Below are 55,617 nucleotides of genomic sequence, written 5' to 3'. Positions count from 1 at the left end.
GCATTTTGACCGGCGAAGTCGTGGCTATCGACATCGACGCGCCTGATCCTATTGCGGCTGAAAAGCTCATTGCGGCTTTAATGCAAACTACCGGCGCCATGCAGGCTCCGTGCCGCACTGGCCGCGCACCAAAGTGTCTTTTCATCTTCCGAGCAACGGAGCCTCGTAAGAAAGCGGCTACGCCGGTTTATCTCGTGAACGGCGAGAAGTGCCAAATCGAGGTGCTGGGCGCTGGTCAGCAATTCGTCGCCTACGGCAGCCACCCGGATACACAACAGCCTTATACCTGGGCCAGTGGTGATCCGATGGCAGTACCCTTCAAGGACCTTCCTGAAATCACGCCGGCGCAGGTTGACGACTATCTGTCAGCGGCAGAAGCCATCTTAGCTGACCTTGGCGAGCTCGAGCGTAAAGCCGCGCCAGTATCTGCGCGTGCGTCGAGCGGTTCGACTTTCTGGACCCGTGTAAATGCTGCTGCGCTCGAAAATACCGACGCTTGGGTTCGGTTGCTTTTCTCAACGGCGCACAAGGAGTCCGGCACTGGCGCTTGGCGTGTCACGTCCAAAGAACTGGGCCGTGGGCTACAGGAAGATATTTCCATTCACGCCGACGGAATTCAGGATTTTGGCGAGGAACGCGGCCTGACGCCTATCGATCTTGTGCGCGAGTATGGCGGTGCAGCATCTGCGAAGGACGCTGCTTTCTGGCTGTGTGAACAGTTAGGCCGTTCGCCTTCTGACTTGGGGTGGGAAGTTACCCAGCCGGTCAAACTTTCTTTCTCAAAGATAGCAGCGCAGGTCGAAGCGGCTAATGACGATGATGAGGAAGCTGAAGTTTCGATCCCGCAGCCAGATGCAGGTGGATTGCCGCTCAGCCTTTGTTATCCACCGGGCGCTGTGGGAGAAATCGCTAAATTCATCGTGTCATGCTCGCGGTTTCCATCGCCACACCTCTCGCTGGCATCTTCACTGGCTTTCGTATCGGCGCTGATCGGTCGCCGGTATAAAGGGCCGACCGGGTTGCGGTCGAACATATACGTTATCGGCTTGGCGGAATCTGGCTTCGGCAAGGACATCACCATTCGTGCGGTGCAGAGCATCGCGTCCAGCACGGTGGCTGGCGATAAGGTAACGAAGTTCGTCTTTTCCGACAAAATCGCCAGCCTGGCGGGGTTGGCGAATAAGCTACGGCGAGCGCCGGCATGCCTTGCGCAACAAGATGAGTTCGGGAAGTTCATTCGGCAGTATATGGGTGAAAAAGCCCCGGCTCACCGTGAGGAAGTTGCAACAGCTTTGCTTGAGCTAACAGGCGCTGCATCCGGGCTTTGGGGCGGACAGGAAAAGGCTGACGGCAATGTTAAAAGCATCCAGAACCCATGCTTTTCGGTTCATGGAGTTTCAACGCCCTCAACCTTCTGGTCCGCGCTTACGGGTGCCAGTATTGATGAAGGTCTGCTTGGTCGATTTGTCCTGATCGACGCTGGCGATAGAGATCCCAAAAAGGTTCGCAGGCCAGAAAATAGCCATGAAAACGTACCCCAACACATCTCTGATGCCGTATGGGAGTTGTTAGGCGGCGTCGGTCGAGGGCAGTCACTTTACCAAGGGCCGTTTTTTGCATTGAATGCCCACAGTGAAACTAAACCTCATCCAATTGTGACGGTTGAATACGCGTCATCTGATGTCGATGATTTCTTTGAGGAATTCGACGACAGTATGCGTGCGATGAAAAAGAAGGTGAAGGTCGAATATGCACCGATATGCAACCGAGTCGGTGAGAATGCGGCCAGACTTGCCCTGATCGTGGCGGTTGGTGCCAATCCCCGCGAGCCGATTATCACGATGGAAATCCAACAGTGGGCGAATGCCGTTGCCGAGCACTCGTTCAAGCTGCTTTTAAAAGGTGCGGACGAGAACGTAGCCGACAATCATCTGTCGGCCGAATATATCCGGGTCCGTAATATGGTCATTCGCAGGGGTAAAGCGGGCTTGCCGCACAGGGAGCTGAAGAAGAACCTACAGGGCGGCATCCGCACTCAGCGCTTGGCCGAAATTCTTGATGATCTGATAGCATCAGGGGATGCAAAGTTTATGAGCGCGCCGGCAAAGAGCGGTCAAACGCAGGTCAGATGGTGGGCAAGAGGCTTTTTCCCCGAGGGTGCGACTGCATTGGAGGTAGGCGCATAGCCAATGGTAAAAGAGCGGTTGGACGGCGCGGGGAAGATAGGGAGAGGGAATTCAATGCCCATCCCTGTTCATTGGTAATTCCACCCCGTCTTTTGACTGCCTTTACCCCACCCTTCCACCCCACCTTTACCTACGTATATATATAGAAAAATATATATATATCATATAGTTATATAAAGATGGGGTGGAGAATACATAGGGTGTCACCCAAAAAGGCAAAAGTAGACGTCATTTTTGCGTGTATTCACGCGCGCGCGAGGAGTTTGACAGAACGCGGCGCAAACGGAGGAATATTTATGGGCGAAGCCAAACGAAAAAAATCTGGTCCGCAGATTGTGTTTCATCACACCAGCATCTTACGAACGAACCTTATCTGGATGTCCGGAAAGATTGAATTGGAAGGACAGGGTAATCCGGCTTTTCACCCTCATATGGGGAAGCACATTTCACAGAGCGTTGAAGCGCGACGGCCCTGTAAGGATTTCCCTCCGCTGGCGTGGTTTACGTCGAGAATTGATGTTCCTCACTGCCTTCGAAAAATTACCTTCTGTGGCAAAAATCAAGAGACGGGAGAGGTTGCGAATATCGTACTTTCAGATCGCGAGGCTTCTGCGATATCGCTCCGCCGGATGGCGCTAGGTTTTCGTGTTGAAGATATTGGCGTCATCCGTTGGACGGATCATTACGGATACTGCACCGCTGAAGGGCGTGACCTGAATGAATCTGCGATTGAGTACGGCGACAACCCAGAAGACTGGTGGGTATCTGAAACTCCAGTCGACGTCGCGCTCGTCCATGAGGCGTGGGTAGCAACCTCATCATGGGGCGTAAAAATGCAGCGCATGCCCGGATATGAAAAAGATATCAGGAGGATGGTAGCCCTTTGCAAAGAGCGTAGAACTTATATCCCCCCGGCATGGCTATCGAGAGATGATGCCCAGGCGCTGGCACAATCTATCGGACTTCCCTGCGTCGATGCGGACGAAGAGGCCGACAGGTTTCTGCAAAGCCATTAACACCGCATTTATCAAACCACCACACCATCACAATAGGCCTCACCAGCCGACACCACAACACGAGGAACTTCATGTCTCATTTGCAGAAGAATATTCACGCTGCCCTTTTTGGCGTTCCAGAGTTAGAGCGCCTGGAACTGCATACGATCGCCGAAAAATGGGCGGCCGACAAAAACCGCCCGACCATCCCGTTTCAGCGATTGGCCGAACTTGCCTTTGTAGAAGGATGGTCGCTATCAGAGCTTCCAGCTAATCCCGTATACACTCAACTCTCGCAATCGAAAGCCTGGGTATCTGCGGCGTTGCTTGGCGCGATCTATCAAATTTCTGCGGCTTACCGCCGTCAGTCCAACGACACGCGCCAGCGGTCTGTTTTGGAGGAACTACAGGCCAAGGTCGCACGGCTTACAGCATCATGTCGGGCAGCTTGGCGAGCGTCAGATTTAAAGGTGCCATTTCGCGAACCTCGGCCCGTTGGCGTCAGGTCGTATTCTCCCGAGCCGATGGACGCAGCTGAGCAACATAATGACGGCGCTTGGCGCGGGAAGCGGATATCGCGGGCCAAACTGTATGCGCAGCGTCCTGACCTTCGCGACGGAGGAGCAGCATGAGCGCCACGTCAGCCGATGCCTCGCTGATGATCGAGCTTGAGCCGGGCCAATACGTAAATTGGCTGACTGTCCTACGGAACGGCCTACTTGGTCGCCGCGACCCTGCAACCAAGCGACAATACCTGCGCCGCGAAATGGGAATTGAGAACGCTGCTACGGATGCGCACGACACTCATCTCGCTCTAAAGGAAAGCCGAGAGGGCGCAATCTTTGGGCGCCCCACGGCACCGGTCAATATTTTTGCGGCTCCAGCCGGACCGGTTCAGAATCCTTACCGGACACGCACCCGCTGGCTGCGAGACCAGTCCGGCGCACTGGTCCGTGACGAACACGGCCTTCCAATGCCTGAGCCGCGCAAGGTGACGCGCCGGTCGTCAGTAACTGACCCGCGTACTGCGGCTTGGCGGAGTATTTCAGGCCAGAAAGTGCGCATCGCCAAAACTTGGACGGAGGGGAAAATGAAGGAAGAACATTCACCGCAAGAACGTGAACTCGGCCGGGCGATTGCTTGGTATCGGCGTGTTGTAGCCGAAGAAGACCTGACCGCGGCACTGGAAAAAGCAAACAGCCGTCACACAGAGCTGCTCGAATCTGCGGCCAATGACAATGAGCCTCAACAGGGTTGGGAACTGTTGCGGCAACTTCGCCGCGATCATCGCCATGACGATATCGAGGTTGTCGAACTGTATCGCGGGTTGTGTGGTCTGATTGCCAGCAATCCGTTGCAAGGTATCGACTATGGATATGATGCCAGCATGGAAAAAGAGTTCACGTCCGATAAGATGACTACTGACGAAATCGACCAAGCGGCAGCCAATGATTGGCCGACGACAGATATTCCCGGTGGCGAAATCAAGTATGGTAGCGTTCGCAAACGCAGCAAGTCGGACCTTGGATGGACGCATCCACAGAAGCAGTATGTAAAAGCTGATGATGATACGAAGGTCAAAGCACGCCCGTTTTCCGTGAAATTCAATGAGAACGTCATGATCGCAAAAATCGATATGCGACCTGTTCTGGAGGAATTGCGTGCGTCTCTCGGCATTGGACTGGATGCCTTTGAGGATGCGGTACTCGCCGGCAAGACACTGACAGAGATCGGCGAGGCCCGAGGCTATAAACATCGCCAAGCATCATCTGTCGGTAAGGAACTTGTTTATGCGTCCATCGGCGCTCTCCGTGTCGCATGGCAAAAGATAAAAACGCGCCAGCGGAAAGAGGCGAAGCAGGCCATTCGGAATGTTCAGCGTGCCCGCGAGCAATTGGAAGCACGGCAATACAAGCGAGCCGCATAGTGATGTGTACGTGAAACCCGCTGCCATCCGTATCAGGGAGACGAGAATTACATACGAAAGCCCGGTCGCAAGCCGGGCTTTTTCTATTTCAGATCAGCGTGGGTTTGCTCCTTTCCCCACGCTGTAGCTGTGAAGACGGTTTCTCCTCCCGTTGTAGCAGCCCTCACCGGGTTGAGCGCTGTCCCCGGCGCTCCCCGGTGTTTTGGTTTCTTCTTACGTGGTCGCGCCACGGACCGCACGCCAGTTGGATAGCGTGGCAAAACAAGCCCACACAGTTTCAGCACCCTTGAGATCGTCGGTGCAAGTCCGACCCCTGCAACCAATCTTCAAGGGCATGGGCCCGCATACAGCCGAACGGATTGATGAACCGCGTCGGCTGCCCAATTCATGAGGTGATACATGACTGACCCACGTTTGGATGATCTGCAGCGCAGGCTCGAGTCCGCGTTCAAGCGAAACAAACTGACGATGCCGCGGATAGCCACGGCGGATGAGCAGGAAGCTGACAGGCAATTCAGGCTTAAGGGCTTGTGTCGACTTCAGCGCGAGATTTCCTTCGCACGTCTCGGCCCGCGCAAAGGTGGTATCAATGACCTTTCGCAATGGGCAGAGTTCGGTGGCCATCTTCCCCGGCCAGCGCCGCCCACGTTTGGCTCGGCACAATGACCGACCCACGCAGCGCTGAGGCGAAGAAATACCGCGCGCTTTATAAGTCAGCCAAGTGGAGACGCATCCGCGAAGCCCAGCTTCGAATGCAGCCTCTCTGCGAATACTGCCTGCAATCGGAGATCGTAGAACCCGCCACAGTCGTGCATCACGGTGACGGTGGGCACAAGGGCGATGAGAAGCGCTTCTGGACCGGACCTTTCGTGTCACTTTGCAAGGAGCATCACGACCGCGACGCCCAGCGCGAAGACCTTGGTCAGACTGTCATCAGATTCGACGCCGAAGGGTGGCCCATCGGGTGATGTGACCGAAAAGACACGCCCCCGGGGGCTATCTCGGTCTCTCCGATCGTCGACAGCGGGGAACCGGCGATGGGCGACAGCACACACGCAACCAATTCAGATGTTGAGATGAGGATTTCATGGCTAGACCTAGAAATCCCCTCGCCAAGGCGGAGGCGGAGGGGAGAAACGTTACGCACCCGACCCGCTTCAAGGGACGGAAAGAACCGAAAGCGGCGACCGATATCGGTAGGGCGCCGAAATGGATGAATGCCGAGCAGGCCAAAGTCTGGAACTTGTTTGCGAAGGAACTGCCTTGGCTGAATGGCTCACATAGATCGCTTCTCGAAATCGCCACTACGATCCGAACGCGCGTTATCGCGAATGAGGAAGTCGGCGTGCAAGCGTTGAACCTCCTGCGGCAGTGTCTCGGTCAAATGGGCGCTACGCCATCCGATGCAACTAAGGTCTCCATGCCAGATAGCGGCGAGGAAAAGGATGATTTGGTAGATGACTAAGACGCCGGCGCTTGATCGCGTGAATGCTTACGCGCGCGCCGTGCTCGATGGTGTTGAAGTTGCGGGGCCGCATGTTCGGAACGCCTGCCAACGCCATTTCGACGATCTGGCACAAGCACATGAACGCGGTTATTTTTGGGATGACGCTAAAGCCAATCGTGCGATGCGGTTCTTCGAAGAGCGACTGAAGCTGAACGACGGTCAGTTCGACGGTAAGCCGTTCAAGCTGCATGCCTCACAGGCTTTCAAGCTGGGCTCGATCTTCGGTTGGGTGGATTCAGACGGCAATCGTCGTTTTCGCCGTGTCTATATCGAGGAAGGCAAAGGTAACGGCAAGTCACCCTTTGCAGGTGGCCTCGGCCTCTATGGGCTGATGTCAGACGGCGAGGCGGGCGCGCAAATTTATGCAGCCGGCGCGAAAAAGGAGCAGGCCCAGATCCTGTTTCAGGATGCCGTTAAAATGGCAAGGGCAGCTCCAAAACTGTCAAAACGCATAACCTTCAGCGGCGGCATTGGACGCGAGTTCAATATCGCCTTTCTTGAGAAAAAGGCATTTTTTCGCCCGATTTCCAAGGATGCAGGCAAAACCGGCAGTGGCCCCAGACCGCACTACGCTTTGTGCGACGAGGTGCACGAGCATCCAGACCGATCGGTCATGGAAATGCTTGAGCGCGGTTTCAAATTTCGACAGCAGCCGCTGCTTTTCATGATCACGAATTCGGGCAGTGACCGAAATAGCGTTTGCTGGGAGGAACATGAGCACGCGGTTCGGGTAGCGGCTGGCACGAAAACGCCTGATGACGACTTCAGTTATGTCGGTGAGGTGATCGACGACACGACATTCGCCTATGTCTGCGCTCTGGACAAGGGTGACGACCCGCTCGAAGATCAGTCTTGCTGGAAGAAGGCTAATCCGCTTCTTGGTGTGATTTTGACCGAGAAGTATCTGGCTGGTGTAGTTGACCAGGCCAAGCAGATACCGGGCAAACTGAACGGCATTCTTCGGCTGCATTTTTGCGTCTGGACCTCTGCCGACAAGGCTTGGATGCCACGCGATACTGTTGAAGCCGTTATGGATGACTTAGACCCGATTGAAGAGCATCGCGGTAAGCAGTTGTTCCTTTCCGTCGACTTGTCCGCCGCGCGCGATATGACGGCCCTTGCCTGCGCTGTGAAAACTGGCACTAAGACCATGGAGCGTGAAGACGGCAGCACAATCGAACTTCCCACCTTCGATGCATGGATCGAAGCATGGACACCAGCGGAAACGCTGAAAGCCAGAGCCCTAGCCGACAAGGCGCCGTATGACGTGTGGGTGGAACAGGGGTTTCTGAACGCCTCACCTGGAAAGCGAATTAGGTTCGACTTCGTCGCGCAGCGGGTCGCGCAATTGTCGCAGGAATTTGACATAGAGGGCATCGCATACGACCGATACGCTTATGACAAGTTCCGCGAGGAACTGGACGCAATCGGCGTTGAAGTCGAGCACATCCCGCATCCACAGGGCGGCAAAGTTCGCGCGAAAGCCAGCGAAAAGAAGATCGAAGCGGCGAAAGCAGCCGGTTTACCCGAGCCTAGAGGCATGTGGATGCCAGGATCTGTCACGGAGCTTGAGAACGCCATTATCGATGGTCGCGTCAGGGTTCGGCGTAATCCAGTGCTCATGACCGCCCTGATGGGCGCCACCTTCGATCGCGATCCGCTCGACAATCGATGGTTCGTGAAAACCAAAGCATCGGTGCGCATCGATGCTGCCGTGGCTCTGGCCATGGTTACGGGTTTTGCAGCCGATACACCTGTCGTGGTCACGACCTCGCTGTCGCCTTGGGATGACCCGGAATTTACTCTAACGAAAGCAGCCTCATGAGGATACTTCAGCGGTTCTCGCGTTCGCGACGAGAAGCCGATATCGAGCAGCGCGCCAGCCCTGAAAACGCGGGTGTACCGGTTAGCGCTGAAAATTTCCTGGCTTACTTTGGCGTCCAACCAGTAAACCTTCCATCTGTCACGATCGAAAGCGCCTTGACCGTTCCTGCGGTTCTTGCTGCGGTTTCGTTTCTATCCCGTACGATGGCCGCTTTGCCTCGTCACGCTTATCGTGATGGCAAAGGCGGTTCTAAACGCCTGGGCGGAAAGCTTGAGACCGTTGTGAACACAGCCCCCAACTCGGATATGGGCGCTTTCAAGTTCTGGCAGTACTTTTGGCAGCAAGTTTTTACCGGCGGCCGTGGTCTGGCTTGGATCGAGCGATCGGGAAAAGAAGTTTTGGCTTTGTGGCCGATGGACCCGACCAAAACCACCGTCAAGCGAAAAGGTCTGGCTGTTGTCTATCGATTTGACAACAAGGAATATCCAGCCGCCGACGTCATAGACGTGCCGTTCATGTTGCGGGCCGATGGAATTCGACATTTCGGCCCTATCGCTCAGGCAGCCAAGGCGATTCAGCTTGCCATCGCCATGAATGACTACGGGTCGAACTTCTTCGCCGGCGGCGGCGTTCCTCCTCTAGCTCTAGAAGGCCCTCTGCCGCAAGGCGGGGCGGCCATGCAACGGGCGATGGGCGATATTCATCGCGCAATTGACGAAGCCCGAAAGAGCGAAAAGCCGATCTTTCCAATGCCGCCTGGCCACAAGTTGACCCAGGTTGGCTATGACCCCGCCAAGGGCCAGATGATCGACGCGCGCCGCTTTCAGGTCGAAGAAATCGCCCGCACTTGGCAACTTCCACCTGTATTCTTGCAGGATCTTACGCATGCTAGTTTTTCGAATGCGGAACAGCAGGATCTGCATCTCGTCAAGCACCTGATCATGCAATGGGCCAAGGCTCTCGAAGACGAGATGAACCTGAAGATATTCGAGGTCGCGGGTGGTACGCGTTACATCCGTCACAATCTGGACGGGCTTCTCCGTGGTGACTTCAAGAGCCGCATGGACGGTTATGGGGTGGCAATCCAAAACGGTATCCGGACACCAGATGAAGTGCGTTCTCTGGAAAACTTGCCAGCCAAGGGCGGGGCGGCGGATCAGCTTCATATTCAGGGTGCCACCGTTCCGTTGGGGACGCAACCGGCGATCGCTCAACCCCCTGCCAACGACAATTCTGTTGAGGAAAATGCTGCAGCATGACCGAAATTGAAAAACGTAGCGGGTCTCTCGGCGTAGAGACCCGTGCAGACGACAGTAAACGTGTGCTGACCGGATACGCGGTTATCTGGAATAGCAACACGACCATCGGCGACTATTTTGTCGAGCGAATAGCGCCCGGCGCATTTTCAGGGGCGATCGGTGGCGACATCCTGGCTCTTCTGCACCACGATTCAGGTCGTGTGCTGGGTCGGACCAAAAGCAACACGCTGAGGCTGAAGGAAGATACTCGCGGGCTTCACGTCGAAATCGATGTGCCCAACACCACCGACGGTAACGATCTATGGGAACTGGTAGAGCGCGGTGACATCACGGGCATGTCCTTCGGAATGCGGGTAACTAAGCAGGAATGGGATGATACAGGCGCGATACCTCATCGCACCATTCTTGAGGCGGAGCTTTTCGAAGTCACTGCCACTCCCACCCCCGCTTACGAAGACACTCATCTGGCGAAACGCTCGTTAGATGCGTGGCGAGCCGAGGCTGATGCGACAATAGCGCGGCGCCGAGATGAAAATCGAATGGCGGCGGCCCGCCGTATCGCCGAGAAACGCGCCTCTTTTGAGCAGCGAATTCGCGGCATCGCCTGATGTCGTGACCATTACCCGGCATGCCGGAGGGTCTGCATAGCAGGCCAGAGCAAAACCGTTATCTTCAAGGAAAATCTAATGTCTCTTACCGAACTGCACGAGCAGCGCGGCCGTCTGGTCACGCAGGCTCGCGAAGCCCTCGACGAAATCAAGTCGAACACCGACGAAGCGCGATCCAATGAACTGAACGAACGCCATGATCGCATCATGACGGAATTTGATAAGATCGAAAATCTTATCAAGCGCGAGAAGACGCTCGCTGAAATTGAAGCGCGCGCAGCAGATGAGCGAGCACGACAGCGCCCGATTTCCGATTCCGAAGGTCGCGGTAGCGATGTCGGCGACGAAATCGAATATCGTTCCGTGTTCTATAAATTTCTCGCCAACAATGCCGATATCGGCGAATTGTCGGCAGAAGAGCGTACCGTTCTAAAGCGCGGCGTTCAGCCCGCCGCCGAGACCCGTACCCAGGTAACGGCGACCAACGCCGCTGGCGGTTACACCGTACCGGTCGAGCTCGCCAACGAGATCGTCAAGTCTATGAAGGCTTGGGGCCCGATGTACGATGAGGACATCGCGACCGAGATCGTTACTTCCGCTGGTAATCGTATCAACATTCCGACCGTTGATGATACCGGAGTTGAAGCCGAAAAGCATACCGAAGGAACGCCATTGACCGACGATGGCGGCAAGGACGTGACGTTCGGTCAGAAGAATCTTGACGCGTTCGTTTACGACACTGAGTTCGTCAAGTTCTCCATGGAACTTGCACAGGATTCAATTTTCAGCGTTGAAGCCCTGCTTGGCCAGCTTCTGGGCGAGCGCCTTGGTCGTATTGCAAACAAGCAGCTGACCATCGGCACCGGCACCGACAGCCCGAACGGTCTCGTCACCGCCTCTTCGCTTGGCAAGGAAACGGCTGCCTCGGCGGCGATCACTTCTGACGAACTGATCGACCTGCTGCATTCGGTCGACCCAGCTTATCGCCAGAGCCCGAAAACGCGTTGGATGTTCAACGATCTTACCCTTGGTTCTGTCCGTAAGATCAAGGATAACGAAGGTCGTTACATCTGGTCGATGGGTGACATCACGAAGGGCGAGCCCGGCACCCTGCTTGGCTATCGATACAGCATCAACCAGGCAATGGCTGGCATCGGCGCGGGCAACAAGCCAATCGTGTTCGGTGACTTCGGCAAGTACTTTGTCCGAAAGGTCGGTTCTCCGGTGATTGGCGTTCTTCGCGAGCGCTTCTGGCCGGATCTCGGCATTGCCGGCATCATCCGCTTTGACGGTGAGCTCGGCGATACCGCTGCGGTCAAGCATCTCGTAAACGCTGCAGCTGGCGGCTAATCAATCTTCGGGGCGGTTTATCCGCCCCGTTCCTTTTTGGGGACGCTCATGAAAATTACTATTACGACCAGTCTGTCAGGGCCGACCTACACGCTCGAACCTGGCGCCGTCGCCGACTTTGCCGAGGCCGAAGCGATCCGCCTCATCAACGCTGGTTTTGCTATTCCCGCTACAGATGATGGCGAAGTCGAACGTGCTGTGAAATCCGTTCCCAATGGGGAGAGGCGCGAGAAGCGAGGCCGATCGAATGTGGCATCCGTATAAGGTCGCGCAAGGTCCGACGGGCGATGTCATCGCGCTTGAGGATGTAAAGCGCCATTTGAATGTGATGCACGACGATGATGACGTTTACATCCGATCGCTCATTACGGCCGCATCTGACTTTGTTGAGAAGTATTGCGGGATCGTCGTCGCGGGGCAAAAGATCGAAGCGTCATGCGATGCTTTTTCCGACATGTCTCGTCTCTCGGTTGGTCCGGTATCAGAAGTCGATAAGATCGAATATATCGCTCCCGACGGATCGAAGAACTCGGTAAACGCTGATGCATATGTTTTGAACAGCGATGGTGTCGAGCCGTCGATTGCCTCGGCATATGGAAGCCGTTGGCCGATTGTTCGGCCCGGGGCTCGTATAGCGGTCACCATGAATGCAGGTTTCAATCCACTTCCAGCATCTATTCGTCACGCCATGCTGTTGTGGATTGCCGATGCCTACCTCGTTCGGGCTAACAGTGCGACGGTCGAATGGTCGGCTTTTGACAGCCTGCTTTGCAATTACCGAAGAGGTCGATGATGGCCGACACGAAGTATCGAGCTGATGCAATCGGCCAGTTGAACGCCCGCATTACCTTTGCCAAACGGGTCGAGATTGATGATGGTTTCGGCGGCACCCGCGGAGAATGGGTTGACCAGTTTACCGTACCGGCACGCTTGAAACCGAAGTTTGGCGGCAATGCTGAAAGCCTCGTTGCATCAAGGCTGGTTTCAAAACAGCCCTATAACTTGACGATCTACAGCAGCACAGCAGCGAGACAGGTCACAGCCTCCTGGCGCGCCTATGATGCTCGGGCAGGCAAGACCGGCGAAAACCCAAATCGCGTTTTTGGCATTAAAACCATCGTCAACCCCGACGAAACAAACCGCTTTCTCGAAATGCTGGTTATTGAAAACGAGGTCGCCTGATGGTGGTTCGTGCGAAGCTTAAGCGCACCGATCTGATGAAGAAGATTCAGCAGATCGCGCCGAAGGCGATCGAAAAGATGGCCGAAGCCCAGTTGCAGGTTGCTGAAGAAGTTGCCGAAGCAATCAAGGCGCGCGCTCCAGTTCGCGCCAATGGCGGTGGCGAATACAGAGATAGCATCCACGCCGCCAAGCAAAGCGATAATCCAGGCAAAGAGGTCTTCGGCGCCCGCAAATCGACGGACCCGAATGCTGTCGGCGTCTACGGAAGCTGGATCTGGCGCTTTCTGGAATTCGGCACGAAGGCAAGCGCTGGCACCGCTGCTCGCGTCGATCGTCGGTACAAGTCTGGCACAGTCATGACCAAGGCCAAAGGGCCGCACGCCGCTACACCCGCTATGCCGCACGTTTTCCCAGTCTGGCGCGGCATGCGGAAGAAAGCCGTCAGACGCATTCGTGCGGCTATGAATAAGGCGATCAGAGAGGCCATGCAAAAATGATCGATAGCGAAAGCTTGGAATTACAGGGCGCTGTTGTTTCTCGTTTGAAAGCATGGCCAGACCTGCAAGCTCTCGTCGGTACCAAGATTTACGACATCGTGCCGTCAGACACTACTGCGCCTTACGTCGAGATCGGTGACTTTGATGATCATCGAGACGACAAAACCTGCGTTTCCGGTCGGCTTATTTACGTGACCATTCACGTCTGGACAAAAGCACCGGCTGGTAGCAGCCGTGTGGAGGCCAGCCGGATCGCAAGGGCCGTAGAAGGTGCGCTCACTGAAGCCAGCCTGACGATGCCGTCATATCGGCTCGTTTCTTTGGACCACACCCGAACGCAAGTCTTCAAAGACCTGGATGACGCCCACCTCCATGGTGTCGTCGAGTTTACCGCCAGGACAGAACGTCTGGCCTAGCCCACCTCCCCAAACAATCAGTTCAACCGCAGCCCGCCATTTCGGCGGGCTTTTTTATTGAAAGGCCATAAAATGGCTGATGGACAGCAAATCGGTCGCCTTCTCCTCATTCAGATCGGCGATGGTGAAACTCCCGAAGTTTTCACGAACCTCTGCGGCTTGCAGACCCGTTCGTTCAATATGTCGGCTAACTCCGTCGATACCACTATCCCAGATTGTCAGAATCCCGGTGCAACGCCGCAGAAGACTGGCGTGCCTGGTATCAAGCAGCGCACATTTACCGGCTCCGGTAAGTTCGTGGCGGGTGCGAATTCCGCCTACTTCATCGGCAAGGTGAACGACGCTGCGATTTTCAACGCGATCGTAATTGTTCCTGGCCTTGGCTCATATGAAGGCCCGTGGTTCGTGACGGACTTTGAATTCTCCGGCGAGCAGGAAGGCAATATGGACTTCAGCGCTACCTTCGAAGCAGCAGGTCCGCTGACTTTCGAAGCTGAGGTATAACATGGAGCTTCCGGTTAACGGAGCTCGCGGCGAAGTCGGCGTCACTATCGGTGGCGTCGAAATCGTCCTCGCGGCGACCATGGGCGGACTGGCGGCTGTTTCTGAAGAGCTCGGCTGCAAGTCAATGAACGAGCTGTTCGCACGACTGTCGGACGCCGAGATCAACGCTGCAATTGTCGGCCTTCGACACTTAACGGTGCAGGGCGACGCAGCTGCGGCTATCGAGCGATTGAATTTAAGCCATTTCGCTTCGCTCTCCACTGCATTTCAGGCTGCGCTAGCGCACCATTTTCAGGGCGACTCGGGAAACGGAAAGGCCAAGGGAAAAGCGTAGCTGCCGATTTCCCTTGGCTGGCGTGGCAGCAGGCAGCTTTCGGAATCCTTAGATGGACGCCGAAAACATTCTGGAACTCGTCTCTGACGGAGTTCCTTGCCGCTCTTGATGGCTTCACGGAAGCCCGAGGCGGGAAGAAAAACGCAGAGCCACCGACCGACGCGCAGATGGATGATCTGCTCAAGAAATACGGAAAACCCAAGAAGCCCGCCTAGTGCGGGCTTTTTCTTTTTATGGAGAGCCGCGTGGCCGAAGAAAACACCGATATTATTCTATCCATTTCCTCAGATGTCGCATCGATGCGACGTGCGCAGAAGCGAATGGAAGAAATGCTGAACTCTATGGGCAGGAGTTCCGACAGCGCCTTCAATAAAATAGCAGACCGGGCCAATGCCGATATGCGCCGCATTGAGGAGGGCGCAATCAAGCTGCGCCGGCAGCTCGACGCGACATTTCAGCAGTCATTCGGGAGCAGCTTAAACAAAGGACTGGCTGCGGTTGGTTCCGTTCTCGGAACGAACGAAGTCCGCAAGTACGCAGACCAATGGACGACTGCCGAAAACATGTTGAAGGCAGCGACCGCTGCCACCGGTATGCAGACACGCTCGTTAAAGGAGTTGCGTTCTGGAGCGGACGACGCTCGCGTGTCCGTCGAGGATTACGTCGATCTTTACGCGCGCATGGTGCGCTCGGCATCTGGTGTAGCCAAGTCCGAGAACGAAATTGCGTTGGCGACCAATCTCGTTTCTAAAGCGTTCAAGGCCGGCGGCGCGTCTGCGCAGGAACAGGCGGCTGGTATTCTCCAGCTTGGTCAGGCGCTCGGCAGTGGCGTTTTGCAGGGTGATGAACTGCGATCGCTGCGCGAAAACGCGCCTATCGTCGCCAAGGCTATCGCGGATGAATTCGGCGTGACGGTTGCGAAACTTAAAGATCTCGGCGCCGAAGGCAAGCTCACGTCTGATCGCGTGTTTAGAGCGATCATAAACGCGCAAAAGACGATTGAAGCACAGTTTGCCGCCACGAACGCGACCATTGGCGACGGCATGACCGCCATTAATAATGCCATGCTCCAGTATATTGGCACGGCCGGTGATATGACCGGCATTTCGGCCACCGTATCGCGCGCCTTGATTCTGATTTCGCAGAATTTCGACCAGGTAGCGGATGCAGGCATGCAGCTGGCCGCGGTTCTGGCCGGTGTGCTCGTCGGTCGGTCTTTGGGCGGCATGATCCGGACGCTTGGAACCACGACAGCGGCTCTCGTTAAGTTCCATCAAGCGGCGAAGGCCGCGCAGGGCGCTATGGGCCTTGTGCAGGCTATGGGCGGTCTCGGAGCGGCAGCTGGCCCGCTTGGCGCTATTATCGGTGGTGCGCTTGTGCTGGCCGTTGGTAACTATACCGTCAGCGCCATGGCCGCGCAGAAAAACTCAGACTCTCTTCGCGCTGAGATGGAAAAGCTCGGGCTGGTTGCGCCCAAGGCCGCGGATGGGATCGATAAGGCGGCTGAGTCGCTGGATAATCTGGCCGATCCGGAGAAGGCGAGGAAGCTTAAGAATATCGCCAGTGAGCTTGAGCGGTTGCGGAATGGTGGCGGACGTTGGGGTAGCCTTCTTGGGCAGGGCGACGAACTGGATGTTTTGTCTGCGAATGCTACGGCTCCGCTCAAGAATGTCATGCAGAATCTTGGCATGTCAGATGCAGACAAATCTGCGCGACGTGAAATTGCAAACCTCATCAGCGATTTCCAAAACTTCGCAATTACCGCAGATAAGGCGAAGGAGCGACTTCATGCGATCAATAACACTTACGTCAGTAAGGGGGTCGTTGAACTTACTGAACGGGTTCAGGAATCCATTGACCGCATGTCTGGCCTTCAGGCCATGTCAACGCGCGTCGGCGAAATGCCCGGCATTCAGGAAGCCGAGCAGCGGGTTCTGGAGTTTCGCGATCAACTGGAAAACTTGCGCCAGCAGGAATTCATTGACGATCAGCAGAAGGCGCAACTTCAAGGAATAATCGATAAACTCCTTGAAACCAAAACTGGTGCCGGTGAAGCGGTTACCGCCATCAACAGCCTGTCTAACGCCAACCCCAGCATTGCCGGTTTTCTCTCTACAATGGAGCAGGCCATTGTCACCTTGGGCGGAGTGTATGACGCTGCCGTGAAAGCCCGCAAGGCTATGGCCGCTGCCTACCCGGTAGGCGTCCCTGACGAAGCAAAAGCCACAAGCTCCGCCAACGATCCCTTCATCATTCAGCGGAAAAAAGAAAATGCAGCCGCTGCCGATTTCGAGAAAAACGCCACCCGCCGCGCTGGCTTGACCAAGTCCCAGCTTGAGCTCGAAACTAAGCTGGCTGATGTCCGCAAGCGTCTTCAATCCGAAGGTGTGACGAAGCCAGACGAGGATATGGTGAAGCGCATCGCTGACGCCGAACTGGCTGGCGAAAAAGCTCGATCCAAGGAAGGCAAAAAGCCGAAGGACGTTAAGAAGTCCACCGACCAGAAGATCGACTCCGACATCCAAGCTGTAAAGGACCGCACCGAAGCGTTGCGCCTCGAGGCCGAGATGGTCGGCAAGTCCACGGCCGAGCAGGAAAAGCGCCGCATAGCGATGGATCTCGAGCAGGCCGCGCTGGCGAAGCTCAAGGACGAGGCGATCAAAAAAGGCCAGAAAGATTTGTCGAACATAAAAATTTCGGCGGATCAGCGGGCCCAGATCGACCAAGTTGCTGAGGCCTATGGACGGGAAGCGGCTGCCTTGCAGTTGGTTGAAGACCGGCAGCGACGTTCTGAGCAAGCCGCGAACGACTTTTACGAGTCATTCAAAAGCAGCACGATCGGTGCAATTACTGGCGCAAACAGTCTGGCGGACGCGTTGAAGAACATCGGCAACAGGTTGGCCGAACTGTTCCTGAACGCCGGTTTTGATGCTCTGTTTAAGCCGTCGTCCAACGGCATGAGTGGTGGAGCATTCGGCGGCTTCTTTAACAGCATCGGCAGTTTGATCGGGCTGAAAGACGGCGGCCAGATACCGGGCTATGATAGCGGCGGCCGTATTCGTGGTCCTGGCGGACCACGTGACGATAAGGTGCTTTTGTGGGGTAGCAACGGCGAGTTTATGATGAACGCGGCAGCAACGCAGAAGTGGCTGCCAGTACTTGAAGCCATGAACGCCGGTCGGTTGCCAGAACTGCGCGATGGTGGCGGAGTTGGCTTTTCGGCGCCGCGTATTTCGTCGGCGTCGATTCCTGTTCCTAGCATCCCCAGTGTCGCCCAGCTGTCGGGCAATTCCAGCGTCGATAACTCGCGCACCGATAATTCGGTGAGCGGACCGACCATTAACGTGACGGTCAATGGTGCCACCGGCAATGCCGAAGTATCATCGATGGTGCAGGAAGGGATCGCAAAGAGCATGATGGCCTGGCAGCGATCGCCTCATTTTGCGAATGCAGTTTCGCAGGGTGTCAAACAAGCCAATAGCCGCGGAATGTTGCGGCGCTGAATTAAACATGGACGGCCCAAAGGCCGTCCATTTTCTTTTTGGAGATAAAGATGAACATTTATTTCGTGACGCCAGCACCTGCACAAGGTGGCGACATTCGCGTACTGCAGGACGATGAAAAGACGCCGATCGTCGGGTTCTTGTCACATGAGGAAGCGGAGGACTTCGCACAGCGCATGGCCCGTCGCTATCCCGGTAATCAGTTTTGGGTCATGGAAGGCACGGCCACGAAGGCGTTTATTACCGATCCCTTGCCGGTGCGGGAATGCACTCCGGCCGTCGGGGAGTTCTGAAATGGCCGAAACGCTTCCCGAAGGCCTAAATTATCAGGCGAGCCCGCTCAAGCTCAATCGGTCAGTTTCAACGTCCCGATACGGCGATCGGGCAGTCGCGTTCATCGAGAATGGCGATCCATATTGGTCGTGGACCGCCAGTATAATCTCGCTTAGCCCTGCCGACCGAAAGCGGCTTGAGGCGTTTTCAGATCGCTGCCGCGGCGGTCAGGTGACGGTCCACTTCACGCCGAAAGACGCTTGTATTCCGCAAGCCTATTGGGGCGACGCCGATAATCCGGCAATCACAGGCACCGCGACGCTGGCTGCGATCAACGGCAACTCGCTGACTTTCAACGGCGTGGTGTCTGGACTGATTTTGACGGAAGGCGACCTGCTAGGCTTTACGATCGGCGACTACAACTTCATCGCGCGCGTTGTAGCCGACGCCACTGCGGTCAGTACGAGTTTGCAGGTGAAGATCGAGCCGTTTCTGCCTTCATATATCGGCGTCGGCTCTACGGTGCGTTTCAAGAATCCCGTCATGAATATGCGGATGATGCCGAACAGCTTGGAAATCGGCGATGGCTTTTTCCCCGATGCATCATTTCAGCTTGTTGAAGTGCCGAGGTAGTAGCCTATGTTCGTTTACTTGTGGTCTTAAAGGTCGATAACAGTTTTTCAGGAACGAAAAAAAGATCCCGCCTAGCCCTGGAGCACGCGACATATAGTTTGTTGCGTGTTTCGGGATTGATGTTAAGAAAACTGCCGCTTTCCCATGCTTTAACATTGCTCGGATTGAGTACCACGCATACGTCTTGGTAACTGTCGATCCCTTTTGATCCACCCCAGTTATTTGAAAAGCAACCAAACTTGTAGTGTTCTTTCAAGAACAGTTTTACTATGTTTGGATCTCGGTAAATCTCATGCGCTGCTTTTTGGTCGTCCAAATATTTAACTGTTGTTTCTTTTGGGCCTGACGATTGGATCGAAATTCCTATTCGATCGGTAATAAAATCACAGACGGTCTTACTGCACCTTCTGCTAAACTTCAGGCTGAAATTGTCTAAGTTAAAATTAGCTTTTCTAAATCGTTGTTGATAGGCTTCAAAGTCTAGGTGAAGATTAGAGTTCACGTTGCCGTCGCGGCTGGTGTCAAAAGTATGTTGATAAAAATCACCAACAAAAACACTAGTCAATTCTGATTCACTAATAGCCAAGAGAAAATTGAAGTCATGACCTGAAAAGTCTTGAACTTCATCAACAAGCAAAACGTCGAAATATCGTTCCAGTCGATGGTTTATTGCTTTGTACAGATTTTCTTTCTCAAGCAATTTTGCAACGCGATTTGAATAAAGATACCGATTTTTAGTGATATATCTTCTATCATCGATAGAGCTGTATCTAGGAAATATAGGAGGGAGATCAAAAATTATTCCTCGCGTATTCTTTCTTTGTCTTAAAAACGGTTTATAGCAGAATCCGTGCAAAAAGCTGAAGTACGTAAAAATTATTATGTTCGCAGGTAAGTACCCAAATCTATTTATTATTTTGGTGCGAATGTTGTTATAGTTCGCCTGAGTGTAAGTTATAATTAAGAAGCGACGCTCCTCATCCAAGCTTGAAACGAGGTGTGTAGTCTTTCCGGCGCCGGCAACCGCAAAAATTACGCTCTTATCCATGTTATTGCTTTTTGGATGTAATCTGGAACGGCTAGAGATGCACCATGGGCGCAAAGCAATTGGAACGCTGCGTCTGTTTTGTTTTTCAGCATGAAATCCTGAACTGTTAGCTTCTTTCTGCCCTCGGAGAATAGTGTTTCGCACTTCTCTCTATTGTCTTGATACATACAGACTTCGAATGTCGAGCGATTGTTATCAGTGTCTGCAAAAATATTTATGCTTTCCGTTGTGTAATTTTCGTAGTTGGCTACACAGTTTGTTTGGAAGTCGCTATCATTGTCGCGAATAGCGGCAACTTTTATTCCCAGTATCTTGGCAAGCTCAAGGTATCTCTTAAAGCTAGTCCCATCGATTGAAATGATATGGACGCCATCTTCATCAGGACTGATCCCATCAGTGCAATTCTTATAAAGAGCATCCATGAGAATGAACTCGGCGTCACCCTCGAGGAGGATCGCTTTTTTACACAATGCTAGTTCCAAGACATTGTTATCGGGCGCTTTCATAAAAAATTTTGCGGTTTCATTGCTCAAGTGCTTGAGCGTTGCCGGTCGGGAAGGGTATTCCTCACTGAGGATTATGACGTTTTGCAAATCCAATCGGGTCGCAATGAAGCTGCTGTGAGTGGCAATGATTAACTGCTTCTTTGTTGAAGACCGTATGCGATCAATCAATTGGCGCATGTGAACATTGCTTAGATGGTTTTCTGGCTCTTCCAGTAGGAGTAAATCGAGACCTTGCCCTTCATTCCGTAATGCAAATTCTGTTTTTATGAAGCATTGACGGCCCTTTCCCTTGCTATCAACAGGAATATCAGCTTCGGTAAGGATGATATCAGTTTCTACATTCGATTTTTGGCTTGTGCGCAGATCAAATTGATATTTTGGTAATGTGTCATTCAGTGACTTGAGTACGCTTTCTGTGAATCTCGATTTGGATTTGCGATACTCGAAGCTGTGATGATTTCGCTCAGATGCCGATGCATGTGCGGCATACATCGCACGGGTGTATTCGCGGGTGGCATATTCGTTATTGATTTGAGAGCTATCAATCAGGAGGTGTCGAACAGGCTTCCTATAATGGAAAATTGCCTCGTCGGTAAAAGTCTGAAAATGAATTGAATAATATTCAAATGGGAAACTGTCGTGCGCATCAGACAGTATTGTCGAGATATCTTTCGTATATTCGTCCATTGGCTTGCATGTTAATTTAATGCCAATATGATCTCTACCGTAGGTGTTATTTCGACCGTCTAGATCGAAGCGTCCTTGAATATCGTCTAGATAAATCTCAACCAACATTTCCGGTAAATCTTCGATGCGCCTAGCGCTGCGCATAAATGCGGCGATCGTCTCCGCATTTAACAGGTTTTCCAAACCTGCTGACTCGATCTTGCTACGACTAGCGCTGAGGACAAGATCTATTGCTTGCAGTACTGAACTCTTCCCCGCCTCGTTACCGCCAATAAGGACATTGATGTCGTTGGAGAAATCCAATTCCAGAGATTTGAAACGCTTGAAGTTTCTCAGAATAAGCTTTTTTATTGTGGCCATGCTGCGATAACCTGTAGAGCTGCACCGATAATGACAGCGCAAAAGCCTAACCTAAAAATCCACATTCGCCGGTTGAGCCGATGAACACTGTCAAGAATCAATATCGAATCCAGTTGTTCGGCGGTGACGGTGTCGGGATCAACGTTCTCGAGCAGCTTTTTGGCCTTTGGAGAAATATCGGTGTAGCCATTGAATTTCGGCGAGCCACCGGACTTCGCAATCAAGTCAGATTGTTCAATTTCCAGTCTATTTAAACTGTCATACATCGAAGTGCGCCATTCGAACGCAAGCATGCAGACTCCCAAGGTATTGATGAGAATCCCTATAGGGGAGAGCCAAGGAAGCGCTAAAAGATTCTCGATCACTCTGCTTTACCTATCCGCAAAGATCTGCGCAGGCCTAGCCGTGCGGGCTGTCGAGACCGGAGCAGGGGCACTTCCAGCCACTGGCTGTTTCCCGCTGAGCGAAGCAGCGATCTGCTTTTGTGACTCGCTAATGCTTGCAGCGTATTCGACCAATTGTCCGATGCAATAGAGAAACACGCCAGAGACTACGGCGCTGCACCCTGCGGTAAGCGCAAATGAACCGCCGCGGTTCATCTCGATAAAGCCCATAAGCGCCAACAGCGCACCGCCGACCAAGCTTAATAGCCCAAGAATTTTTGCCGCTGTTGCCATGATTGCCCCTCCAACACGATAATCTGGAAGGTGCCTCATTTAGCCGGCGATATCAACTATCGAAGCGTCTTGTGGGACGCCGTACTGGGCTGAACGGTCTATACCTGGCGTGGAAACAATTCCGCCCGAACGCTGAGGATGCCGACGGGCGAAGCGCCAGATCCTCACGCCAATATCAAGCTGGAATTGTGTGGTAGCAGGCTTGCTATCGGTTCGGGGAGCAAGACGCGGCCAGTCGCGTGTATGATCTGAACAAGATCAATTTCTTCCCGGAGAGTCTTTTAAATGGGTACTGCTAACAAGCCCAGCCCCCGCTGGGCGGGTCATGAAGCCTTATTCCATGTCAGGTATATCTCCCCACTGAAACAGAACAGCAGGCGGTCCATATTCTCCAACGTGGGGATCTGCTTCGCGGCTCCACGCGACTACACCGACATGTTTGCCCTCCAGCGATTGCGCTGCACGTAACGCACGGCTCTCTGTTTCAAATGCCATGGGTTCGAACGCCGGAACCAACTCGCCGTCTGCATTACGGTCGAATGCTGCAACCACGATAAGCCGCGCATTGGTCATTTAATTTTACTTTCCGTCGGTGTTAAGGTCCAACTCCGGATTATTGTCCGCCTTGGTTTGGCTCTTCTTTTTTGAGAGACTGCCAGTTTTAGGTTCTGCAGGGCGGTCAGGAGTGCTCGTAAACTTAATGGCCATAATCGTTTCAAATCTCCATGAGAAATGTTGCTATTTTGTTCTCGTGACGCGTGTATGTCAGATATTTTTGCACATGTCCAACGATTGCTAGAAGCACGGCATTGGTCAACACCAAAAGAGCTCGCGGTGATGTATATGCGCATGAACCTAATCATCCCGGAAATCCGTCAAATATTGCAAATCGGGTCATAACGAAGTTGTGTAAGCTCAACGCTACCGGCTATTGCGCAAGCCCTTTTTTGAGGGTGGCGGCATAATGCTCTCCATCTCTTGGCGTTGTTTTCGCAAGCGCAGCGTCTTGGCAACCCGCTCGTCTGCTTCCGCGTCGAGAATAGTACGCACGGCTTTATTGGTGCGTGAAGCGACCGACTCCCGAGAGGAAGGGACGGGCTTGAAAAGAGTATGTTTCGTAAAGGAGCCGCGTGGATCTTGGGGCAATTGTTGTAATCCTTTTTAAAGGTAAATAAAAAAGGTCGGGCAATGGCCCGACCCTAAGTCAACTTCTTTCGACAGTGCCAGTACATCCGTGGTCAAAGGAAAGAAAATCAGCGATTTAAGCGGCTTGCAGGTTGCAGGCCGACATTTTGCCGGACTTGCGATCCTGCTCCAGATCATAAGTAAGCTTCTGGCCTTCGGTCAGCGAGTACATACCTGCGCGTTCAACCGCAGAGATATGAACAAACGCATCGCCACCGCCATTCTCAGGCTGAATAAACCCAAAGCCCTTTGCTGTATTAAACCATTTAACTGTGCCGGTGTTCATTGGAACCCCTTTCATAGAAATATTGATAGCCGCATTTGAAGCAAACGCAGAGATGAAACGATTTTTTAAAGGGAGTTTTCGTCAACGCACGGCGCTAATCGTGCAGAAAGTTAAGCTCAACAAGAAAATCTCGATGCCATCTTTTAGCAATTTTAATAATGTTTGTCAAATTTTTAATATGGTTCAGCTAATTTAAATTATAAAAATACTTAAATATCTTAACATTCCCGTTGTTTTTACGGGGGGTATAACGATTTCAATTTATTATTTGAGAGGCCCTATTTGGGCCCCACCAAACAATAATGGTTAAGCCGTGCCATAAGCGGAAGACGCTTCCGTCCGCGGACCTGGGATCGTTTGAATGTCGCCCATTACTCCAGCCATAAAACTCTTCAGAATTAACGCTGACTCATTATAATGGGGTCCTGGTAGGGGCTTCATCCTGGACGTGAGATAGCCGGCCTTAATAATCATCTGCTTTAGAATGCGATGGTTTGAGTGAAGATCGCCATTATAGATAATGGAAGACATAGCGTCCTCCTTTCAAATTGCGGGCAAGGGCAATTCAACCCGTGTCAGCGAAGCCCGTAATCAATTAAATCGCTGACAACCCATGGTGGACGGATAGTGCTTGGATAGCAAGCGAACAATTAAGGTGACTTAGGGGCAGTGTATCCAATGTCCTGACGCAAACGGAAGGATTTCGTCCGCGCTAGGCTGACCTCTACCTAAAAAGAACCCCGCGGCATCGAGGTGCGGGGTTGGAAGTCATATGTCATCGGCAAGCAAATTCTATTCCTCGAAAGGAGAAAATCAAGCCGCGATTCACTCGCGATGTTTTCTCTCCGCAGCCTCCAAGCGCGCCAAAAGCTCCGAAATCGTGTTTTCATTATTGTTGGAGCATGTCACCGCAAAACCGTCTTTCAACGCCTCTGCTATAGCTTGCGATGGAAGATCACGACGTCTCACGCCGGCAGCAAATCGTCTCACCGAATGGCATAGTTCTGTTTGGTTTGTCATGCACCCAACGCCGCAATCATTTTCAGCATAACGAGCTAGCGGTGGCTATGTTCCAATAACGAGCACACCGAAATATATATTCTGCAAAGCCCGTAAATCTCCCAACCAGTAAGGCCACGCCTGGAAAAGGTGGGTACTAGCAGTGGACGCCTGCTCGGCTCGGAAAATTATGTAGGCATAAAAATTCACTTCGGCGCCGCAAGACAACTCAGAATTAAAATGAATAAAGAATTCGCGCGAAAGTTGATTGCGTTGGTGCTATAATCAAAATCCAACGCATAATTATGTGCGTTCGATCATTGAAGATCGGATACCATCATGAACAAGTTTGAATGGTTAAAGCCCGCACTCGGCGGCGCATCGGTTGGTGCCATTGCAGCAATTGCTATCGGGTTTTCCGTAGGTGGATGGGTCACACAAGGCACTTCTGAGCGCCGGATTGCATCCAACATATCCGACGGGGTGGCGCTTGCCTTGACACCTTACTGTCTTGAAAAATCAAGAAACGATCCGGCTGTTGTGAACATCCTGGCTGAGTTTAAGGCTGCCCCAGCTTACTCTCGCCGTACTCTTATTGAGAAGTCAGGTTGGGCCACACCGTTGGGAACAGAGCAACCCAACACCGCGCTGGCAACTGCGTGCGGCAACGAACTCGCCAAGGCGCTTTAGTATGGCGGGGAAGCCTAATGAGGAGGCTATCATGAAAAAACAACGTAATCGTAACATTGGATTGGAAACTGCTTCTGTACGTCCACGGCACGATGAGGACACGACAGCCAGCAGAAGTGATCTCAGAAATGCTCATGAACAGATGACCTCTCCATCAAAGGATTGGACGCAGCTTGCGAACATTCTTCGGCGTTCTTGCGGTGGATTCTCACGTTCCCGGTCGCCGCGCCATTCTTTACCGAGGAGCAAACGCAATGGATAATGACACCACAGCTCTAGAACGAAAGGTTCTTGCACATGAGCAGATACTTCAGGTTCTCATCGGGCATCTAGCCGAGACCGAACCCAAATTTCTGGATCGACTTAAAGCAGTATTCACGCATCATCATATTCTTGGCCCCAATGAACAGAACTACGTTAATACAGCGCAGTATGCCGAACAATTCATTCACGAAATCGAGAAGATGCAAGGGTATAAGGCAACGCGTTGATTTTCTTCGGATCATGATTATCTGATAGGAGTTTTGAGCCGATTATTTCTAAATAAATATCACGTGTTTGCTTGCACTTTAATTCGAAAAGGCGCACTGTTCATTATGCACAGCTTTTGAAACGGGCGCTGTCGTTGGGAGAGAACGATCTCCCGCCCCAAAAATGAAGGGGACACGCGATGTCTTCCGCTTCATATCTATCCTACTTTGGCCCTGAAGATTTCCCGTCGCTTCGTGCTTTCCTGCAACGTTCCGGATATTCGCTGGAGGGTTGCGAAAAGCCAGAGACTCGCCTGGAAGCCGCCAAACACCTTTGTGAAATTTTTAGCGACGGAAGCCATGATCCTGTGCAGATGCTGGACATACTTTTGGCAATCCGCGCCCAACGGCTATCACAATCCAATCAAAGAGAACTGGAAGCCTGGGAGAATGAGGGCGGCTATACGATCCCGCAAGTCACTGCAAAATCCTTGGTCTTGCGATGGCCTCCTCGAAAGCGGCTCCGATTGAGGTTGGCCCATGGCTGATATTTTGCGTTCCCCAATATCAGGCATTGAGGTGAGAGAGCGAAGGATTGGGTCTCGCCGTAACCAGCTCTATCCCGCAATCCGGAATATTGTGCGGATAGAAAACAGGGTCCGCGAACCGTTCAGCGCGAGATGTTTAGCCAAACACATGCCCTCGACGCATATACCTTGGTTGAAAAGCTATTTGAGCTCTCATGCGGCAACGTCGCTTCGGGACCGAGAGGCATATTTCGTGAGGGTATGTCGGGGCTGGTATCGTCTCAATGACACGTGATCAATCTGGCGAGGAGAAACTGTCAGTCCCAAAATCGTTGGATCGTAAAGTGAGCGTGTATCTGATCGCGTTCCTCATAATATGCATCGATATCGGATTGGTCGTCTGGGTGCTCGGCTCCTACGTCTATTAATTACCAAGCAGTCATGCGTGGCGCTAAAACGTATGCTTTCCCACAAGAATGAAGTCTGCACTTCCGTGAATGCCGACGTTTTGTACGTCCACCCTCAGCAAACCATCGCCTTTTTCCGACGATAACTGAACGAGCTCGCTTGAATAAGCCTGCCGGAGCATGTCCATGCTTGCCCACATGACGCCTTTTGTAAACGTCCTCTCGCCTTCCGTGAGTACGGAAATACTGTAGCCAACAGAACCGATACTTTTACCTTCGCAATACAAATTACCTATTGAACTAAATGTAGACGTTGGCATGATTGTACCCCGATACGGCTGTGTCTCCTCACCAAGAAAAGTGGAAGACACAGCTATAACTAATGCCGTTTGGTTTTGATCATGTCATTGGCAGGAGTAGGAAAGAGACCTGCAACAACGTCTGTCGACGCAGTTTTCTCCTTGGCCTTATCTTTTTTTGGCTTTCTTATTTCTCGGTTACTTCTTTTTTGACCACGGGGCATTTTGAAAACTTCCTGTTTTTGAGGAATTAACTAATTCTTGCATACCCGACCAAGCCAGGGATGGTTCAAATTACCGCTGGAGATACTTCCACATTCTCACGGGGATGTTGCCGAGAAAGCTGCGACATCGCTCGCGATGGTGAGCGTACAGATTGAAATTCCTGAATGAATAGCCTTGCTGCGGATATGTGAGCGGCACGGTTTTCTGCGGTGTCGTAAAGCCGATAGCCGGCGCGTCGCAGTATTTCACGCATCATTCGAAAGTCGGTAGGTCCAAAGTAGGGTTTGATAATTTTGGAAGACATTTCGTCCTCCTTGTATTGGGGCTGGAGTATGCACTCCCAACGACAGCGCCCGTTTCAAAAGCTGTCGAGACATGCACCATGCGCTTTAAATTTGAGCAAAGCAACTGAGGCTGAATTGCGACGGCAGATCGGCTCAATCATTGCATAAAAAGCTACTTCATGTCCTCCATGGTGATGCGATAGGAAGTTTGCCGAGCCTGTGAATAGACCTCGCGAGCAGCATCGTAGATCAGTTTCCGTGAGGCGTCGAAGGCGGCAAGAAGCGATGATTCCGTCGCTGCAATGACGCCATTCTTCTCCAGGGCGGGCTTATCGATTAGAAATGGGACGGAGGTCATTCCATCGTAGCCGACAAATCGCACGCCCACCTCAAGATCATCGAAACTTCTGCTGGGGTTTGGAAATGAAAGGGCCATTACTTTTCGCTTTTTACTGCGTCGCCTTCGTCATCGCAACGATCGACGGCATTTGCCATTCTTCGATGTTTTTTGATAAATTGTGTCAGGGCGATCTGTAGCCGGCCTTCGTCACGTGTTCCCTCCTGAAATCGACGCGCCAGATAACGTGCAGCATCAGTGCGCAAATCTTGTGTGTCGCCGGGTTTGCGAGCCTCCCTTAGAAGTCGCGAAATCATAGTGATGTTTCTGGAATTCAACGCGATGGAAGACATTTCGTCCTCCTTTGTTGCGGGTCAGGCATTTGAAACCTGAACGACAGCGCCCGTTTCAATTACTGTCATGATAATTATGATGCGCCTTCTATGAGACGAAAGCAAATAAGGCTGCAATGGAGCTGCTGTTAACTCGGTCCGGGCTGCGTTGCAGAGGACGGCTCTGCAGTCATATTAACTGCAGCTTTCAACTGCGGTTCGTTATCGTCAATGCTAGGAAAACCATCGATACGTTGATAACGCTGCACCAACTTTCAATTCGTGTTCCCCAGCTTCTCAGCAATGCGCTCCTGGGCGGCTCGGATCGCGCCCAGATGCTCGATCACCCGTCCCATGCACATCATGAAAATCCCGAACGCGATCGCGGAGAATCCGTAGGATAAAAACGTTATCGTGAATAACCCGCTGCGATCCGCCAGCCCATTAATGATAACGATCACGCCTGCCACGATAGAAATAAGACCAAATATAAGTGCAGCAACTGACATTATGCCCCTCCGTTCGATGGCCGACGCTAGAACGGTTGCAATTGTCGCGCAATAGTCATTCTTTCCGATCTCGAAGTCTCACACCGGGCCCATTTCCATTCTGCTCAATGAAGATCACACCTGCATCTTCAAGCGCCGCACGGATATCACGTAAAGTTCGTTCGTAGGGGGTCGATTTTTCGGCTTCGAAGTTCGCCAGGGTCGCTCTTCCGACTTTTGCAGCATCACAAAGATCCGACTGGGACCAAGCGATGAGGGCGCGTGCGGCGCGACATTGGGATGGCGTTAACATCATTTTTGCATAACTCGATATTTTTTGTATTGACTTTGTTAACTACGATCATTTATGCATATGGTTATAGGAAATGCATTGAGTTGTACAGCAATTCAATCAAGCATCCCTAACAGATTACTAATTCCTGATCGGTCGCGGCCAGAGATCCTTTGTTACCCACTAAGCTGACGCCCGACCGATCAGGAACACCACAAGAGGAGACCACCATGCCAACAGCAACCCAGACTTCACCAAAGCCGGTCACGCTTTCGGCGATTGCCCGCGATATGCTTATGCAGGCAGACGGTGACATGAACCGTGCCGCAGCGGCTTTCGCCAGCTTTGGCGAAGCTGACGCCAGCGCTCGCGGAGAGATGCTTTTCTATGCCGCCCGTAAGCTGCTGGCGGAGGTTCCCCAAGTCCAGCGTGCGGCTATCCTAAGTGAGCGCGCCGCAACCATTTCAGAGCCATTCTTGAAAGCTCCGGAGCGCATGCAGAATGCTGCGAAGGCGGCTCACGAAAGGCTTGTGTTGGCGAAAGGCGCTTTGCAGTCATCGCTATATGAGCTGCTGTATTCGATCGGAGGCACCACTAAGCCGCTGCGCGAATGGACTGGCACCGAAATCATAGGCCACGCCGAGATTGAGCTTGCCAAGGGCGCGACGGCTGTTCGCAACGCCCGGTTCTTGCGGTCGGTTGGCTATGCCGCTGGTGCGGCAAAAGTCGGCGAGGCGGTTTCGCCGGGCGATCTCGAGCGGATGAAAGCCGACGCTGACGCCAGTGAGGTTTGAACAGTTTTGGGGACGGCCACGATGTACTCGCACACCAGATGCTGCACGCCTCCCCAAACCCCCGTTGCAGTCAGATGCGGCCAATGAAGAAACGTAAACCAATCGCTCATCGCCCATCTGTCTGCACCCCATCCGAGGAGAATGCAATGAACATAGCAGTCAGCCCATCGGAATTATGCGCTGCGGTTCACCTGGAGCCGTATAGCCCGACGCCGGATATTACCGCGACGATTGCCGAGATCGTGACGCTGCATCGCTTGCGGCAGAATGCGATCAAGGCGCAGACGAAGCTTTCTTTGCAGGGGCAGGCCGTTATCCGCTTGCTCGTGCCGGCTGACGACTTGCCGAAAGAAAAGGTCAAGGCGCGCTATGCCGCCATCTACAAGGCCGCAGCAGCCGATCCCTTGCAGGATCTGCACGACTATGTTGCGCCGTATCTGCATGCTGGGAGACCACTCGACGAACAGCGTGCAATTTATGAAAGACAGCTTGTGAAGGCCGCGAAGCGCCTGCCGGTCTATCCATGGGTTAAATCGGTGCGAGGCTTCGGTGACATTTCCTTCGCGACTATTGTCGGAGAATGCGGCGACATCGGTACTTATAAATCGGTGTCAGCTGTGTGGAAGCGGCTCGGCCTCGCTGTGATCGAAGGCAACCGTCAGGGCAATCCCGGCAAGAGCGCATCAGCTGACGACTGGATCGCACACGGTTACAACCGCCAGCGGCGTTCGGTTAGCTGGAACATGCGAGCGAACATCATTGGCGCGCAAGGCATGTGGCGACCGATCTTCGGTGAGAGCGTCCGCACCAACCATGATCTGACGCTCTACCAGCAGGTCTTTGCGGAGCGTGCGCGGATGTATGCCGGTCGGCTCGGTGTGCCTGTTACGGAAAGCGCGAAGGGTAAGGAATCCTACAGCGAGCACGTTGTCAGGCGAGCAGCCCGGTACGCCGAAAAGCTTCTAATCAAGCACCTTTATCTCGAATGGCGTCGCATCGCTAACCGCTAGCCGCCAGCAATACTCAAAATCGAGGAGAATGCCATGACGTGCGAGAGCGCGAACGGGAAACCTTTGTCCAGCCGTGAGAGAATCCTGAACAGCGAAGAGAATGTCTGTGATTTGCACCGGTTGGCGATAGCGACGGATGAGGTTTGGGAATCTTTCTCACGCGACTTTGGTGCCGCCAAGAAACACGGAATTGAGATCTGCGCCGAACAGCTGAGCGAATTGATGGACGTTCTCGGCGCCAACATTGCCAGCCTTCGCATTATGTCGCGCGACGTCCGGTCGGCTCTTTTTAGTTAAGGTGCAGCATGAGCAAAATTCACGCCCTTTACGCCTTGGCATGTGCATGCAGCGGCGAGACGAAAGATCAGCCTGATAAGGTCAATGACGAAATATGGATGGCCGTCTGGCATCTGAAGCAGGCAGTTCTCAAACTCCGCGCTCAGTCCCGGGCCGACCTCGAAATCAAAATCGCGCTTTGGACTGACCTCATCGGAGATCCGGCCTGCATTCTCGATGTTCATCAAGAGCATTGGCGCACGATGATGGCTGATTTTACGCTGTTCATGCACGCCGCTGAACATCCCGAACGATACCCTGAACTGAAGGAAGCATCATGAATCCGCAAGAAAGATTGGTTCAAGCCATCAACGACGCCACGGCTCTTTCGCTGATTATCGGCGACCTGTTCGACAAGGACGATGTAAGGCAGGACTTTCTTGCCCGCCAGCTGATTTCGGCCACTGAACGAATGAACCGCGCCCTTGCGGCCTGGCAGAAGGAACTCTCCGAGGACGGAGAGCCGGAACAGGTGGCGGCATGAGTAAGGCAGAGAAGCGAACACTGAAGGAAAACGTGAAGCCGCCGAAAAAGGAGCCTGCGTACCTGAAAGCGCTGGCAAGCCGCGTGAAGGGGAAGGGAAGGAAGTCATGATTGATCTGCCATCCTACTTCCTTGGTGTGGCCGTCGGCAGTGCAGGCTGGACGATTGTCCGCGAATTATGGCGCTACTGTCGACGCTAACAAGATTGCCCGCGTACCGGTGCGCTCTTCTAAAGCGCTAACCGTAATGGATGATGCGCGTTCGAATCGCGCCGCGGGCTCCAATCCTAGGAAGGCCGGAACACGTTCATCCCCAGCGCGCTCCGGCCAGCAGTTCATACCGCCGCCCCTTTGCCCGGCGATATGTCCACGAGTGGTCCTCACTAAACTAATGGTCCCACGGCGGATGAACACATTAACACGATATGCGAGCAATGTATCGCTAATAAACAATCATGTCTTGCGGAGGTTGATGGTCCCGACCGCATCGCGCGCCGGGGGTACGCGTTGCCTGAGAACGCGATGCGGCGGTACCTGCCGTTTGCGGCAGGCCCGCTATACATGTGGGAATGCGGCAACCAATCGGCAATCAGATTTGTGGTTGCACGTTACGATTAATGGTTCGCAATCGTGCGAACCTCCTAACACGTTCACTGGTGGCTTGCCGCAAGGTGCCAGCGGATACCGGCGAAGTCCGGCACAGTTTGGACGTCGCGGCGATTGGGCGCGAACTGTGGTGCATTGCTTGCCGCCCCGATGGCGGCAAGACGGGAAGCGCGGCCACGGGAATGACGTAACCCAAAGCGCTCCTGCCCGCTCCCATTCCCGGCGGCCACCAACCGTTCGGCAGACCGAAACACGAGGAGTCGAAAAAGCCCCTTGGCCTTCGGGCCGAGGGGCAACAAGAAAAAGGACGGCGTTATGCCCGGCACCACCCGTAAGCCGCCGTCCTCCGTACTAGCCAAGGACACGAGGAGACTAAAAGCCACCAACCTTGGCGTTTCTTCCGGGTACCACCCCGGCAACCGGCATATGGCCTTCACCACGCCATGTGTCAATCGCCACCAAAACGAGGAATAACTATGAGTAAAGAACAGAGCACATTCATCGTGGATCTCATCGACATCGCAAAGCGTGCCGAATGCAAGATCACGATCACAGCCAAAAGCGGCCACGTCGTCTGCGAAGTTGGCCCTGAGACGTCCCCCTTCAAGGTCGACGAATACGGCGTCGTCTATATGGATAATGCCAAGGTCGATTACGAAGCTCTCAATAAGGATGTCGGCGAACTGATGCAGTTCCTGGATTTGAGAATCGGCACGCTCCGGCGCGAAGTCTTGCGCATGTCAGCTAAGACCAGCGGCGAGCATGCGAGTCACATATCGATGAATTTCTATGTTGGCGAGCCGCGATTGACGGTCGAGCCGACCGATGGCGGCCCGTCCGACTCGCGCAAGCGTGTTGGTGAAACATTCTCCAAAGCCTGCAAAAGCTGGACTGAAAGCATCGCTGAGGCGACGGGTCCGCGATCGGATTTGGCAAAAACTATCGAGCATCTAACGGTTCGTCTCGATCCAGAAGAGCTTTACGACGATCTGGTGAAAAGCCCGGAATTCAAGTCGGTAATTGTAGACGCGCTCCATCGCAGTGCGAATACCGTGCATATCAAGCTGTAAAGAAATGCCCCGCCTGCCAAGTCGGCGGGCGGGTAGCCACGCATTGCCGCAAGTTTCAGTGATCGGTGGCTACTAGGTGGCTACCAGTGTGCAAAACAGGCGCTGGTTACGAAATCGCAAAATCTTAAGAGGCTGATTTTGTTAAGAAAACTGGTGCCGCTTGCGTGACTCGAACACGCGACCCCATCATTACGAATGATGTGCTCTACCAACTGAGCTAAAGCGGCCCGGAACGTTGCGTTCCAATTTCCCGAAGGAACCAGTCGTTTTCGGCTGGACGGTGCGCTGATAACCAAAAGCAGGGAGGAAAGCAAGGCCCAAATCAAACAATCTCAATGTTTGTTCAAAAGCTTTTACAACATGCACATCGTCAGCGTCTTGCAGCGTGGAAACAAGTAGGTTTCTGAGCAAGCAGTGGTTCCGTCTTGCGAACTCGGGACATCATATCCCGCGCCAGCCGTCAAGCCAGCGCGGTACCGCCACAACCGGGAATCACGCGCTTGCGCAAAGGCGCCGGCGAGCTTCCTTATATTCCCGCTCAAGGCGGTCAATCAATTGCCCGGCAGGCGTCACTTCATGGATAGCGCCGATGCCCTGACCGCAGCCCCAGATATCCTTCCAGGCCTTGGCGCCTTCCTGCTGCGCCTTGTCGAAGTCCATCTTGGAAGGGTCGGCTTCCGGAAGGTTGTCGGGGTCCATGCCCGAATTGGCGATGGACGGTTTCAGATAGTTGCCTGCAATCCCGGTAAAGTAGTTGGAATAGACGATGTCGGAGGAGTTCGAGTCGACGATCATCTGCTTGTAGGCATCTGTCGCGCGCGCTTCGGTCGTGGCAATGAAGGGCGAGCCGATATACGCGAGGTCGGCGCCCATGGCCTGTGCGGCAAGAATCGAGTTGCCGTTGGCGATGGCGCCTGAAAGGAGCAGCGGGCCATCGAACCAGGAGCGGATTTCCTGCACGAGCGCGAAGGGCGATAGCGAACCGGCATGGCCGCCCGCACCGGCGGCCACCGCGATGAGGCCATCCGCGCCCTTGCGGATTGCTGAATTGGCGTGGCGGTTGTTAATGACGTCATGAAGGACAATGCCGCCATAGGAATGGATTGCGGCATTCACTTCCGGCACGGCGCCGAGCGAAGAGATGACGATCGGCACCTTGTATTTCACGCAGAGACCGAGATCGTGCTCAAGGCGTTTGTTGGAACGGTGCACGATCTGGTTGACGGCAAAAGGCGCGGACGGCCGATCCGGATTGGCCTTGTCATGAGCAGCAAGTCCCTCGGTGATTTCCGCCAGCCACTCGTCGAGCTGTGCTTCCGGGCGGGCATTGAGCGCAGGAAAGGAACCGACGACGCCTGCCTTGCACTGCGCCATCACCAGAGCCGGATGCGAAATGATGAATAGGGGAGCGCCAACCACCGGGATGCGCAATCTGCTTTTCAGAATATCCGGCAAGGCCATTTTCAATCGTCCTCCATGATTGACGTTTCCGTAAACGTAATATCTGTAACATGTCCTTGCCCGACGGCAATATCAAAAGCGCAAGCCAGTCGGTCGTTGATAGCCGGTCTTCGACAATCTCGACAATGCGTGCTGGAACGCGACCGATAGGGCACTCCTCATTTATTGGACGCCACGCTCAAAGAGAATCGCCGTTATAGTTGAGGATGTTTGGAGCACCTGCAATGGGTGCAGTTTGATATTCTAGAACTATACGGATGGGGGAAAACCGCATTCAGGGTTAATATTTGGTGTCTCTGTTAAGCTTATCGGCTAGTCAAAGCGGGTGAAGAACAGGTAAATGCCTTGATTCAGACGTTAATTTCGCTGAGGCTTATGAAAGCGTCTGCATCGGGAACCGCTTGCTCCTGTGAGGGCGTAACGAAACGGCGGGAAAAACGAACAAGGGAAGAGCAGCCTTTGGAAAGCATTGAGCGCGCGATCAGGAATGCATTTGCCAAGGCGGATGCACACAATCCGGCGACCCGCCAGCGAATCTACGAATCCGCCTGGGGTGCGCATGAGCGCGCGCTCGCGACGAACACCGCGCTCAGCGATGCGCAGAAGGAACAGCGCCGCCAGAACCTGAAGGACGCAATCTCCGGCATCGAACAGGAATTCAAGACAGACGGCGGGGGGGCGAGCGCGCGTCGCGAACCAACGCTCGATGCGCCGCTGAGGGAGGATCCGGTGCTGGGCGGGGTGGAGGAAACGTCACCCGCGCTCGATAGCGGGGATATTCGCGCGGCCTCCCGGCAGAAGAAGCGCAGCAATGCCGACCTCGGCTATGAGGGCGGCGTTTCCCGGAAGGACCGCCGCAAGAAGAAGCGCCATTCACCTTTCTACAGCTACGGCATTCCGGCGCTTGTGCTCGCGGTTGCGGCTTTCATCGGCTATTCGCTTTATAACAGCTTTATCGATCTGAGCAGCCGACCGGCGAACAACCCGCTGCACGGCGAAGGCAATATTGCTCCATTGAAGGAAGGCGAGGAGCCGGGCGGGGCGAAATGGATCACCATTTTCCAGCCTTCGGAAGCCACACGCATGTCCGTCAAGGGACGCGCCACGGCTGAAATCAGGCAGGAAGGCACGCGCAGCTTCGCGCATATCCAGTCCGCCGGTGCCGAAGATTCGGTCACATTCGATGTGGGCGAGGGCATTCTGGATCAATTGGCGGGTAAGACCGCGACCTTCAACATCGTGGCGCGTGCCGACGATGGCAAGACGACCCAGATGTCGGTCAACTGCGATTTCGGCAGTCTTGGCGATTGCGGACGCAGGCGCTACGACGTGCGCGATTCCGTGAGCGATTTCCTTTTCGATATGGAAATGCCATCCGGCCAAAAGGCAGGTCGTGCGGGCACAATCACGATCAATTCAGACCTGAGCGGTTCCGGCAAGCCGGTCAATATCTACGAAATCCGCGTGTCGACGGCGGCTGAGTAATCAGCCCAGCAGTTTTTCCAACGTTTCAAGCCGGTCCGCTTCGCGGGGCGGCTTGTCCCAGCGTAGCCGTGAAAAACGCGGAAAGCGCATGGCGACCCCCGATTTGTGGCGCGTGGAACGGTTGAGACCTTCAAAGGCGACTTCCACGACCAGCCCGTGATCGGGTTCGGCGCGTACGGATCGGACGGGCCCGAAGCGCTCGGTGGTATTCTCCCGCACAAATTTGTCCAGCAATTTCAGTTCTTCATCCGTAAAGCCGAAATAGGCCTTGCCGACCGGCACGAGCACAGGTTCATCTTCCGGTCCCGTCCAGACCGCGAAGGTGAAATCGGAATAATAGCTCGACCGTTTGCCATGGCCGCGCTGGGCATAGACGATCACCGCATCGACGGTGAAAGGATCGCGTTTCCACTTGAACCACGGTCCCTTGGGGCGGCCGGGAAGGTAGGCGCTATCGTGGCGCTTCAACATGACGCCTTCGATGACCGGATGCGGCGGATTGGCGCGAAATTGCGCCAGTTCCTCAAAGTTGGAAAAGGGCAGAACGGGCGAGAGATCGAACCGGCGCGGATCGAGCTGGCTGACAAAGCTTTGCAGGCGGGCGCGGCGCTCCGAAAAGGGCAGCGCGCGCAAATCGGCGCCTGTCTGCTGGTTCCCTTCCTGCAACAGGTCATAGGCCCGCACGAAGGCCGGATAATCGCGCAACTGTTTTGCGCTTACGGTCTTGCGGTTCAGCCTTTGCTGGAGATCGGAGAATGTGGCGGTCTCTATGCCGGTTTCACCGTAATGACCAACCAACAATTCGCCATCGATCGCGCCTTCGAAATCCATCGCTTCCAGAATATCCGGGAATGCGCCGGAGATATCGTCTCCGGTGCGCGAATAGAGGCGGCGCAGGCCGTTTTCCGCAACGGCCTGAACACGAATGCCATCCCATTTCCACTCAGCCGTGAAGGCGGATGCGTCAAGCGCGGGAATTTCCGCTTCGTCAAGGGCCGTCGCCAGCATGACAGGGCGAAACGGAGCGGCTGCGGTGGCCGCAGGCTTTTCACCGCGGCCTTCCAGCCAGGCGAACAGCGCCTCATAGGGCGGCGATTGGCCGTGCCACAGTTCTTCTATTTCCACGACGTCGACGCCGCCGAAATCCGCCAGCGCCTGTTTGGCCAGACGGGCCGAAACACCGACGCGCAAGCCGCCGGTCACGAGCTTCAACAGCGCGTATCGTTCGGAAATGCCAAGCACGTCGAGCCATCCGGCGACGAGAAGCGGGCCTTCGCGGCGCGAAGCATTCTGCAATTCGTGCACCACGATGCCAAGCGGCAGATCGGCGCCCGGAGCAGTTTCGCTGGGGCCGGGCCAGATCAGCGAAATCGTTTCGGCAAGATCACCGACATAATCGTAGGAATAGGCAAACAATGTCGGGTCTGTCCGCTCGGCGATGAGCGCGCGCAGCATGGCCGGTTTCACGCTTTGCAGTTCCAGATCGCGGGTGATCGCCGCCAGCGCTACCCCGCGATCCGGGTCGGGTGAAGTGCGGAAATAGTCGATGAGCAATCGCAGCTTGCCGTTTCGCTGCGGGGTAAGAACCAGCCGGTCGAGAAGTTCGGCGAAAGCACGCATCAGTCGCCCTCATCTTCATAGCCGACGAGGTGCAGCGGCTTCGCCGGTATGTTCTGCAACTCGCACCAGCGAACAAGGGCTTCTTCCCGTCCATGCGTGACCCACACTTCGGCGGGAGCGATTTCCGTTATGGTTGCTGTCAGCTCGTCCCAGTCGCAGTGGTCGGAAATGATCAGCGGCAGTTCCACGCCCTGCTGCCTGGTGCGCTGGCGGATGCGCATCCAGCCCGAAGCGAAGGCTGAAACAGGATCGGGAAACCGTCGCGCCGAGCGGTCGGAAAATGCCGATGGCGGGCCGACGATGATCTTTCCTGCAAAATCCGGCTGTGCCTCGCGCTGGTCCAGCGTGGCGGGTTCCAATACGCCGAGATCAATACCTTGCGACTGGTAATATGCACAGATATTTTCCAGCGCGCCGTGAATGTAGATCGGCTCCGCATAGCCCGCTTCGCGGATGAGCTTGATGACGCGCTGCGCCTTGCCGAGCGAGTAGGCGCCCACCATATGCGCCCGCTCGGGGAACTGCCGGATCGATTTAAGAAGCGTTGCAATCTCGTGGGATGCATCCGGGTGACGGAATACCGGCAGCGCAAACGTCGCTTCGGTGATGAACACATCACAGGCGACAGGCTCGAACGGCGCACAGGTCGGATCGGCCGCACGCTTGTAGTCGCCTGAAGCGATGATGCGGGTGCCATCCATCTCCACCGCGATCTGGGCCGAGCCCAGCACATGGCCCGCCCCATGAAAGCTGATCCGCACGCCATTGATCGTCAGGCTCTCGCCGAGGCTTATCGGTTGCGTCGCTTCTGCAAAGTTTGCGCCGTAGCGCAGCGCCATGATGTCGAGCGTTTCGCGCGTTGCCAGCACATGGGTATGGCCCGAGCGGGCATGATCGGAATGTCCATGGGTGATGAGCGCGCGTTCCACCGGGCGCACCGGGTCGATATAGAAATCGCCGGGCGGGCAATAAAGGCCTTTGGGAGAAGGGCATAGAAGCTGGTTGAAGCGCATGGCTTCAAGATAGGTCACGAAGTTCACCCCGAAAAGGGAGGGGGCCCTTTGCTGCTGACAAAATGAGAACAAAAGTGAACAAACACCTTGGCGGTTTGCCTTGCGGCGATTAGATTGACGGCGTGACACTGAACCGGAAACCCGCCGCCGCATCTGCCGCTTTTCCCTTGCCGGACCGTTTTCTCGAATGGTTTGCGGCCAAGGGCTGGTCGCCGCGCGCGCATCAGCTCGAGCTTCTGGCGCGTGCCGAACAGGGCCAGTCCACGCTCCTGATCGCGCCCACCGGTGCGGGCAAGACGCTGGCCGGGTTTCTGCCCGCGCTGGTGGACTTGGAACGAAAGGGCCGGAAAAAAACGGGTATGGCGAAACGTGGTGTCCATACGCTCTACATTTCACCTCTCAAGGCGCTTGCGGTCGATATTCATCGCAATCTGACAGTGCCGGTGGAGGAAATGGGTCTCGACATCACCATTGAGACCCGCACCGGCGATACGCCTGCGCACAAGCGTCAGCGACAGAAACTGGCGCCGCCGGATATTCTGCTGACCACGCCGGAGCAGCTTGCGCTGTTGATCGCATCCAAGGGAGCGGAACAGTTTTTCAAGGGCCTGCGCTATGTGGTGCTCGACGAATTGCACTCGCTGGTTATTTCCAAGCGCGGGCATTTGCTGGCGCTGGGGCTGGCGCGGCTGCGCCGCCTGCAACCGCAATTGCAGACCATAGGCCTTTCCGCGACAGTGGCCGAGCCCGATGAGCTGCGCCGCTGGCTGGTGGAGCAGGACGGGACCGGTTCCATGGCCGGTCTCGTGACGGTCGATGGCGGGGCGAAACCGGAAATCACCATTCTCGATTCCGAGGAGCGGGTGCCATGGGCAGGACATTCCTCGCGCTATGCGATACCTGATATTTATGAGGCGATCCGCCAGCACCGCACGACGCTTTTGTTCGTCAATACGCGCAGTCAGGCGGAGATGCTGTTTCAGGAGCTTTGGCGGGTCAATGAGGATACGCTGCCCATTGCCCTGCATCACGGTTCGCTTGATGCCAGTCAGCGCCGCAAGGTCGAGCAGGCCATGGCCGCAAACACATTGCGGGCTGTGGTCGCGACCTCGACCCTCGATCTGGGGATCGACTGGGGCGATGTCGATCTGGTCATCCATGTCGGCGCGCCAAAGGGTGCGAGCCGTCTTGCGCAGCGCATCGGCCGCGCCAATCACCGCATGGACGAACCGAGCCGGGCCATTCTGGTGCCCGCCAACCGCTTCGAGGTGATGGAGTGCCGTGCCGCACTCGATGCCAATTATCTGGGCGCGCAGGACACGCCGCCTCTGATCGAGGGAGCGCTGGATGTGCTGGCGCAGCATGTGCTCGGCATGGCCTGCGCTGAGCCTTTCAATGCCGACCAGCTTTACCGCGAGGTGCAGAGCGCTGCACCTTATTCAGGTCTGCCGCGAGACACGTTTGATCGCATCCTGGATTTCGTGGCGACCGGCGGCTATGCGCTCAAGACCTATGAGCGGTTTGCGAAAATCCGCAAGACGGTGGATGGTACCTGGCGGGTATCCAATCCGCGCATCGCGCAGCAATATCGCCTCAACATCGGCACCATTGTCGAAGCGCCGGAGCTGAATGTGCGGCTCACACGTGGCGGAAAGGGCGGCAATGCAAGAGGCGGGCGTGTCCTTGGCCGCATCGAGGAATATTTTCTGGAAACACTGACGCAGGGCGACACTTTCCTTTTCGCAGGTAAGGTGCTGCGTTTTGAAGGCATTCGCGAGAACGAATGCATCGCCTCCAATGCTGCGGGACAGGACGCCAAGATTCCTGTCTATGCAGGCGGCAAGTTTCCGCTTTCCACCTATCTCGCCGCTCAGGTGCGCGCCATGCTTGCCGACCGCACGCGCTGGCAGTTTTTGCCTGAACAGGTGCGAGAATGGCTGGAAGTGCAGCAATGGAAATCCGTGCTGCCCGGCACGGACGAGCTTTTGATCGAAACCTTTCCGCGCGGCAACCGCTTCTACATGGTCGCCTATCCATTCGAGGGCAGGCTGGCGCACCAGACGCTCGGCATGTTGCTGACGCGCCGTCTGGAGCGCATGGGCGTCCATCCGCTGGGCTTCGTCGCTACCGATTATTCGCTGGGTCTCTGGGGCCTCAAGGATATGGGCGCGATGATCGGTGCGGGAAAACTCAGCCTCACCCGCCTGTTCGACGAGGACATGCTGGGCGATGATCTGGAAGCATGGCTTGATGAAAGCTACCTGTTGAAGCGCACTTTCCGCAATTGCGCCGTGATTTCGGGGCTTATCGAACGCCGTCACCCGGGACAGGAGAAGACAGGCCGTCAGGTCACGGTTTCCACCGATCTGATCTATGACGTGCTGCGAACCCACGAGCCGGACCACATATTGTTGCAGGCGACGCGCGCGGATGCGGCGACCGGGCTTCTGGATATCAAGCGCCTCGGCGACATGCTGGCGCGAGTGAAAGGGCATATGCTGCACAAGCCGCTCGACCGGATTTCGCCGCTGGCGCTGCCAGTGATGCTTGAGATCGGGCGCGAGCGCGTGGCAGGCGAGGGCGATGAAATACTGCTTGAAGAGGCTGCGGACGATCTGATCAGAGAGGCGATGCAATGAAAACCGCAGTGTGGGGAAATGGAGAGGCCTACAGTCTGGCCCATGCCGAAGTGCGTGGCGTTGCGGCTGTGTGCGATCCATCCGGCGCGCTGTTCCTGCCCGACCTGCATATGCTGATCGTTTCCGACCTGCATCTGGAAAAAGGCTCGTCCTTTGCCCGGCGCGGCCAGCTTATCCCGCCCTATGACACGGCGGCGACGCTCGACATGCTGGCGCTGGCAATCGCGCGCTACCAGCCGCAAACCGTCATCAGCCTTGGTGACAGTTTTCACGATGCGACGGCCAGCGAGCGCCTGCCGTCGCTTTATGCCATCCGGCTGAAATCGCTGATGGAACATCGCGACTGGTTCTGGATCACCGGCAATCACGATCCGGATCGCCCCGTCGACCTGCCGGGCGATTGCGTCGAGGAACTGGCAGTCGGGCCGCTCATCTTCCGGCATGAGCCGTCACGCAAGGCGGGGCAGGGCGAGATTGCAGGCCACCTTCACCCCGCCGCTCGCATCGTGCGGCGCGGACGGTCAGTGCGCCGCCCCTGTTTTGTGAGCGACGGCGAAAGGCTCATCATGCCTGCTTTCGGAGCCTATACGGGCGCGCTCAACATTCTGGATCGCGCTTTCCGCGGACTGTTCGCCGATGAGGCGATGCGCGCCTATATGCTGGGGCAGGGCAAGGTTTATCCGATAGCGCGCGGCGCCCTTTTTGGCGGTTAATCCCGACGGAACAGAATGCGTCCGAACCAGCCGGTGAAGACGGCAAGGAAAACCGCAAACAGGCCATAGAGAAAACTGTTCTGATGGGCGGCGTTATATATGCTTTGTTCGAAACCGGCCTTGACGATTTCAAGGCTTGCATTGGCTTCCCGCAGGAAAACACCGTTGCGAAACAGGAGCGCCCGGGCCTTGTGGCGGCCAACCGGCACGTTGGCGGGGAGGTTCAGCGTGGCGCGGAACAAGGTGCGCGAAATGAACTCCACGCCGCCGACGCGCTGCGTATAGAGGCCCTGCCGGATTTTCATTTCGCGCAGTTCATTGCCGAACTTCGGAATGTTGCCTGACAGGCTGGCCGGATCTTCGGGAACGAGATAGAAATTGCGCACCCCGACAGAAAGCTGCCGATAGGTTTTCTCGTCGGTTATGTCCTGCAGATTGCGGGTAGATGCCAGCGAATAGGAGAGCGGCACGCCTACGAAGGTTTCCGAATCCGCATTCACCCATACGCCAAGATAGCGGTCCTTCTTGCGCACCACGAGATCGCGCGAAGGGCCTTGCAGCACCACGATGACGTCGTAACGGCCCTGCCGCTGGATTGTCGGGTCGGCATTGTCGAGCGCGCCGAATATGGTGAGATCGGTGCCGCCGAAATTCGATGTGATGGCGATGGTTTCTGTCGACAGGCCGATTTCGATGGTTTCGTCGGCCGGGTTCTGCAATTGCGGAACCGTGTTGCCGTTGCCGCTGGAATCGACCTGCGCCAATGCGCTTCCCGCCATTAGAAGGAAGATCAACGCGGAGGAAAGCGTGAGGCTCCGCATGTCAGATATCCGCAATCGAAATGGAGAACAGGTTGTCCGGCCGGACGAACAGCCCGAAGGCGAGACGCAGCCCGACCGCCAGCACCAGAAGCGCCAGCAAAAGACGCAACTGTTCGCCGCGCAGTTTCTGTCCGGCGCGCGCGCCATATTGCGCGCCGATCACGCCGCCGACCATCAAAAGGAAGGCCAGCACAATATCGATGGATTGGTTGGTGGTCGCCTGCAGCACGGTCGTAACGGCGGTGACGAAGGTGATCTGAAACAGCGAGGTTCCGACAACCACATTGGTTGGAACATGCAGCAGATAGATGAGTGCGGGCACCATGATGAAACCGCCGCCGACACCCATGACCGAGGAAAGAAGGCCGATGAAGAAACCGATGCCGAGCACCGGAATGATGCTGACATAGATGGTGGATGCGCGAAACCGCATCTTGAAGGGCAGCCGGTGTATCCATGTGTGCTGGCCCGAGCGCCGCACGGCTCCGCCCTGACCCTTCTTCACGCGGCGAAGCGCTCGCAGGCTTTCGATGAGCATCAACCCGCCGACAGTGCCGAGAAAGAAAACATAGAGAATGGAGACGATCAGGTCCAACTGGCCGAGATCGCGCAGCCATGAGAACACGAAAATACCGACGAGGGAGCCCAATATGCCGCCCGCCACCAGAAACAGGCCAAGCTTGATGTCGAGTGTGCGGCGTTTGAAATGCGCCAGCGCGCCGGAAACCGACGAGGCAATGACCTGATTGGCGCCGGTGGCAACCGCGATGGCAGGCGGAATGTTATAAAAGATCAGCAGCGGCGTGATGAGAAATCCGCCGCCGACGCCGAACAATCCGGACAGAAAACCCACAGCGGCGCCCATGCCGAGGAGAACCAGCATGTTGACCGACAATTCCGCAATGGGAAGATAAATACCCAATTCCCAACCCGGCTTTCACCAACGCACGACATACAGCGGCTTGCGGTCGCGTTTCTCCGCAAGATGTTTCACCTTACCAAAACATCTCCGGCAACATTATGAAACCGTCCTGCGCGCGGAAATGCATGAAAACAAGTAGTTAGGCTTTAGTCTGCTCGCGAGTTCCAGCCTGGCCACATCTCGTAATGTCTTGCTCTGTCGCCGTCGGGAAGTCAAACGCCGATTGCCGATAAGGTTACCTTGCAAGAGTATATGGAAGGAAAATTCAGGACTGTTGTTCAAGAACAACAAAAAGAACGCCAAAGACCATCTAAAACAGCTTTTATCCAGATAATCCTACCGATTGTATGGGATATACTTAAGCGATTTCTGGTCCCGATGCGTAGTGAATCAGTCGGCTGCGTTCTGGCGATTGCTGATGACGATATTGATATCTTCTTTCGGCGTGATGACCGAATAGCCGGATGACGGATAAAACTGGGCGCGGATCGAGATGTTGTCCGACATTTTACTGTCGATCAGACTGCCATTCTTTATGATGTAAAGATAGGGATTGGTCAGGTTGACGCTGAAATTCCCGGCAAAGCGGCTGCTGGATTTGAAGCCGAAGCAGTTCATGCTTTCGGCATAATAGCTGCCATTCATCACATTCCAGTCTTCCATCGGGCTGGAGCGCGTCAGGCAGGTTTTCTTGCCGTCAGGCGTGGTGAAATTTGCATTGAACGATACGGCAATGAAGATGTTCTTCAATTCAGAACTGCCGGAAAGTACCTTGAAAATGGATTTGTAGGGGTGAATGTCCTCGGCGGGAATAAGCTGCTTGTCGCCGGAAGAAATTTCAAAGTCGATCGCGTCCCCCTGGAAACTTTTGATATCCTTGTCGAGCGCGAGAGGGATTTTCGCGATGATACCGTTTTCCATGTCGTTGTTTACATGCAAGAGCATAGTCTATCCCCTCGTTGATAGGGTGTAGATAATAAGCCTCAACGAGTCGGATCAACCTGTCACTTCTTTCAGAAGAACGCGGTCGAAAAGCAAAAAGGGCAGCCCTTGCTGCCCTTGCAAATAATCGTATAGCCCAACGGGTTACTTGTTCTTTTCAAGCAGAAGCTGAACCAGTTTCTGGTCGACGTCCCCCGTGGGCTTCTGTCCGTTTGCCTTTTGGAACGCGGCAATGGCGGTGCGGGTCTTGCCGCCCATCACGCCGTCGGCTGTGCCGACGTCATAGCCGTTTTTCTGAAGGATGAGCTGGATGTTGCGGACGGCCTTCTTCATATCCACCGAGCCGGTGGTGACCGGTTTGTTTTCAGTCCATGCATCCGGCACGTCGATGGAATTGGTCGCCTGATCGAGCGGCTTTGCCTTCCACAGCTTCACCATATCCTTGGCGCGTTCAAGCTGTTCCGGCTTCAATGCCTTGGCGATCTGGTCGCGCTTGTCGGCGGCATCCTTGTCGCCGGCATTTGCGGCGAGCGAGAACCACTTGTAGCTTTCTTCCAGATTGACCGGCATGCCAAGTCCCTTGGCGGCAAGAATGCCGAGATTGAACTGGCTGTCCTTTACGCCGAGTTCAGCCGCATCGGTGAACCAGCGCACGGCTGACGCATTGTCCGGATTGCCATTGGCGCCGGTTGCGAAAAGCACGGCGAGATTGTGCATCGCGCTTGCATTGCCCTGCTGGGCTGAGAGCTGATACCAGGTCTTGGCCTTGTCCAGATCGCGGGACATGCCAAGGCCCTTTTCGTTGAAGTTGCCGAGGCGATATTGCGCCGGGGCAAAACCCTGACCCGCCGAAATCTCGTACCATTTTGCCGCCTTGGCAAAGTCGGCGGCAACGCCGCGGCCTTCCATGTAACGGTTGCCGATTTCAAAGAGCGCGCGCGCGTCGCCCTTGGCGGCGGCTTCGCGAAGCGCTGCCGGACCGGCTTCTTCCGGAACGGGCGGAATGGGGGTCTCAGATTGGGCGGCAGGTTCAGCCGGAGCCGTTTCCACGGTTTCCACAGGATTGGCGGTCGCTTCGCTGGTTGCTGCGCCGGGCTGTTCGGCCTGCGCGGGGATTTCCACCGCGGCCTGTTGATTCTCTGCCTGCGCAGCTTTTTCCGCGCGCGGTTCCGAGATCGGGGCTGTCGCCGCAGGCGCAGTTTCAGCGGATTGCTCTGGCGTGGGCGTGGCGTTGGAGGTGATCTTGGCGGCAATTTCGTCCGCAGGCGCGGGCGCTATGTCGGCCGCAGCGGTGTCGAGCTGCGTTGGCGCGGTATCGATTGCCGTTTCAACGGGCTCGTCGCGGTTGAGAAAAGCCGAGCCGATCTGCAGGCCGGCCATGGCAATCATCACCGCGCCGATCGCCATCAGGATAGGCTTGCGCTGGCGCTGGATGATGTCGCCGACGGAAGATTTCTTTTTGTTCGTGCGCTTTGCCGCACCCTTCTGAAGCTGCTCGGATTCGGCGGCGGCAAGCTGGGCGGCGCGCCGGGCGGCGGTTATGAAATCCACCTTGCCGTTGGCGGCAAGTGCGGCACCCGCGGCGTCTTCGCGCTGGCGGCGTTCTTCACGCACCCGCTTCATGATCGAATTGAGGTCCGGCATGCCTTCGCCCTCCGGGCGAGGGGACAGGGTCCGTTCCAGCTCCGGTTCTTTACGGGTGATCGCTTCCACGGAAGCCAGCTCGCTGTCGAAGGCAGGGGCGTCGAGCGTCGCATCGAAAGCGCTGGCTTCGAGCGTTTCACTGCCCTTTCCGGCGGGCTTGTCGGCGCGGCGACCGCGCAGCGCCTTTGCGAAACCGCCGAAAAGCGATGATTTTTCAGCTGCTTCGCCCGCGCGCGGATCAACGGGACCGGCTTCGCTCTGGACCGTTGCGAAAGCCGCTTCCGCAGCCGCTGCGGCCGGCGACCGCGGCGCTAGCGGGCGTTGCGGACCAGAACTGGCGAAGGTGTGCTTTTCGCTGTCCGATCGTCCGGCGACATCCTGCTCAAGCCTGGCCAGACGGTCGACAATCTTTACCAGCGTGTCATGGACGGTCTCGAATGTCTTGCCGTTGCGCTCGTCGGAATTGCGCGCCAGGGCCTCGAGCGATTTCATGTCCTCGGCCAGTTGGCGGGCAATCGCGCCATCATTGTGCGATCCGTGTTGCAGAACGCGCGCAACCGCGCTTTCTGCTGCCTCACGCGCGGCATCAAGCACGGTTTCGCGATTGGAGGCGATGGAGCGCTCGATGGATTCGAGGCGCGGCTTCAGTTCCGCGATCTCGGCAACCGGTTGCGCAAGATGTTGGGCGATATTGGCAATCTGGTCCTCAAGGCTGCGGATCGCCTTGGCGTCCAGCCCCGGCCCGTCATAAGCGGGCGCCTGAAGGAGACCCAGTGAAATCTGCTGCGAAAGATCGTCAATACGGCCTTCCAGCGTATGCAGCGCGCTGGGGTCGACATGCTGTGTGGCATATTGCGCATCGAGACGCTCTGTCAGTTCCGCAAAGCGGCGGTCGATCTTGTCCAGAACGGAAGGATGTGGCTCCAGCGACCGGCGCTCGGCTGCTTCGAGCTTCTGGCCGATGGCTTCAAGACGCGCTTCAACGGCGTGATAGTCAGACTGGCTGAGATTTTCCATCACCTTGCCAACCTGATTGGCGAGCAGGTTGATCTGGTGCGCCAGCTGGTCAACGACGCCGTCCGGCAGTGCCGAACCGCTCGAAAGCCCGTCGATACGCGAAGACAGTTCGGCGAGCTTGCGATAGAGCGCGTCGGAGTTCTGCTGCGTTGCCGACATGGCGAGTTGTTCCGCCAGTTCCGCCAGGCGGCCTTCAATCCGCTCCAGCCGGCGCGCGCCGTCCTGATCGGGGCGCTGTGCGCGGCTCGTCGCGATGATGGCGCGGCTGATTTCGTCCAGCCGCTCGTCGATCTGTTGCAGGCGGTCCTGTTCGAGCGCTGCCGCATGTTGCGGGCTCAGCGATTCCTCAATGGAGTTTGCCAACTGGCCGATGCGGTCTTCGATTGCGCTGAGCCGGTTCGACTGCGGCAAGGTGCCGATTGCGTCACGCACCTGTTCAAGCCGCGAGCCGATGGCGTCCAGCGCGGGATCGACAGCGTTATGGCGTTGCTCGAATGCCTCGAAACGGGCGTCGAAGCGGTCCCAGCGATTGTTGAGGCGATGCAGGGTCTCCTCGCGGGCGAGACTCTGGACTGTGCGGTTGAGCTCATCGAGCTGGCGGCGGAGCGCCTGCGCATTGGCCTCGCTGCTGCGGTCTGCGAGATGGCGCACGCTGTCGCTGATGCGTTCAAAGTCGTCGCTTACTCGTTGCGAGAACCCTTCTTCGCTTGCGGCGCGCTGGAGGCGGGTCATTTCGCGGCTGGCGCGGCTGACCTCGACATTCGATGCATAAGGCAGCGGCTCTTCATGGCTTTCGCGCATGCGGCGCAGGTTTTCGGCGATTTCGGCAAGGCCCGTTACGGTTTCGTCCTGATGGCGCGCGGGCTGGCGTTCCGACCGCAGGACGTTGCGCAGATCTGGAGCGTCATCCTGTTCCAGATCCTTCAGGCGCTTTTCAAGGCTTGCCAAGGTGCGATTGAGTTCTTCCATCGCTGTCGAAGGCGCCCGGCGCTCACGGCGGGCGTTCAATTCGTCGATGATGGATCGTGAACCTGACGCCAGATCTGGGTTTGCCATGAGAAATTCACTTTTTCCAATGATAGAGACCGCCGGGGCAAATTTCGCCAACGCAACTGGCAAGAATTTGCTCTGCCTACATTTGTACAAACGTGGTAAACAACTCGTTAATATAGGCGGCTAAGTGAGTGCTTTCGTGGGCGCTGAACAGCGTCCCGCGGTTGAGCGGACCGAAATTGGGTGCCGGACGCAAGCCGGCATGAGGCGGATCAATCAGGCATTGTAGGCGAGGGGATTGCGGCGGCGAATGTAAATCGAAGCTGAGCCACTGACAGCAATGTCAATTTGCGCTGTCATCAACAGTGGTTCCATCGCGCACGGGTGCGGTGACCGGGCGTTTCCGGGGCGGAAACAGGATAGAACATGAGTAAACGGTCTAACGCGCCGGAGCAGGCAGATATGGCGATCGCGGATCTGCTGACCGGTGCAGGTGGTAACGCGCGGAGGGAGAACCAGACAGGCGGTCAGCTATACCGGATCGGTGATCTTGCCGAGGAATTCGACCTGACGTTGCGGGCCTTGCGCTTTTATGAAGACAAGGGATTGCTCAATCCGCGCCGCGCGGGCGTAACGCGGCTTTATGATTTCAACGACCATACAAGATTGCGCCTGATCTTGTTCGGACGCCGCATCGGCTTCACGCTGGGCGAGATGGGGCAATTGATCAGCGTATGGGAAAACGGCATTACCGATCCCGCCGAGACCGAGAGCCTGCGCCGGCGTTTTCAGGAAAAGCTCAACGAGCTTGAGCGGAAGAAGAACGAGATAGACCGTTCCGTCGAGGAACTGCGGGCAGTTCTGGCGCGGATGGCGCGAGCACCAATCTGATTTCGTGACACGCCTCGAAGCCTCGCGCGGGCGATCGCGGAGGTCCTATTGTTTCAGCCTGTCGCATGAAGTGTGCCGCCCGGCGGGAACCTGCACGCGCCAGACCAGTTATTTCAGCCTTGCGACCGATGCGCATCTGGAAAGCGATTTTTCGCATGTGCGTCGAAACGAACCGACAGAGCGCCGATCTGGTCCAGATCGGGTCAAAATTCGCTCTGAAGCGAAAGTGAGGCTGAAAATGAAAAAGGCTCTTGTTCTGACCGCAGCCGTGTTTCTTGCCAGCTCGGGCATTGCGCTGGCGCAAGATCGGGTACTTGTCGAAGTGCCGCAAGCAGCACGTGATTATGTCATCGCAAATCCGTCGGAGCCAGTCGTCATCGAGGGCGAAATCCGCGACGGTTATGTTCTGCCTGACACAATCGCGGTTCACCCGATTCCCGACAATCCGGATTTCGGCTACATCTATGTCAATGGCGAACCGGTGATCGTGTCCATGCAGAACCGTCAGGTCGTCTATTATACCGAGGGTCCGAATGCCGGGCCGCTGGTGCCTAATGAAGTGGTGACCTACATCGAAGCCAACCCCGTCGATCCGGTGGTTATCGAAGGGGAGATCGCTGAGGGCACGGTAATCCCCGAGGACGTTCCACTGGTGGCTGTGCCCGACCAGCCGGCATATTCCTATGTTTATGTGGAAGATCGCCCGGCCCTGATCGATACGCGGACGCGCCGCGTTGTCTGGGTCAAATGAGCCTTGAACGGCTGGAAGAAAGGCGGCGATCCTGCCGCCTTTCGCGCAATTTGAGCTCGTTTCCGCGGCCTGAAGCGCGTTTACGAAGCTGCGAACTTGACCGCAACACCGCGCTGGCGGAAATAGGCCTGCATGAGCTTTCTGCCGGAGCGATTGTTCTGCACCAGTTTGGCCGGGTCAAATATGGCTTCCTTGGAACCCGCGCGCTCCAGGGCGGCTTTCAGCGCTGCGATATGCAAGTCCAGATCAAGATTATCGGCCCGAAGCGATTCATAGATCCGGTCTGTCGCTTCCGCTACGGTTAGTTCACTCACCGCAATACTCCTGTTGTTGACTGGCAGGCGCTTAGCATACTTTCCTCCGGTCCACTATCAGCACTGAACAGGCCTCGACATACAATTTTCCCATCCCGCACGAACTTGTGTAATTTTTGACGTTTACGGAAACGTCAAAGTAGGTTAGCTTCGGCTCCGAATTGGTCGGGTCCGCGCGAAATCCGTGACAGGGTCGGCCAAAAAAGTGGCAAAAAGGGCTGTTTTTCGCAGAAATGCATCCGTTTTTGTTGCAGCATGCGCGCTGTCACAACAATTCGCTATAATGTGACATGCAGGCATGAAACGCGGTTACGGGCTCGTTCCAATCATCGCGGAACGGCTCAGGTGGTGAATTGGAGGATTTCTATGCCGAGCTATCGCGCGCCAGTTGAGGATACGAATTTCGTTCTCAACGACGTTCTGAATTATCAGCGCTATAACAACCTGCCGGGCTTTGCCGACGCGTCGCCCGATGTCGTCGAGGCAATCCTGTCGGAAGGCGCGAAGCTTGCGGAAGGCACCTTGTTCCCGGTCAACCAGACGGCTGATCGCGAAGGCTGCAAGCGTTCACCGGATGGCTCGGTCACCACGCCGAAGGGTTTTAAGGAAGCCTATAATCTCTATCGTGAAGGCGGTTGGCTCGGTCTTGCCGTGCCGGAGCAATATGGCGGGCAGGGGCTGCCTTATCTGCTGCACACCGCGGTCGGCGAGTATATGTCTTCGGCCAATATGGCGCTGACCATGTATCCGGGCCTGACGCAGGGCGCGATTGCCGCGATCCTGACCCACGGCACCGACGAGCAGAAGGACACCTATCTGCCGAAGATGGTGGAAGGCACCTGGACCGGCACGATGAACCTGACTGAGCCGCATTGCGGCACCGATCTGGGGCTTCTGCGCACCAGCGCCACGCCGCAGGAAGACGGCAGCTACAAGATTTCCGGTCAGAAGATTTTCATCTCGGCCGGCGAGCACGACATGTCGGAAAACATCATCCATCTGGTGCTGGCCCGTATCGACGGCGCGCCGGAAGGGGTGAAGGGCATTTCGCTGTTCATCGTGCCGAAGTTCATTCTGGATGAAAATGGCAATCCGGGCACCCGCAATGGCGTTTCCTGCGGCTCCATCGAAGAAAAGATGGGCATTCACGGCAATGCCACCTGCGTCATGAATTATGACGAGGCGACCGGCTATCTGATCGGCGAAGCCCACAAGGGCCTGCGCGCCATGTTCACCATGATGAACGAAGCGCGTCTCGGTGTGGCCTTGCAGGGGCTTTCGATTGCCGAAACCGCTTACCAGAATGCCGTAATCTATGCGCGTGAGCGCATCCAGGGCCGTGCGCTGTCGGGTGCAAAGGAGCCGGAAAAGAAGGCCGATCCGATCATCGTCCATCCGGACGTGCGCCGCAATCTCATGAATATCCGTGCTTTCAACGAAGCCGGTCGTGCGCTTATCCTCTGGATCGCGCTTCATTCCGATATTGCCCACCGCGCAGGCGACGAGGCCGAGCGTCAGGCCGCAGACGACCTGGTCGGCCTGCTGACGCCGGTTCTGAAGGGTGTTCTGACCGACAAGGGTTTTGAGCACGCCGTTATGGCGCAGCAGGTCTTTGGTGGCCACGGCTATATCGAAGAACACGGCATGAGCCAGTATGTGCGCGATGCACGCATCGCCATGATCTATGAGGGTGCGAACGGCATTCAGGCGCTCGATCTGGTTGGCCGCAAGCTGGCGCTGAACGGCGGACGCGCCATCACCGCTTTCTTCAAGGAAGTGGGCGAATTCTGCGAAACCAACCGCGAGAACGAAAAGCTCTCCTTCTTCACCAAGCATCTGAAGAAGGGCCTTAACGACCTTCAGGCCGCAACCATGTGGCTGATGCAGAATGCAATGGCCAAGCCCGACAATGCGGGTGCGGCGTCCAACGATTACATGCATCTCTTCGGTCTGGTGGCCCTCGGCTATATGTGGGCGCGCATGGCCAAGGTCGCGGAAGAAAAGCTGGCCGCAGGCGAAGGCAACAAGCAATTCCTCGAAGCAAAGCTCGTCACCGCGCGCTATTATTTCGAGCGGATCATGCCGGAAAGCGCGGCGCATCTGGCCCGCATCCAGTCGGGTGCGGACAGCATGATGGCGCTTAACGCGGACACATTCTGAGGCTTTTTGATTTGAGCCGGTGCCGGGGGCACCGGCGGGCCAAATTTGGCTGGAAGGAGCAAACATGGCTGAGGCTTATATTTACGATCACGTGCGCACGCCGCGCGGGCGCGGCAAGAAAGACGGGTCCCTGCACGAAGTGCCTGCCGTTCGTCTGGGCGCGAAGGTTCTGGAATCCTTGCGTGACCGAAACGGCATCGACACCGCCAAGGTAGACGACATTATTTTCGGCTGCGTCGATCCGGTCGGCGAAGCTGGCGCGGTCATTCCGCGTTCTGCCGCTTTCGAAGCCGGTTACGACTTCAAGGCGCCGGGCATGCAGATTTCGCGCTTCTGCGCTTCGGGCCTCGATGCGATCAATCTGGCTGCGGCCAAGGTCGCTTTCGGTTCCGACGATCTGGTGATTGCTGGCGGCGTGGAAAGCATGTCGCGCGTTGGCATGGGCATGTCGGGCGGCGCCTGGTATATGGACCCTTCGGTCGGTTTTCCGGGCTATTTCATGCCGCAGGGCGTTTCCGCCGACCTGATCGCCACCAAATATGGTTTCAGCCGCGATGACGTCGATGCCTATGCTGTCGAAAGCCAGAAGCGCGCCGCCAAGTCATGGGAAAAGGGCTACTTCAAGAACTCGGTCATTCCGATCAAGGACCAGAACGGCCTGACCATTCTCGATCATGACGAACATATGCGCCCGTCAACCGACATGCAGGCGCTGGGCCAGCTCAATCCGTCCTTTGTGATGCCGGGCGAAATGGGCGGCTTCAATGCCGTCGGCATTCAGGCCCATCCGGAAATCGAAACGGTCAACCACGTCCACCATGCCGGCAATTCGTCGGGCATCGTCGATGGCGCTGCCGGTGTGCTGGTCGGCTCCAAGAAGGCGGGCAAGGCATTCGACATCAAGCCGCGCGCCCGCATTCGCGCTTTCGCGAATATCGGCTCCGAACCGGCGCTCATGCTGACCGGCCCGGTCGATGTGACGGAAAAGCTGCTGAAGCAGGCCAAGATGAAGATTTCCGACATCGACCTGTTCGAACTCAACGAAGCCTTTGCCGCTGTTGTGCTGCGTTACATGCAGGCTTTCGATATTCCGCACGACAAGATCAACGTCAATGGCGGGGCCATCGCCATGGGCCATCCGCTCGGTGCGACTGGTGCGATGATCCTCGGTACGGTGCTGGATGAGCTGGAACGCCGCGATCTCAATACCGCTCTGGTGACCTTGTGCATCGGTGCCGGCATGGGTACGGCGACGATCATCGAGCGCGTGTAAAGGGGAGGCTTGGACAATGGCTTATGTAAATTTCAAGGTTGAAACCGACGCTGACGGCATTGCTCTCGTTACCTGGGACATGCCGGAAAAGTCGATGAACGTCTTCACCGTCGAGGCGATGCAGGAACTGAACGCCATCATCGATGCGACGACTGCTGACGAGAAGGTCAAGGGTGTTGTTATAACATCCGGCAAGGAAAGCTTCTCTGGCGGTGCGGACCTGACCATGCTGGAAGGCATGTTCAAGGAATTCCAGAAACAGAAGGCCAAGGACCCGCAGGGCGCGGTCCAGACGCTGTTTGAAAATGTCGGCAAGATGAGCGGCTTGTTCCGCAAGCTTGAAACCTGCGGCAAGCCGTGGGTTTCGGCCATCAACGGCACCTGCATGGGCGGCGCGTTTGAAATGTCGCTCGCCTGCCATGCCCGCGTGGCATCCGATGCGCCGGGCGTGAAGATGGCCCTGCCGGAAGTGAAGGTCGGCCTGTTCCCCGGTGCTGGCGGCACGCAGCGCGTTCCGCGCCTTGCCAATCAGCAGGACGCGCTCCAGATGATGACGACGGGTTCGAGCCTGACCGCGCAGCGCGCCAAGGCGATGGGTCTGGTCACGGAAGTTGCGCCAGCGAAGAAGCTGGTCGAAACCGCAAAGAAGCTCATCAAGGGCGGTCTCAAGCCGGTGCAGCCGTGGGATGAAAAGGGCTTCAAGCTGCCGGGCGGCGCGATCTATTCGGCTGCGGGTGCAAACCTTTGGCCTGCCGCAACGGCAATCCTGCGCCGCGAAACCTCCGGCAATTATCCGGCGGCACTCGCTATCCTGAAATCGGTTTATGAGGGCCTTCTGGTTCCTTTCGATACCGGCCTCAAGATTGAGCAGCGCTATTTCACCGAAATCCTCCAGACGACCGAAGCGGGCATGATGATCCGCTCGCTCTTCGTGTCGCTGCAGGAGCTGAACAAGGGCGCACGCCGTCCGGCGGATGAAAAGCCGACCAAGCTCAAGAAGATCGGCGTCATCGGCGCGGGCTTCATGGGTGCTGGCATCGCCTATGTCACCGCCAAGGCAGGCATTCCGGTCGTGCTCATCGACCGCGATCAGGAATCTGCCGACAAGGGCAAGGCGCATACGGCAGACCTCATCGCCAAGGAAATGCAGAAGGGCCGCGCTACGGAAGCGGATAAGGAAAAGCTCCTGTCGCTCATCACCGCGACGCCGGATTATGCACTTCTCGAAGGCGCTGATCTTGTGATCGAAGCCGTGTTCGAGGACCGCGAAGTCAAGCGCGTCGCGACCGAGAAGGCCGAGGAAGTTCTGAAGTCTTCGGCGATCTTCGCGTCCAACACCTCGACCTTGCCGATCACCGGCCTTGCAAAAGTGTCGAAGCGTCCGAAGAACTTCATCGGCATTCATTTCTTCTCGCCTGTCGACAAGATGATGCTGGTGGAAGTGATCCTCGGCAAGAAGACCTCCGACAAGGCGCTGGCTGTCGCCCTTGATTACGTTCGCGCGATCAAGAAGACACCAATTGTCGTCAACGACACGCGCGGCTTCTACGTCAATCGCTGCG

57 protein-coding genes, 2 tRNA genes and 1 pseudogene (2 of these 60 cut by a window edge) are annotated in these 55,617 nt (G+C 55.7%); 40 read left to right on the top strand and 20 right to left on the bottom strand.

Annotation, left to right across the window (positions count from 1 at the left end; translation table 11 throughout):
* From F9K78_RS04190 to F9K78_RS04085, 22 genes are all read left to right on the top strand, one after another.
* Positions 1 to 2,186: the 3' portion of a bifunctional DNA primase/polymerase gene (locus tag F9K78_RS04190; protein ID WP_151682083.1), read on the top strand. The gene continues 190 nt to the left of window position 1, outside the view; the window shows 2,186 of its 2,376 coding nt (coding positions 191-2,376); the start codon falls outside the window, past its left edge; its stop codon occupies positions 2,184 to 2,186.
* A 296-nt stretch (positions 2,187 to 2,482) separates the two neighbouring features.
* The gene (locus F9K78_RS04185; protein WP_109367610.1) at positions 2,483 to 3,202 is read left to right on the top strand and encodes a hypothetical protein; all 720 of its coding nucleotides are present in this window, start codon (positions 2,483 to 2,485) and stop codon (positions 3,200 to 3,202) included.
* Positions 3,203 to 3,273: 71 nt separating this feature from the next.
* Positions 3,274 to 3,813 (top strand): hypothetical protein, encoded by a 540-nt coding sequence (locus F9K78_RS04180; protein WP_151682082.1) that lies wholly within the window; start codon positions 3,274 to 3,276, stop codon positions 3,811 to 3,813.
* Positions 3,810 to 5,108, top strand: a complete 1,299-nt coding sequence (locus F9K78_RS04175) for a hypothetical protein (RefSeq protein ID WP_151682081.1) — start codon at positions 3,810 to 3,812, stop codon at positions 5,106 to 5,108. The genes F9K78_RS04180 and F9K78_RS04175 overlap by 4 nt, the downstream gene beginning before the upstream one ends.
* A 399-nt stretch (positions 5,109 to 5,507) precedes the next feature.
* Positions 5,508 to 5,774, top strand: coding sequence for a hypothetical protein (locus tag F9K78_RS04170; RefSeq protein WP_151682080.1), 267 nt, complete (start codon positions 5,508 to 5,510; stop codon positions 5,772 to 5,774).
* The gene (locus F9K78_RS04165) at positions 5,771 to 6,076 is read left to right on the top strand and encodes an HNH endonuclease (RefSeq protein WP_151682079.1); all 306 of its coding nucleotides are present in this window, start codon (positions 5,771 to 5,773) and stop codon (positions 6,074 to 6,076) included. Before F9K78_RS04170 ends, F9K78_RS04165 begins: the two co-directional genes overlap by 4 nt.
* 119 nt (positions 6,077 to 6,195) lie before the next feature.
* A complete protein-coding gene (locus F9K78_RS04160; RefSeq protein WP_151682078.1) occupies positions 6,196 to 6,573 on the top strand; it encodes a hypothetical protein in 378 nt (125 codons plus the stop codon).
* Complete coding sequence (locus tag F9K78_RS04155) at positions 6,566 to 8,440, top strand: terminase large subunit (protein WP_151682077.1); 1,875 nt, start codon at positions 6,566 to 6,568, stop codon at positions 8,438 to 8,440. Before F9K78_RS04160 ends, F9K78_RS04155 begins: the two co-directional genes overlap by 8 nt.
* On the top strand, positions 8,437 to 9,699 hold the full coding sequence (locus tag F9K78_RS04150; RefSeq protein ID WP_151682076.1) for a phage portal protein: 1,263 nt from the start codon (positions 8,437 to 8,439) through the stop codon (positions 9,697 to 9,699). Before F9K78_RS04155 ends, F9K78_RS04150 begins: the two co-directional genes overlap by 4 nt.
* Positions 9,696 to 10,307 carry an HK97 family phage prohead protease gene (locus tag F9K78_RS04145; RefSeq protein WP_109988371.1) on the top strand — a complete coding sequence of 204 codons (612 nt, stop codon included), beginning with the start codon at positions 9,696 to 9,698 and terminating at the stop codon, positions 10,305 to 10,307. Before F9K78_RS04150 ends, F9K78_RS04145 begins: the two co-directional genes overlap by 4 nt.
* Before the next feature lie 78 nt (positions 10,308 to 10,385).
* Positions 10,386 to 11,657 (top strand): phage major capsid protein, encoded by a 1,272-nt coding sequence (locus F9K78_RS04140; RefSeq protein WP_151682075.1) that lies wholly within the window; start codon positions 10,386 to 10,388, stop codon positions 11,655 to 11,657.
* Between the two features lie 48 nt (positions 11,658 to 11,705).
* Positions 11,706 to 11,921, top strand: coding sequence for a hypothetical protein (locus F9K78_RS04135; RefSeq protein WP_109367601.1), 216 nt, complete (start codon positions 11,706 to 11,708; stop codon positions 11,919 to 11,921).
* Positions 11,905 to 12,450 (top strand): head-tail connector protein, encoded by a 546-nt coding sequence (locus F9K78_RS04130; RefSeq protein ID WP_151682074.1) that lies wholly within the window; start codon positions 11,905 to 11,907, stop codon positions 12,448 to 12,450. The genes F9K78_RS04135 and F9K78_RS04130 overlap by 17 nt, the downstream gene beginning before the upstream one ends.
* Positions 12,450 to 12,839 carry a head-tail adaptor protein gene (locus F9K78_RS04125; protein ID WP_167518106.1) on the top strand — a complete coding sequence of 130 codons (390 nt, stop codon included), beginning with the start codon at positions 12,450 to 12,452 and terminating at the stop codon, positions 12,837 to 12,839. Before F9K78_RS04130 ends, F9K78_RS04125 begins: the two co-directional genes overlap by 1 nt.
* Positions 12,839 to 13,336, top strand: coding sequence for an HK97-gp10 family putative phage morphogenesis protein (locus tag F9K78_RS04120; protein ID WP_151682072.1), 498 nt, complete (start codon positions 12,839 to 12,841; stop codon positions 13,334 to 13,336). The genes F9K78_RS04125 and F9K78_RS04120 overlap by 1 nt, the downstream gene beginning before the upstream one ends.
* Entirely contained in the window at positions 13,333 to 13,752 is a 420-nt protein-coding gene (locus F9K78_RS04115; protein ID WP_151682071.1) for a DUF3168 domain-containing protein, read from the top strand. The genes F9K78_RS04120 and F9K78_RS04115 overlap by 4 nt, the downstream gene beginning before the upstream one ends.
* 72 nt (positions 13,753 to 13,824) lie before the next feature.
* Positions 13,825 to 14,256, top strand: coding sequence for a phage major tail protein, TP901-1 family (locus F9K78_RS04110; protein WP_151682070.1), 432 nt, complete (start codon positions 13,825 to 13,827; stop codon positions 14,254 to 14,256).
* Position 14,257: 1 nt separating this feature from the next.
* Positions 14,258 to 14,590 (top strand): hypothetical protein, encoded by a 333-nt coding sequence (locus tag F9K78_RS04105; RefSeq protein ID WP_151682069.1) that lies wholly within the window; start codon positions 14,258 to 14,260, stop codon positions 14,588 to 14,590.
* Positions 14,485 to 14,805, top strand: a complete 321-nt coding sequence (locus F9K78_RS22305; protein ID WP_151682092.1) for a phage tail assembly chaperone — start codon at positions 14,485 to 14,487, stop codon at positions 14,803 to 14,805. The genes F9K78_RS04105 and F9K78_RS22305 overlap by 106 nt, the downstream gene beginning before the upstream one ends.
* 30 nt (positions 14,806 to 14,835) lie before the next feature.
* Entirely contained in the window at positions 14,836 to 18,093 is a 3,258-nt protein-coding gene (locus F9K78_RS04095; protein ID WP_167518105.1) for a tape measure protein, read from the top strand.
* A gap of 50 nt (positions 18,094 to 18,143) precedes the next feature.
* Positions 18,144 to 18,386 (top strand): hypothetical protein, encoded by a 243-nt coding sequence (locus tag F9K78_RS04090; protein WP_151682067.1) that lies wholly within the window; start codon positions 18,144 to 18,146, stop codon positions 18,384 to 18,386.
* A gap of 1 nt (position 18,387) precedes the next feature.
* The gene (locus F9K78_RS04085) at positions 18,388 to 18,999 is read left to right on the top strand and encodes a hypothetical protein (RefSeq protein WP_151682066.1); all 612 of its coding nucleotides are present in this window, start codon (positions 18,388 to 18,390) and stop codon (positions 18,997 to 18,999) included.
* Positions 19,000 to 19,003: 4 nt separating this feature from the next.
* On the opposite strand, the gene F9K78_RS04080 is transcribed toward F9K78_RS04085, so the two are convergent.
* The 6 genes from F9K78_RS04080 to F9K78_RS04055 form a co-directional block, all read right to left on the bottom strand.
* The gene (locus tag F9K78_RS04080; RefSeq protein WP_151682065.1) at positions 19,004 to 20,047 is read right to left on the bottom strand and encodes an AAA family ATPase; all 1,044 of its coding nucleotides are present in this window, start codon (positions 20,045 to 20,047) and stop codon (positions 19,004 to 19,006) included.
* Positions 20,032 to 21,600, bottom strand: coding sequence for an ATP-dependent nuclease (locus F9K78_RS04075; protein ID WP_151682064.1), 1,569 nt, complete (start codon positions 21,598 to 21,600; stop codon positions 20,032 to 20,034). The genes F9K78_RS04080 and F9K78_RS04075 overlap by 16 nt, the downstream gene beginning before the upstream one ends.
* Positions 21,588 to 21,965 carry a hypothetical protein gene (locus F9K78_RS04070; RefSeq protein WP_151682063.1) on the bottom strand — a complete coding sequence of 126 codons (378 nt, stop codon included), beginning with the start codon at positions 21,963 to 21,965 and terminating at the stop codon, positions 21,588 to 21,590. The genes F9K78_RS04075 and F9K78_RS04070 overlap by 13 nt, the downstream gene beginning before the upstream one ends.
* A 6-nt stretch (positions 21,966 to 21,971) precedes the next feature.
* Entirely contained in the window at positions 21,972 to 22,277 is a 306-nt protein-coding gene (locus F9K78_RS04065) for a hypothetical protein (protein WP_151682062.1), read from the bottom strand.
* Positions 22,278 to 22,610: 333 nt separating this feature from the next.
* Positions 22,611 to 22,850, bottom strand: a complete 240-nt coding sequence (locus F9K78_RS04060; protein WP_124915945.1) for a hypothetical protein — start codon at positions 22,848 to 22,850, stop codon at positions 22,611 to 22,613.
* A 688-nt stretch (positions 22,851 to 23,538) separates the two neighbouring features.
* Positions 23,539 to 23,748: a cold-shock protein gene (locus F9K78_RS04055; RefSeq protein WP_010661715.1), complete on the bottom strand. Its 210-nt coding sequence runs from the start codon at positions 23,746 to 23,748 to the stop codon at positions 23,539 to 23,541.
* 1,338 nt (positions 23,749 to 25,086) lie between these two features.
* On the opposite strand from F9K78_RS04055, the gene F9K78_RS04045 reads away from it, so the two are divergent.
* The 3 genes from F9K78_RS04045 (at position 25,087) to F9K78_RS04030 (ending at position 26,455) form a co-directional block, all read left to right on the top strand.
* Positions 25,087 to 25,437: a hypothetical protein gene (locus F9K78_RS04045; protein ID WP_151682060.1), complete on the top strand. Its 351-nt coding sequence runs from the start codon at positions 25,087 to 25,089 to the stop codon at positions 25,435 to 25,437.
* Between the two features lie 254 nt (positions 25,438 to 25,691).
* On the top strand, positions 25,692 to 25,928 hold the full coding sequence (locus F9K78_RS04035) for a hypothetical protein (protein WP_122066536.1): 237 nt from the start codon (positions 25,692 to 25,694) through the stop codon (positions 25,926 to 25,928).
* A 179-nt stretch (positions 25,929 to 26,107) separates the two neighbouring features.
* Positions 26,108 to 26,455, top strand: coding sequence for a hypothetical protein (locus tag F9K78_RS04030; protein ID WP_151682058.1), 348 nt, complete (start codon positions 26,108 to 26,110; stop codon positions 26,453 to 26,455).
* A 974-nt stretch (positions 26,456 to 27,429) separates the two neighbouring features.
* On the opposite strand, the gene F9K78_RS04025 is transcribed toward F9K78_RS04030, so the two are convergent.
* The 5 genes and pseudogenes from F9K78_RS04025 to F9K78_RS22270 all read right to left on the bottom strand — a co-directional run.
* Positions 27,430 to 27,669, bottom strand: a complete 240-nt coding sequence (locus F9K78_RS04025; RefSeq protein ID WP_151682057.1) for a hypothetical protein — start codon at positions 27,667 to 27,669, stop codon at positions 27,430 to 27,432.
* A 152-nt stretch (positions 27,670 to 27,821) separates the two neighbouring features.
* Complete coding sequence (locus F9K78_RS04020; RefSeq protein ID WP_151682056.1) at positions 27,822 to 28,085, bottom strand: DUF1488 family protein; 264 nt, start codon at positions 28,083 to 28,085, stop codon at positions 27,822 to 27,824.
* Positions 28,085 to 28,339, bottom strand: coding sequence for a hypothetical protein (locus tag F9K78_RS04015; protein ID WP_122066533.1), 255 nt, complete (start codon positions 28,337 to 28,339; stop codon positions 28,085 to 28,087). Before F9K78_RS04015 ends, F9K78_RS04020 begins: the two co-directional genes overlap by 1 nt.
* Positions 28,340 to 28,593: 254 nt before the next feature.
* On the bottom strand, positions 28,594 to 28,827 hold the full coding sequence (locus F9K78_RS04010; RefSeq protein ID WP_151682055.1) for a hypothetical protein: 234 nt from the start codon (positions 28,825 to 28,827) through the stop codon (positions 28,594 to 28,596).
* A 58-nt stretch (positions 28,828 to 28,885) separates the two neighbouring features.
* A pseudogene (locus F9K78_RS22270) lies at positions 28,886 to 29,122 on the bottom strand (helix-turn-helix domain-containing protein); the annotation flags it as partial.
* A 206-nt stretch (positions 29,123 to 29,328) separates the two neighbouring features.
* On the opposite strand from F9K78_RS22270, the gene F9K78_RS04000 reads away from it, so the two are divergent.
* The 7 genes from F9K78_RS04000 (at position 29,329) to F9K78_RS03970 (ending at position 33,396) form a co-directional block, all read left to right on the top strand.
* Positions 29,329 to 29,892, top strand: coding sequence for a hypothetical protein (locus tag F9K78_RS04000; RefSeq protein ID WP_151682054.1), 564 nt, complete (start codon positions 29,329 to 29,331; stop codon positions 29,890 to 29,892).
* Between the two features lie 146 nt (positions 29,893 to 30,038).
* Positions 30,039 to 30,902: a hypothetical protein gene (locus F9K78_RS03995; RefSeq protein ID WP_151682053.1), complete on the top strand. Its 864-nt coding sequence runs from the start codon at positions 30,039 to 30,041 to the stop codon at positions 30,900 to 30,902.
* A 33-nt stretch (positions 30,903 to 30,935) separates the two neighbouring features.
* Complete coding sequence (locus tag F9K78_RS03990; protein ID WP_151682052.1) at positions 30,936 to 31,199, top strand: hypothetical protein; 264 nt, start codon at positions 30,936 to 30,938, stop codon at positions 31,197 to 31,199.
* A gap of 8 nt (positions 31,200 to 31,207) precedes the next feature.
* The gene (locus tag F9K78_RS03985; protein WP_151682051.1) at positions 31,208 to 31,519 is read left to right on the top strand and encodes a hypothetical protein; all 312 of its coding nucleotides are present in this window, start codon (positions 31,208 to 31,210) and stop codon (positions 31,517 to 31,519) included.
* Entirely contained in the window at positions 31,516 to 31,722 is a 207-nt protein-coding gene (locus F9K78_RS03980) for a hypothetical protein (protein ID WP_109367577.1), read from the top strand. Before F9K78_RS03985 ends, F9K78_RS03980 begins: the two co-directional genes overlap by 4 nt.
* A 206-nt stretch (positions 31,723 to 31,928) precedes the next feature.
* Positions 31,929 to 32,004, top strand: a tRNA-OTHER gene (locus tag F9K78_RS03975).
* Between the two features lie 798 nt (positions 32,005 to 32,802).
* A complete protein-coding gene (locus F9K78_RS03970; RefSeq protein ID WP_151682050.1) occupies positions 32,803 to 33,396 on the top strand; it encodes a hypothetical protein in 594 nt (197 codons plus the stop codon).
* A 151-nt stretch (positions 33,397 to 33,547) separates the two neighbouring features.
* On the opposite strand, the gene F9K78_RS03965 is transcribed toward F9K78_RS03970, so the two are convergent.
* Both F9K78_RS03965 and F9K78_RS03960 read right to left on the bottom strand, forming a co-directional pair.
* Positions 33,548 to 33,623 (bottom strand) — tRNA-Thr (locus tag F9K78_RS03965).
* A 265-nt stretch (positions 33,624 to 33,888) separates the two neighbouring features.
* On the bottom strand, positions 33,889 to 34,857 hold the full coding sequence (locus F9K78_RS03960; protein WP_121982039.1) for an NAD(P)H-dependent flavin oxidoreductase: 969 nt from the start codon (positions 34,855 to 34,857) through the stop codon (positions 33,889 to 33,891).
* Positions 34,858 to 35,316: 459 nt separating this feature from the next.
* On the opposite strand from F9K78_RS03960, the gene F9K78_RS03955 reads away from it, so the two are divergent.
* Complete coding sequence (locus tag F9K78_RS03955) at positions 35,317 to 36,342, top strand: hypothetical protein (protein WP_121982038.1); 1,026 nt, start codon at positions 35,317 to 35,319, stop codon at positions 36,340 to 36,342.
* Here F9K78_RS03955 and F9K78_RS03950 read toward each other — a convergent pair whose 3' ends face one another.
* Together F9K78_RS03950 and F9K78_RS03945 are read right to left on the bottom strand one after the other, a co-directional pair.
* Positions 36,343 to 37,962, bottom strand: coding sequence for a cisplatin damage response ATP-dependent DNA ligase (locus F9K78_RS03950; protein ID WP_121982037.1), 1,620 nt, complete (start codon positions 37,960 to 37,962; stop codon positions 36,343 to 36,345).
* A complete protein-coding gene (locus tag F9K78_RS03945; RefSeq protein WP_151682091.1) occupies positions 37,962 to 38,975 on the bottom strand; it encodes a ligase-associated DNA damage response exonuclease in 1,014 nt (337 codons plus the stop codon). The genes F9K78_RS03950 and F9K78_RS03945 overlap by 1 nt, the downstream gene beginning before the upstream one ends.
* 122 nt (positions 38,976 to 39,097) lie before the next feature.
* Here F9K78_RS03945 and F9K78_RS03940 point away from each other — a divergent pair, with 122 nt between their 5' ends.
* Positions 39,098 to 41,614, top strand: coding sequence for a ligase-associated DNA damage response DEXH box helicase (locus F9K78_RS03940; protein ID WP_121985263.1), 2,517 nt, complete (start codon positions 39,098 to 39,100; stop codon positions 41,612 to 41,614).
* Positions 41,611 to 42,327 carry a ligase-associated DNA damage response endonuclease PdeM gene (pdeM, locus tag F9K78_RS03935; RefSeq protein ID WP_121982034.1) on the top strand — a complete coding sequence of 239 codons (717 nt, stop codon included), beginning with the start codon at positions 41,611 to 41,613 and terminating at the stop codon, positions 42,325 to 42,327. Before F9K78_RS03940 ends, pdeM begins: the two co-directional genes overlap by 4 nt.
* On the opposite strand, the gene F9K78_RS03930 is transcribed toward pdeM, so the two are convergent.
* The 4 genes from F9K78_RS03930 to F9K78_RS03915 form a co-directional block, all read right to left on the bottom strand.
* Positions 42,324 to 43,148, bottom strand: a complete 825-nt coding sequence (locus F9K78_RS03930) for a TIGR02186 family protein (RefSeq protein WP_121982033.1) — start codon at positions 43,146 to 43,148, stop codon at positions 42,324 to 42,326. The two genes, pdeM and F9K78_RS03930, sit on opposite strands and share 4 nt — an antisense overlap.
* A 1-nt stretch (position 43,149) precedes the next feature.
* A complete protein-coding gene (locus tag F9K78_RS03925; protein WP_376903682.1) occupies positions 43,150 to 44,031 on the bottom strand; it encodes a sulfite exporter TauE/SafE family protein in 882 nt (293 codons plus the stop codon).
* A 429-nt stretch (positions 44,032 to 44,460) separates the two neighbouring features.
* A complete protein-coding gene (locus F9K78_RS03920; RefSeq protein WP_121982031.1) occupies positions 44,461 to 45,015 on the bottom strand; it encodes a hypothetical protein in 555 nt (184 codons plus the stop codon).
* A 141-nt stretch (positions 45,016 to 45,156) separates the two neighbouring features.
* Positions 45,157 to 48,729 (bottom strand): peptidoglycan-binding protein, encoded by a 3,573-nt coding sequence (locus tag F9K78_RS03915; RefSeq protein WP_121982030.1) that lies wholly within the window; start codon positions 48,727 to 48,729, stop codon positions 45,157 to 45,159.
* A 363-nt stretch (positions 48,730 to 49,092) separates the two neighbouring features.
* On the opposite strand from F9K78_RS03915, the gene F9K78_RS03910 reads away from it, so the two are divergent.
* Both F9K78_RS03910 and F9K78_RS03905 read left to right on the top strand, forming a co-directional pair.
* The gene (locus tag F9K78_RS03910) at positions 49,093 to 49,557 is read left to right on the top strand and encodes a MerR family transcriptional regulator (protein WP_121982029.1); all 465 of its coding nucleotides are present in this window, start codon (positions 49,093 to 49,095) and stop codon (positions 49,555 to 49,557) included.
* Between the two features lie 238 nt (positions 49,558 to 49,795).
* Positions 49,796 to 50,308 carry a DUF1236 domain-containing protein gene (locus F9K78_RS03905; protein WP_121982053.1) on the top strand — a complete coding sequence of 171 codons (513 nt, stop codon included), beginning with the start codon at positions 49,796 to 49,798 and terminating at the stop codon, positions 50,306 to 50,308.
* 80 nt (positions 50,309 to 50,388) lie between these two features.
* Here F9K78_RS03905 and F9K78_RS03900 read toward each other — a convergent pair whose 3' ends face one another.
* Positions 50,389 to 50,622 carry a hypothetical protein gene (locus F9K78_RS03900; RefSeq protein WP_121982028.1) on the bottom strand — a complete coding sequence of 78 codons (234 nt, stop codon included), beginning with the start codon at positions 50,620 to 50,622 and terminating at the stop codon, positions 50,389 to 50,391.
* Positions 50,623 to 50,988: 366 nt separating this feature from the next.
* Between F9K78_RS03900 and F9K78_RS03895 the strand changes: the two genes are divergently transcribed.
* From F9K78_RS03895 to F9K78_RS03885, 3 genes are all read left to right on the top strand, one after another.
* On the top strand, positions 50,989 to 52,782 hold the full coding sequence (locus F9K78_RS03895) for an acyl-CoA dehydrogenase C-terminal domain-containing protein (RefSeq protein ID WP_121982027.1): 1,794 nt from the start codon (positions 50,989 to 50,991) through the stop codon (positions 52,780 to 52,782).
* 64 nt (positions 52,783 to 52,846) lie between these two features.
* The gene (locus F9K78_RS03890) at positions 52,847 to 54,055 is read left to right on the top strand and encodes an acetyl-CoA C-acetyltransferase (RefSeq protein WP_112587095.1); all 1,209 of its coding nucleotides are present in this window, start codon (positions 52,847 to 52,849) and stop codon (positions 54,053 to 54,055) included.
* Positions 54,056 to 54,071: 16 nt separating this feature from the next.
* Positions 54,072 to 55,617: the 5' portion of a 3-hydroxyacyl-CoA dehydrogenase NAD-binding domain-containing protein gene (locus F9K78_RS03885; RefSeq protein ID WP_121982026.1), read on the top strand. The gene runs 671 nt beyond the window's last position; only the first 1,546 of its 2,217 coding nucleotides appear in the window; it begins with the start codon at positions 54,072 to 54,074; its stop codon lies off the right edge, out of view.

It is taken from the genome of Brucella pseudintermedia (assembly GCF_008932435.1).
GTDB lineage: Bacteria > Pseudomonadota > Alphaproteobacteria > Rhizobiales > Rhizobiaceae > Brucella > Brucella pseudintermedia.
The sequence above is the reverse complement of the archived record's forward strand: the minus strand, read 5'-3'. Positions and strand labels throughout refer to the sequence as shown.

Bases quoted from the DNA above. Each gene is read 5' to 3' on its own strand.
- F9K78_RS04115 (WP_151682071.1), top strand. From the start codon at position 13,333: ATGATCGATAGCGAAAGCTTGGAATTACAGGGCGCTGTTGTTTCTCGT.
- F9K78_RS03995 (WP_151682053.1), top strand. From the start codon at position 30,039: ATGAACATAGCAGTCAGCCCATCGGAATTATGCGCTGCGGTTCACCTG.
- F9K78_RS04135 (WP_109367601.1), top strand. From the start codon at position 11,706: ATGAAAATTACTATTACGACCAGTCTGTCAGGGCCGACCTACACGCTC.
- F9K78_RS04065 (WP_151682062.1), bottom strand. From the start codon at position 22,277: ATGGCAACAGCGGCAAAAATTCTTGGGCTATTAAGCTTGGTCGGCGGT.
- F9K78_RS03925 (WP_376903682.1), bottom strand. From the start codon at position 44,031: ATGCTGGTTCTCCTCGGCATGGGCGCCGCTGTGGGTTTTCTGTCCGGA.
- F9K78_RS04085 (WP_151682066.1), top strand. From the start codon at position 18,388: ATGGCCGAAACGCTTCCCGAAGGCCTAAATTATCAGGCGAGCCCGCTC.
- F9K78_RS04140 (WP_151682075.1), top strand. From the start codon at position 10,386: ATGTCTCTTACCGAACTGCACGAGCAGCGCGGCCGTCTGGTCACGCAG.
- F9K78_RS04090 (WP_151682067.1), top strand. From the start codon at position 18,144: ATGAACATTTATTTCGTGACGCCAGCACCTGCACAAGGTGGCGACATT.
- F9K78_RS03985 (WP_151682051.1), top strand. From the start codon at position 31,208: ATGAGCAAAATTCACGCCCTTTACGCCTTGGCATGTGCATGCAGCGGC.
- F9K78_RS04145 (WP_109988371.1), top strand. From the start codon at position 9,696: ATGACCGAAATTGAAAAACGTAGCGGGTCTCTCGGCGTAGAGACCCGT.
- F9K78_RS04175 (WP_151682081.1), top strand. From the start codon at position 3,810: ATGAGCGCCACGTCAGCCGATGCCTCGCTGATGATCGAGCTTGAGCCG.
- F9K78_RS04075 (WP_151682064.1), bottom strand. From the start codon at position 21,600: ATGGCCACAATAAAAAAGCTTATTCTGAGAAACTTCAAGCGTTTCAAA.
- F9K78_RS04015 (WP_122066533.1), bottom strand. From the start codon at position 28,339: ATGTCTTCCATCGCGTTGAATTCCAGAAACATCACTATGATTTCGCGA.
- F9K78_RS04110 (WP_151682070.1), top strand. From the start codon at position 13,825: ATGGCTGATGGACAGCAAATCGGTCGCCTTCTCCTCATTCAGATCGGC.
- F9K78_RS04180 (WP_151682082.1), top strand. From the start codon at position 3,274: ATGTCTCATTTGCAGAAGAATATTCACGCTGCCCTTTTTGGCGTTCCA.
- F9K78_RS03890 (WP_112587095.1), top strand. From the start codon at position 52,847: ATGGCTGAGGCTTATATTTACGATCACGTGCGCACGCCGCGCGGGCGC.
- F9K78_RS04105 (WP_151682069.1), top strand. From the start codon at position 14,258: ATGGAGCTTCCGGTTAACGGAGCTCGCGGCGAAGTCGGCGTCACTATC.
- F9K78_RS03920 (WP_121982031.1), bottom strand. From the start codon at position 45,015: ATGCTCTTGCATGTAAACAACGACATGGAAAACGGTATCATCGCGAAA.
- F9K78_RS03910 (WP_121982029.1), top strand. From the start codon at position 49,093: ATGAGTAAACGGTCTAACGCGCCGGAGCAGGCAGATATGGCGATCGCG.
- F9K78_RS03950 (WP_121982037.1), bottom strand. From the start codon at position 37,962: ATGCGTGCTTTCGCCGAACTTCTCGACCGGCTGGTTCTTACCCCGCAG.
- F9K78_RS03980 (WP_109367577.1), top strand. From the start codon at position 31,516: ATGAATCCGCAAGAAAGATTGGTTCAAGCCATCAACGACGCCACGGCT.
- F9K78_RS04020 (WP_151682056.1), bottom strand. From the start codon at position 28,085: ATGGCCCTTTCATTTCCAAACCCCAGCAGAAGTTTCGATGATCTTGAG.
- F9K78_RS04080 (WP_151682065.1), bottom strand. From the start codon at position 20,047: ATGGATAAGAGCGTAATTTTTGCGGTTGCCGGCGCCGGAAAGACTACA.
- F9K78_RS03970 (WP_151682050.1), top strand. From the start codon at position 32,803: ATGAGTAAAGAACAGAGCACATTCATCGTGGATCTCATCGACATCGCA.
- F9K78_RS04185 (WP_109367610.1), top strand. From the start codon at position 2,483: ATGGGCGAAGCCAAACGAAAAAAATCTGGTCCGCAGATTGTGTTTCAT.
- F9K78_RS04165 (WP_151682079.1), top strand. From the start codon at position 5,771: ATGACCGACCCACGCAGCGCTGAGGCGAAGAAATACCGCGCGCTTTAT.
- F9K78_RS04160 (WP_151682078.1), top strand. From the start codon at position 6,196: ATGGCTAGACCTAGAAATCCCCTCGCCAAGGCGGAGGCGGAGGGGAGA.
- F9K78_RS04010 (WP_151682055.1), bottom strand. From the start codon at position 28,827: ATGTCAGTTGCTGCACTTATATTTGGTCTTATTTCTATCGTGGCAGGC.
- F9K78_RS03930 (WP_121982033.1), bottom strand. From the start codon at position 43,148: ATGCGGAGCCTCACGCTTTCCTCCGCGTTGATCTTCCTTCTAATGGCG.
- F9K78_RS04150 (WP_151682076.1), top strand. From the start codon at position 8,437: ATGAGGATACTTCAGCGGTTCTCGCGTTCGCGACGAGAAGCCGATATC.
- pdeM (WP_121982034.1), top strand. From the start codon at position 41,611: ATGAAAACCGCAGTGTGGGGAAATGGAGAGGCCTACAGTCTGGCCCAT.
- F9K78_RS03960 (WP_121982039.1), bottom strand. From the start codon at position 34,857: ATGGCCTTGCCGGATATTCTGAAAAGCAGATTGCGCATCCCGGTGGTT.
- F9K78_RS04170 (WP_151682080.1), top strand. From the start codon at position 5,508: ATGACTGACCCACGTTTGGATGATCTGCAGCGCAGGCTCGAGTCCGCG.
- F9K78_RS04060 (WP_124915945.1), bottom strand. From the start codon at position 22,850: ATGACCAATGCGCGGCTTATCGTGGTTGCAGCATTCGACCGTAATGCA.
- F9K78_RS03990 (WP_151682052.1), top strand. From the start codon at position 30,936: ATGACGTGCGAGAGCGCGAACGGGAAACCTTTGTCCAGCCGTGAGAGA.
- F9K78_RS04035 (WP_122066536.1), top strand. From the start codon at position 25,692: ATGGATAATGACACCACAGCTCTAGAACGAAAGGTTCTTGCACATGAG.
- F9K78_RS04125 (WP_167518106.1), top strand. From the start codon at position 12,450: ATGGCCGACACGAAGTATCGAGCTGATGCAATCGGCCAGTTGAACGCC.
- F9K78_RS04025 (WP_151682057.1), bottom strand. From the start codon at position 27,669: ATGTCTTCCAAAATTATCAAACCCTACTTTGGACCTACCGACTTTCGA.
- F9K78_RS04130 (WP_151682074.1), top strand. From the start codon at position 11,905: ATGTGGCATCCGTATAAGGTCGCGCAAGGTCCGACGGGCGATGTCATC.
- F9K78_RS04155 (WP_151682077.1), top strand. From the start codon at position 6,566: ATGACTAAGACGCCGGCGCTTGATCGCGTGAATGCTTACGCGCGCGCC.
- F9K78_RS04120 (WP_151682072.1), top strand. From the start codon at position 12,839: ATGGTGGTTCGTGCGAAGCTTAAGCGCACCGATCTGATGAAGAAGATT.
- F9K78_RS04055 (WP_010661715.1), bottom strand. From the start codon at position 23,748: ATGAACACCGGCACAGTTAAATGGTTTAATACAGCAAAGGGCTTTGGG.
- F9K78_RS03945 (WP_151682091.1), bottom strand. From the start codon at position 38,975: ATGCGCTTCAACCAGCTTCTATGCCCTTCTCCCAAAGGCCTTTATTGC.
- F9K78_RS04000 (WP_151682054.1), top strand. From the start codon at position 29,329: ATGCCAACAGCAACCCAGACTTCACCAAAGCCGGTCACGCTTTCGGCG.
- F9K78_RS03905 (WP_121982053.1), top strand. From the start codon at position 49,796: ATGAAAAAGGCTCTTGTTCTGACCGCAGCCGTGTTTCTTGCCAGCTCG.
- F9K78_RS03895 (WP_121982027.1), top strand. From the start codon at position 50,989: ATGCCGAGCTATCGCGCGCCAGTTGAGGATACGAATTTCGTTCTCAAC.
- F9K78_RS04045 (WP_151682060.1), top strand. From the start codon at position 25,087: ATGAACAAGTTTGAATGGTTAAAGCCCGCACTCGGCGGCGCATCGGTT.
- F9K78_RS04030 (WP_151682058.1), top strand. From the start codon at position 26,108: ATGTCTTCCGCTTCATATCTATCCTACTTTGGCCCTGAAGATTTCCCG.
- F9K78_RS03915 (WP_121982030.1), bottom strand. From the start codon at position 48,729: ATGGCAAACCCAGATCTGGCGTCAGGTTCACGATCCATCATCGACGAA.